Source organism: Rugamonas rubra (genome assembly GCF_900114705.1).
GTDB lineage: Bacteria > Pseudomonadota > Gammaproteobacteria > Burkholderiales > Burkholderiaceae_D > Rugamonas > Rugamonas rubra.
In genome coordinates this window covers 169,086-224,922 of the sequence record NZ_FOTW01000007.1, presented here as the reverse complement: position 1 = coordinate 224,922, position 55,837 = coordinate 169,086, and the positions used below count along the sequence as shown (strand labels likewise).

General features: G+C 66.8%; 54 protein-coding genes (2 of these 54 only partly in view). 25 read left to right on the top strand and 29 right to left on the bottom strand.

Annotation, left to right across the window (positions count from 1 at the left end; all coding sequences use genetic code 11):
• From BM252_RS07350 to BM252_RS07330, 5 genes are all read right to left on the bottom strand, one after another.
• Positions 1-926, bottom strand: the 5' portion of a protein-coding gene (locus BM252_RS07350; RefSeq protein WP_093385683.1) for an ABC transporter substrate-binding protein. Its footprint begins 397 nt before the window's first position; 926 of the gene's 1,323 nt are visible here — the first part of the coding sequence; it begins with the start codon at positions 924-926; the stop codon falls past the left edge of the window.
• A gap of 50 nt (positions 927-976) precedes the next feature.
• A complete protein-coding gene (locus tag BM252_RS07345; protein WP_093385681.1) occupies positions 977-2,035 on the bottom strand; it encodes a branched-chain amino acid ABC transporter permease in 1,059 nt (352 codons plus the stop codon).
• 71 nt (positions 2,036-2,106) lie between these two features.
• The gene (locus BM252_RS07340; protein ID WP_174900453.1) at positions 2,107-3,003 is read right to left on the bottom strand and encodes a branched-chain amino acid ABC transporter permease; all 897 of its coding nucleotides are present in this window, start codon (positions 3,001-3,003) and stop codon (positions 2,107-2,109) included.
• 16 nt (positions 3,004-3,019) lie between these two features.
• Positions 3,020-3,835 (bottom strand): ABC transporter ATP-binding protein, encoded by an 816-nt coding sequence (locus tag BM252_RS07335; RefSeq protein ID WP_227457931.1) that lies wholly within the window; start codon positions 3,833-3,835, stop codon positions 3,020-3,022.
• 14 nt (positions 3,836-3,849) lie between these two features.
• Positions 3,850-5,796, bottom strand: a complete 1,947-nt coding sequence (locus BM252_RS07330; protein WP_217429883.1) for an AMP-binding protein — start codon at positions 5,794-5,796, stop codon at positions 3,850-3,852.
• 142 nt (positions 5,797-5,938) lie between these two features.
• Between BM252_RS07330 and BM252_RS07325 the strand changes: the two genes are divergently transcribed.
• Positions 5,939-6,628, top strand: a complete 690-nt coding sequence (locus BM252_RS07325; RefSeq protein ID WP_093385670.1) for a Crp/Fnr family transcriptional regulator — start codon at positions 5,939-5,941, stop codon at positions 6,626-6,628.
• A 195-nt stretch (positions 6,629-6,823) separates the two neighbouring features.
• On the opposite strand, the gene BM252_RS32185 is transcribed toward BM252_RS07325, so the two are convergent.
• A complete protein-coding gene (locus BM252_RS32185; protein ID WP_174900449.1) occupies positions 6,824-7,015 on the bottom strand; it encodes a hypothetical protein in 192 nt (63 codons plus the stop codon).
• 15 nt (positions 7,016-7,030) lie between these two features.
• Between BM252_RS32185 and BM252_RS32180 the strand changes: the two genes are divergently transcribed.
• Positions 7,031-7,273, top strand: coding sequence for a type II toxin-antitoxin system HigB family toxin (locus BM252_RS32180; protein ID WP_425442266.1), 243 nt, complete (start codon positions 7,031-7,033; stop codon positions 7,271-7,273).
• Entirely contained in the window at positions 7,270-7,692 is a 423-nt protein-coding gene (locus BM252_RS07315; RefSeq protein WP_245774141.1) for a helix-turn-helix domain-containing protein, read from the top strand. Before BM252_RS32180 ends, BM252_RS07315 begins: the two co-directional genes overlap by 4 nt.
• A gap of 46 nt (positions 7,693-7,738) precedes the next feature.
• Here BM252_RS07315 and BM252_RS07310 read toward each other — a convergent pair whose 3' ends face one another.
• On the bottom strand, positions 7,739-8,008 hold the full coding sequence (locus tag BM252_RS07310) for a hypothetical protein (protein WP_093385665.1): 270 nt from the start codon (positions 8,006-8,008) through the stop codon (positions 7,739-7,741).
• A complete protein-coding gene (locus tag BM252_RS07305) occupies positions 7,980-8,267 on the bottom strand; it encodes a BrnT family toxin (RefSeq protein ID WP_093385663.1) in 288 nt (95 codons plus the stop codon). Before BM252_RS07305 ends, BM252_RS07310 begins: the two co-directional genes overlap by 29 nt.
• Before the next feature lie 198 nt (positions 8,268-8,465).
• On the opposite strand from BM252_RS07305, the gene BM252_RS07300 reads away from it, so the two are divergent.
• The 8 genes from BM252_RS07300 (at position 8,466) to BM252_RS07265 (ending at position 14,947) form a co-directional block, all read left to right on the top strand.
• Complete coding sequence (locus tag BM252_RS07300) at positions 8,466-10,280, top strand: aminopeptidase P family protein (protein ID WP_093385660.1); 1,815 nt, start codon at positions 8,466-8,468, stop codon at positions 10,278-10,280.
• On the top strand, positions 10,277-10,537 hold the full coding sequence (locus tag BM252_RS07295) for a hypothetical protein (protein ID WP_093385657.1): 261 nt from the start codon (positions 10,277-10,279) through the stop codon (positions 10,535-10,537). The genes BM252_RS07300 and BM252_RS07295 overlap by 4 nt, the downstream gene beginning before the upstream one ends.
• A gap of 68 nt (positions 10,538-10,605) precedes the next feature.
• Positions 10,606-11,352 carry an MgtC/SapB family protein gene (locus BM252_RS07290; protein ID WP_093385655.1) on the top strand — a complete coding sequence of 249 codons (747 nt, stop codon included), beginning with the start codon at positions 10,606-10,608 and terminating at the stop codon, positions 11,350-11,352.
• A gap of 35 nt (positions 11,353-11,387) precedes the next feature.
• Positions 11,388-11,972, top strand: a complete 585-nt coding sequence (locus tag BM252_RS07285) for a DUF924 family protein (protein WP_093385652.1) — start codon at positions 11,388-11,390, stop codon at positions 11,970-11,972.
• Positions 11,972-12,796 (top strand): Rossmann-like and DUF2520 domain-containing protein, encoded by an 825-nt coding sequence (locus BM252_RS07280; protein ID WP_093385650.1) that lies wholly within the window; start codon positions 11,972-11,974, stop codon positions 12,794-12,796. Before BM252_RS07285 ends, BM252_RS07280 begins: the two co-directional genes overlap by 1 nt.
• Positions 12,797-13,064: 268 nt before the next feature.
• Complete coding sequence (locus BM252_RS07275; protein WP_093385647.1) at positions 13,065-13,427, top strand: hypothetical protein; 363 nt, start codon at positions 13,065-13,067, stop codon at positions 13,425-13,427.
• Positions 13,428-13,544: 117 nt separating this feature from the next.
• Positions 13,545-14,147: an alpha-ketoglutarate-dependent dioxygenase AlkB family protein gene (locus tag BM252_RS07270; protein WP_093385936.1), complete on the top strand. Its 603-nt coding sequence runs from the start codon at positions 13,545-13,547 to the stop codon at positions 14,145-14,147.
• 215 nt (positions 14,148-14,362) lie between these two features.
• Positions 14,363-14,947: an outer membrane beta-barrel protein gene (locus BM252_RS07265; protein WP_093385645.1), complete on the top strand. Its 585-nt coding sequence runs from the start codon at positions 14,363-14,365 to the stop codon at positions 14,945-14,947.
• Between the two features lie 173 nt (positions 14,948-15,120).
• Here BM252_RS07265 and ettA read toward each other — a convergent pair whose 3' ends face one another.
• Together ettA and rarD are read right to left on the bottom strand one after the other, a co-directional pair.
• Positions 15,121-16,788, bottom strand: coding sequence for an energy-dependent translational throttle protein EttA (ettA, locus tag BM252_RS07260; protein WP_093385642.1), 1,668 nt, complete (start codon positions 16,786-16,788; stop codon positions 15,121-15,123).
• Between the two features lie 183 nt (positions 16,789-16,971).
• The gene (gene rarD, locus BM252_RS07255; RefSeq protein ID WP_093385640.1) at positions 16,972-17,850 is read right to left on the bottom strand and encodes an EamA family transporter RarD; all 879 of its coding nucleotides are present in this window, start codon (positions 17,848-17,850) and stop codon (positions 16,972-16,974) included.
• Positions 17,851-18,074: 224 nt separating this feature from the next.
• Between rarD and BM252_RS07250 the strand changes: the two genes are divergently transcribed.
• Entirely contained in the window at positions 18,075-19,955 is a 1,881-nt protein-coding gene (locus BM252_RS07250) for a potassium transporter Kup (RefSeq protein ID WP_093385637.1), read from the top strand.
• Between the two features lie 121 nt (positions 19,956-20,076).
• Positions 20,077-20,958, top strand: coding sequence for an FKBP-type peptidyl-prolyl cis-trans isomerase (locus tag BM252_RS07245; protein ID WP_093385634.1), 882 nt, complete (start codon positions 20,077-20,079; stop codon positions 20,956-20,958).
• Positions 20,959-21,089: 131 nt separating this feature from the next.
• Here the strand turns inward: BM252_RS07245 and BM252_RS07240 are convergent, their stop codons facing one another.
• The 15 genes from BM252_RS07240 to metE all read right to left on the bottom strand — a co-directional run bounded on the left by BM252_RS07240 (position 21,090) and on the right by metE (position 36,116).
• The gene (locus tag BM252_RS07240) at positions 21,090-21,542 is read right to left on the bottom strand and encodes a GNAT family N-acetyltransferase (RefSeq protein ID WP_093385631.1); all 453 of its coding nucleotides are present in this window, start codon (positions 21,540-21,542) and stop codon (positions 21,090-21,092) included.
• A 182-nt stretch (positions 21,543-21,724) separates the two neighbouring features.
• On the bottom strand, positions 21,725-22,150 hold the full coding sequence (locus tag BM252_RS07235; protein ID WP_093385629.1) for an organic hydroperoxide resistance protein: 426 nt from the start codon (positions 22,148-22,150) through the stop codon (positions 21,725-21,727).
• A 259-nt stretch (positions 22,151-22,409) separates the two neighbouring features.
• Positions 22,410-22,706, bottom strand: coding sequence for a Txe/YoeB family addiction module toxin (locus tag BM252_RS07230; protein ID WP_093385626.1), 297 nt, complete (start codon positions 22,704-22,706; stop codon positions 22,410-22,412).
• Positions 22,669-22,956, bottom strand: a complete 288-nt coding sequence (locus BM252_RS07225; protein WP_093385624.1) for a type II toxin-antitoxin system Phd/YefM family antitoxin — start codon at positions 22,954-22,956, stop codon at positions 22,669-22,671. Before BM252_RS07225 ends, BM252_RS07230 begins: the two co-directional genes overlap by 38 nt.
• 237 nt (positions 22,957-23,193) lie before the next feature.
• Positions 23,194-24,237, bottom strand: a complete 1,044-nt coding sequence (locus BM252_RS07220; protein ID WP_093385621.1) for a histone deacetylase family protein — start codon at positions 24,235-24,237, stop codon at positions 23,194-23,196.
• A gap of 19 nt (positions 24,238-24,256) precedes the next feature.
• Positions 24,257-25,855, bottom strand: coding sequence for a glutamate--cysteine ligase (gshA, locus tag BM252_RS07215; RefSeq protein WP_093385618.1), 1,599 nt, complete (start codon positions 25,853-25,855; stop codon positions 24,257-24,259).
• Between the two features lie 242 nt (positions 25,856-26,097).
• Entirely contained in the window at positions 26,098-26,970 is an 873-nt protein-coding gene (gene prmC / locus BM252_RS07210) for a peptide chain release factor N(5)-glutamine methyltransferase (protein WP_093385616.1), read from the bottom strand.
• Positions 26,967-27,440, bottom strand: coding sequence for a disulfide bond formation protein B (locus BM252_RS07205; protein ID WP_093385613.1), 474 nt, complete (start codon positions 27,438-27,440; stop codon positions 26,967-26,969). The genes prmC and BM252_RS07205 overlap by 4 nt, the downstream gene beginning before the upstream one ends.
• A 176-nt stretch (positions 27,441-27,616) precedes the next feature.
• A complete protein-coding gene (prfA, locus tag BM252_RS07200) occupies positions 27,617-28,693 on the bottom strand; it encodes a peptide chain release factor 1 (protein ID WP_093385611.1) in 1,077 nt (358 codons plus the stop codon).
• Between the two features lie 98 nt (positions 28,694-28,791).
• Complete coding sequence (hemA, locus tag BM252_RS07195) at positions 28,792-30,066, bottom strand: glutamyl-tRNA reductase (RefSeq protein ID WP_093385608.1); 1,275 nt, start codon at positions 30,064-30,066, stop codon at positions 28,792-28,794.
• A gap of 130 nt (positions 30,067-30,196) precedes the next feature.
• Positions 30,197-30,886, bottom strand: a complete 690-nt coding sequence (locus BM252_RS07190) for a response regulator transcription factor (RefSeq protein ID WP_093385606.1) — start codon at positions 30,884-30,886, stop codon at positions 30,197-30,199.
• Between the two features lie 683 nt (positions 30,887-31,569).
• On the bottom strand, positions 31,570-31,821 hold the full coding sequence (gene minE / locus BM252_RS07185; RefSeq protein ID WP_093385603.1) for a cell division topological specificity factor MinE: 252 nt from the start codon (positions 31,819-31,821) through the stop codon (positions 31,570-31,572).
• A 1-nt stretch (position 31,822) separates the two neighbouring features.
• On the bottom strand, positions 31,823-32,638 hold the full coding sequence (gene minD, locus BM252_RS07180; RefSeq protein ID WP_093385600.1) for a septum site-determining protein MinD: 816 nt from the start codon (positions 32,636-32,638) through the stop codon (positions 31,823-31,825).
• A gap of 37 nt (positions 32,639-32,675) precedes the next feature.
• A complete protein-coding gene (gene minC, locus BM252_RS07175; RefSeq protein ID WP_093385597.1) occupies positions 32,676-33,473 on the bottom strand; it encodes a septum site-determining protein MinC in 798 nt (265 codons plus the stop codon).
• Between the two features lie 267 nt (positions 33,474-33,740).
• Positions 33,741-36,116 carry a 5-methyltetrahydropteroyltriglutamate--homocysteine S-methyltransferase gene (metE, locus tag BM252_RS07170; RefSeq protein ID WP_093385595.1) on the bottom strand — a complete coding sequence of 792 codons (2,376 nt, stop codon included), beginning with the start codon at positions 36,114-36,116 and terminating at the stop codon, positions 33,741-33,743.
• A gap of 107 nt (positions 36,117-36,223) precedes the next feature.
• Here metE and BM252_RS07165 point away from each other — a divergent pair, with 107 nt between their 5' ends.
• The 10 genes from BM252_RS07165 (at position 36,224) to BM252_RS07120 (ending at position 46,754) form a co-directional block, all read left to right on the top strand.
• Positions 36,224-37,132 carry a LysR family transcriptional regulator gene (locus BM252_RS07165; RefSeq protein WP_093385592.1) on the top strand — a complete coding sequence of 303 codons (909 nt, stop codon included), beginning with the start codon at positions 36,224-36,226 and terminating at the stop codon, positions 37,130-37,132.
• A gap of 148 nt (positions 37,133-37,280) precedes the next feature.
• Positions 37,281-37,487: a hypothetical protein gene (locus tag BM252_RS07160; protein ID WP_139236332.1), complete on the top strand. Its 207-nt coding sequence runs from the start codon at positions 37,281-37,283 to the stop codon at positions 37,485-37,487.
• Between the two features lie 140 nt (positions 37,488-37,627).
• On the top strand, positions 37,628-38,806 hold the full coding sequence (locus tag BM252_RS07155; protein WP_093385587.1) for an acetyl-CoA C-acetyltransferase: 1,179 nt from the start codon (positions 37,628-37,630) through the stop codon (positions 38,804-38,806).
• A gap of 121 nt (positions 38,807-38,927) precedes the next feature.
• A complete protein-coding gene (phbB, locus tag BM252_RS07150; RefSeq protein ID WP_093385585.1) occupies positions 38,928-39,668 on the top strand; it encodes an acetoacetyl-CoA reductase in 741 nt (246 codons plus the stop codon).
• A gap of 351 nt (positions 39,669-40,019) precedes the next feature.
• Entirely contained in the window at positions 40,020-40,574 is a 555-nt protein-coding gene (locus tag BM252_RS07145; RefSeq protein WP_093385582.1) for a Panacea domain-containing protein, read from the top strand.
• Complete coding sequence (locus tag BM252_RS29950; RefSeq protein ID WP_139236330.1) at positions 40,567-40,983, top strand: hypothetical protein; 417 nt, start codon at positions 40,567-40,569, stop codon at positions 40,981-40,983. Before BM252_RS07145 ends, BM252_RS29950 begins: the two co-directional genes overlap by 8 nt.
• A gap of 192 nt (positions 40,984-41,175) precedes the next feature.
• Complete coding sequence (locus BM252_RS07135; protein ID WP_093385577.1) at positions 41,176-44,550, top strand: NPCBM/NEW2 domain-containing protein; 3,375 nt, start codon at positions 41,176-41,178, stop codon at positions 44,548-44,550.
• A 157-nt stretch (positions 44,551-44,707) separates the two neighbouring features.
• Positions 44,708-45,670, top strand: a complete 963-nt coding sequence (gene pip, locus BM252_RS07130) for a prolyl aminopeptidase (protein WP_093385575.1) — start codon at positions 44,708-44,710, stop codon at positions 45,668-45,670.
• Between the two features lie 136 nt (positions 45,671-45,806).
• Complete coding sequence (locus BM252_RS07125; protein WP_093385572.1) at positions 45,807-46,250, top strand: DUF2721 domain-containing protein; 444 nt, start codon at positions 45,807-45,809, stop codon at positions 46,248-46,250.
• Between the two features lie 51 nt (positions 46,251-46,301).
• A complete protein-coding gene (locus tag BM252_RS07120) occupies positions 46,302-46,754 on the top strand; it encodes a hypothetical protein (RefSeq protein WP_093385569.1) in 453 nt (150 codons plus the stop codon).
• Positions 46,755-46,875: 121 nt separating this feature from the next.
• Here BM252_RS07120 and BM252_RS07115 read toward each other — a convergent pair whose 3' ends face one another.
• Positions 46,876-47,445: an SRPBCC family protein gene (locus BM252_RS07115; protein WP_342742467.1), complete on the bottom strand. Its 570-nt coding sequence runs from the start codon at positions 47,443-47,445 to the stop codon at positions 46,876-46,878.
• Positions 47,446-47,596: 151 nt separating this feature from the next.
• On the opposite strand from BM252_RS07115, the gene BM252_RS07110 reads away from it, so the two are divergent.
• Entirely contained in the window at positions 47,597-49,648 is a 2,052-nt protein-coding gene (locus BM252_RS07110) for an NADPH-dependent 2,4-dienoyl-CoA reductase (protein ID WP_093385567.1), read from the top strand.
• Positions 49,649-49,842: 194 nt separating this feature from the next.
• Here the strand turns inward: BM252_RS07110 and BM252_RS07105 are convergent, their stop codons facing one another.
• The 3 genes from BM252_RS07105 to BM252_RS07095 form a co-directional block, all read right to left on the bottom strand.
• Positions 49,843-51,573: a cation:proton antiporter domain-containing protein gene (locus BM252_RS07105; RefSeq protein WP_093385564.1), complete on the bottom strand. Its 1,731-nt coding sequence runs from the start codon at positions 51,571-51,573 to the stop codon at positions 49,843-49,845.
• Positions 51,574-51,746: 173 nt separating this feature from the next.
• Positions 51,747-52,868 carry a beta-ketoacyl-ACP synthase III gene (locus BM252_RS07100; RefSeq protein WP_093385561.1) on the bottom strand — a complete coding sequence of 374 codons (1,122 nt, stop codon included), beginning with the start codon at positions 52,866-52,868 and terminating at the stop codon, positions 51,747-51,749.
• Positions 52,869-53,202: 334 nt separating this feature from the next.
• Complete coding sequence (locus BM252_RS07095; protein ID WP_093385559.1) at positions 53,203-54,657, bottom strand: S41 family peptidase; 1,455 nt, start codon at positions 54,655-54,657, stop codon at positions 53,203-53,205.
• Between the two features lie 590 nt (positions 54,658-55,247).
• On the opposite strand from BM252_RS07095, the gene BM252_RS07090 reads away from it, so the two are divergent.
• A protein-coding gene (locus BM252_RS07090) for a TonB-dependent receptor plug domain-containing protein (RefSeq protein ID WP_093385556.1) crosses the window boundary here: on the top strand, positions 55,248-55,837 show its beginning. The gene runs 1,735 nt beyond the window's last position; 590 of the gene's 2,325 nt are visible here — the first part of the coding sequence; the start codon lies at positions 55,248-55,250; the stop codon falls past the right edge of the window.

Sequence of the window (55,837 nt, the reverse complement as noted above, 5' to 3'; positions counted from 1 at the left end):
TTGCCCTTGCCGGCGTCGTACAGCTTCTTGTGGATCTCCTCCATCAGCGGGTAGTTGCCGGGGGTGTTGAAGGTCATCGCGCTGTAGCCCTTGGCGGCGTCGCCGGACGGGATGGTGTCCTCCTCCGAGCCGGCCCACCAGACGCCGAGCATCTTCTCGCGCGGGAAGCCGTTGCGCTGCGCGGTCTTGATGGCGACCGAGTTCATCACGCCCCAGCCCCACAGGATCACGTGGTCGGGGTTGGCTTGGCGGATCTGCAGCCACTGCGACTGCTGCTCGCTGCCGGGCGGCGCCACGGCGATCTTGATCAGCTCGAAGCCGTGCTGCTTGGCCAGCGCCTCCAGCACCGGCAGGGGTTCCTTGCCGAAGGCCGAGTCGTGGTACAGGTGGACGATCTTCTTGCCCTTCAGCTTGTCCATGCCGCCGTTCTTGTCGCCGAGGTACTTGATCATGCCGGCGGCCTGGTTCCAGTAGCTGGTGATGAGCGGGAAGATGTAGGGGAAGACCTTGCCGTTGGCGGCGTCGGAGCGGCCGTAGCCGATGGTGGTCATCGGGATCTTGTCTTGCGCCACGCGGTCGAGCACGCCGTAGGCGACGCCGGTCGAGAGCGGCTCGACCAGGGTGGCGCCGCCGTTCTTGGTCTTCAGGCGCTCGTAGCATTCGATGCCGCGCGAGGGGTTGTATTCGGTCTCGCACTCCTCCCAGCTGATCTTGACGCCGTTCACGCCGCCGTTCAGGTTGACCAGGTTGAAGTAGTCGATGATGCCGCCGTAGAAGCCGGAACCGCCGGCGGCGTAGGGGCCGACGCGGTAGGACGGCAGGGCGACGAACTGCTCGGTCACCGGCTGGGCCCACGACGGGGCGATGCTGCCGACGGCGGCGGCGACCAGTGCGGCGCCGAGTACCAGGGTCTTCATGGGTTTCATACGTGCTGTCTCCTCAAGGGGGTGGAACATCAAATGGAGTAGGGTCGCGTTCAGTGCGGGAAGGGCCACAGACGCAACTTCTCTTTACCAATTTGCCATAAACGCGCCAAGCCGTGCGGCTCGACGATCAAGAAAAAGATGATCAATGCGCCGAACACCATCAACTCCAGGTTCGACGCCACGCTGGTCGGCAGCGCCAGGCCGTGCGCCAGCACGTTGAGCAGCACCGGCAGCAGCACGATGAAGGCGGCGCCGAGGAAGGAGCCGAGCACCGAGCCGACGCCGCCGATGATGATCATGAACAGGATGCGGAACGACAGGTCGAGGTTGTAGGCCTCCGGTTCGACCGTGCCGAGGTAGGCGAAGGCGTACAGCGCGCCGGCCACGCCGCAGTAGAAGGAGCTGACGGCGAAGGCCAGCAGCTTGGTGCGCATCAGGCGGAAGCCGATCACCTCGGCCGCCACGTCCATGTCGCGCACCGCCATCCAGGAGCGGCCGACGTTGGAGCGGATCATGTTCTTGGCCAGCAGCGCCATCAGCGCCACCACGCCCAGCACCAGCAGGTATTTGCTGCCCGGCGTGTCGAACTGGTAGCCGAGGATGCTGATCTTCTGCGCGGTGATCACGCCGGAGCTGCTGTAGTTGGTCAGGTAGGGGATCTTGGTCAGGCACCAGACGACGAAGAACTGGGTCGCCAGCGTCGAGGCGGCCAGGTAGAAGCCGCGGATGCGCAACGAGGGCAGGCCGAAGGCGATACCGACCATGGCCGCCGACAGCCCGCCCAGCACGAAGGCCAGCAGGATGGGAATGCCGGGGATGCGGGCGACGAAGTTGTAGGAGGCGAAGGCGCCCACCGCCATGAAGGCGGCGGTGCCGAGCGAGAGCTGGCCGGCGTAGCCGGTCAAAATGTTCAGGCCCAGCGCGGCCAGGGCGAAGATCAGGAAGGGGATCAGGATCGCCGACAGCGCGTAGGGCGAGGCCAGCCACGGCACCGCGACAAAGGCCACCAGCAGCAGCGCGGCCATGGCGTAGCGGTCCTGGCGGATCGGGAAGATCTGGTTGTCGGCCTGGTAGCTGGTCTTGAATTGTCCTGCTTCACGATAGAACATCGGGATTTCCTCTAAATGGGCGCGAAAACGATATAAATCTTATAAATCGTATGGTGGGTTTCGTTGGCCGCTCAAATCCGGCGGATGATCTTCTCGCCGAACAGGCCCTCGGGCCGCACCAGCAGGAACAGCAGGGCCAGCACGTAGGGGAACCAGCCCTCCAGGCCGCCGCCGACCATCGGCCCCAGGTAGACCTCGGCCAGCTTCTCCGAGGCGCCGATGATCAGGCCGCCGACGATGGCGCCGGGCACCGAGGTGAAGCCGCCCAAAATCAGCACCGGCAAGGCTTTGAGCGCGATGAAGGTGAGCGCGAACTGCACGCCGTTGCGGGCGCCCCACAGCAGGCCGGCCACCAGCGCGACCATGCCGGCCACCGCCCACAGCACCGCCCAGATGCGCTGCAGCGGAATGCCCACGGCCAGCGCGGCCTGGTGGTCGTCGGCCACGGCGCGCAGGGCGCGGCCGACCTTGGTCTTGGAGAACAGCAGGGCCAGCGCGGTCACCAGCACGGCGCAGATGCCGGCCGCCACCACGTCGAACTGCGAGACGATGATGTTGAAGTGGTCGAGCAGGTACTGCAGCGGCACGTCCTCGATCGGCAGGTCCAGCTTGTGCACCTGCGAGCCCCACATCAGCTGGGCCAGGCCCTCGATGAAGAAGGCCAGGCCGATGGTGGCCATGAACAGGGTGATCTCGGGCTGGTTGACCAGCGGGCGCAGCACCACCCGTTCGATGGCCAGGCCGAGCAGGGCCATCACCACCATGGTCAGCGGGATGGCGACCCAGATCGAGACGCCGAACTTGTCGATGATGCCGACGCAGGTCAGCGCGGCGAAGAAGACCATCGCGCCCTGGGCGAAGTTGAAGACGCCGGAGGCCTTGTAGATCAGCACGAAGCCGATCGCCACCAGCGCGTACATCACGCCCGACAGCAGGCCGCCGATCAGCACCTCGAAGAAGAAATTGATGTTCATCCGTGAATCCTTAGTGGGCCAAGCCGAGATAGGCGTTGATGACGTCCTGGTTGCAGCGCACCTCGTCGGGCGTGCCGTCGCCGATCTTCTTGCCGTAGTCGAGCACCACGACGCGGTCGGAGATGTCCATCACCACGCCCATGTCGTGCTCGATCAGCACGATGGTGGTGCCGAACTGGTCGTTGACGTCGAGGATGAAGCGGCACATGTCCTGCTTTTCTTCGACGTTCATGCCGGCCATCGGTTCGTCCAGCAGCAGGATCTCCGGCTCGGCCGCCAGCGCCCGGCCCAGTTCGACGCGCTTCTGCAGGCCGTAGGGCAGGCGCCCCACCGGCGTCTTGCGGATCGCCTGGATCTCGAGGAAGTCGATGATCTCCTCGGCCTTGACGCGGTGTTCGATCTCCTCGCGCCGCGCCGGCCCCCAGTACAGCGCCTGCATGAGGAAGTTCGACTTCATCTTCAGGTTACGGCCGGTCATGATGTTGTCCAACACCGTCATGCCCTTGAACAGGGCGATGTTCTGGAAGGTGCGGGCGATGCCGGACTTGGCCGCCGCGTAGCAGTCCATGCCCTTGCGGTGTTCGCCGTGGTGGATGATCTCGCCCTGTTGCGGGCGGTAGACGCCGTTGATCACGTTGAGCATCGAGCTCTTGCCGGCGCCGTTGGGGCCGATGATGGCGCGGATCTCGTGCTGTTTGACGTCGAAGGAGATGTCGGTCAGCGCCTTCACGCCGCCGAACGACAGCGAGATGTTCTTCAGGTCGAGGATCACCTTGCCGGTCTTGCGGCGCGCGCCGAAGTGCGCTTCGGGTTCGTTCATTTGCATGCTGTGCTCCGTGCTCATGCCGCTGCTTGCACAACGGGGAAGGTCTTGCACTCGGTGATCTTCAGGTCGGCCGAGACGACGCCGCTGCGGCCGTCCTCGAACTTGACCTGGGTCTCGATGAACTGGCTGGCCTTGCCCTCGTACAGGGCGGCGATCAGCACCGCGTATTTTTCGGCGATGAACTTGCGGCGCACCTTGCGGGTGCGGGTCAGCTCGTCGTCGTCCGGGTCGAGCTCCTTGTGCAGCACCAGGAAGCGGTGGATCTGCGTCTCGCCCATCAGCGCCTCGCCGGCCAGGTCGGCGTTGACCTGCTCGATGCAGTCCTTGACCAGGCCGTAGACCTGGGGGTGGGCCGCCAGGTCGGTGTAGCCGGAGTAGGCGATGCCGCGCCGCTCGGCCCAGTTGCCGACCGCCTCGATGTCGATGTTGACGAAGGCGCAGACCTCGCCGCGGCCGTGGCCGAAGGCGACCACCTCCTTGATGAAGGGGAAGAACTTGAGCTTGTTCTCGATGTAGTTGGGGGCGAAGATGGCGCCGCCGGTCAGGTGGCCGACGTCGGCCGCGCGGTCGATGATCTTCAGGTGGCCCTCGGCGTCGAAGATGCCGGCGTCGCCGGTGTGGAAGTAGCCGTCGGCGTCGATCACCTCGGCGGTGGCGTCGGGCCGCTTGTAGTAGCCGTCCATGGTGGCCGGCGACTTGACCAGCACCTCGCCGCTGTCGGCCAGCTTGACCTCGACGCCGGGCGCCGGCGTGCCGACGCTGTCGAACTTGATGTTGCCGTCCGGTTGCAGGCAGACGTAGGCGCAGGTTTCGGTCGAGCCGTACAGCTGCTTGAGGTTGACGCCGATCGAGCGGTAGAAGCGGAACAGGTCGGGGCCGATGGCGGCGCCGGCGGTGTAGGCCACGCGCACCCGCGACAGGCCCAGCACGTTCTTCAGCGGGCCGTACACCAGCAGCGAGCCGAGGCGGTACATCAGGCGCTCGCCGGCCGGCACCGGCTTGCCATCCAGGATGGCCGAGCCGCTGCGCTTGGCCACCATCATGAAGTAGGCGAACAGGCGGCGCTTGATGGCGCTGGCGTCCTCCATGCGGATCATCACCGTGGTCAGCATGTTCTCGAACACCCGCGGCGGGGCGAAGTAGTAGGTCGGGCCGATCTCGCGCAGGTCGGTCAGCACGGTGTCGCCCGACTCCGGGCAGTTGACGGTGAAGCCGGCCACCATCGCCTGCGCCAGCGAGAACAGGCAGTCGCCGACCCAGGCCATCGGCAGGTAGGAGAGGATGTCCTCGTCGGCGGTGAGCTGGTCGAAGCCGACCCCGCCGGCGCCGGCGGCGATCAGCGCGGCGTGGGTTTGGCACACGCCCTTCGGCTTGCCGGTGGTGCCGGAGGTGTAGAGGATGATGGCGTGGTCGCCGCCGCTGCCGGCGGCGATGGCGGCGTCGAAGAAGCCGGGATGGGCCATGTCGTAGACCCGGCCCATCTCCTCCAGCTTGGCGCAGGAGATCAGGCCGGCCTGGCGGTAGTGGCGCATGCCGCGCTCGTCGTCGTAGGCGACGTGGCGGATGTTGGGGTACAGCGCCTGCACCTCGACCAGCTTGTCGACCTGTTCCTGGTCCTCGACGACGGCGAAGTGGATGTCGGCGTTTTCCAACACATAGGCCATGTCGGCGGCCGGCGCGTCCTGGTACAGCGGCACGGGCACGCCGCCCAGGCTTTGCGCCGCCAGCATGGCCCAGTACAGGCGCGGCCGGTTGTCGCCGACGATGGCCAGGTTCATGCCGCGCGTGAAGCCGAGCGCGGCCAGGCCGCAGGCCATGGCGCGCACCTCGGCGTTGACCTGGCCCCAGTTCCAGGTCTGCCAGATGCCCAGGTGTTTTTCGCGGAAGGCGGGATGTAGCGGTCTCACCCGGCCGTGCTCCAATAGCCGGCGGGGGAAGGTATCCAAGTTTGTCTGCACCAGTGTCTCCTGTTGCTCTTGTGTTAGAGCGATATTATTGATTTCTGAGTCAGCAAGCAATTTGTGTGATGATAGTAGCCTGAGCTTTCCAACCGCGTTGTCATTTTGGGGACAATTGCCGAACTTTTCATGGTGCGTAGCAACAATGAGTAGTGATCCAATCCAGTTGAAAGAAGCCTTGCGCGCGGCCGTGTGGGCGCAGACGCTGACCGCCGAGCAGATGCTGCGGGTCGAGGCGGACACCTACGAGACTTTCGTGCCGAAGGGCGGCTACGTTTGCCGCAAGGGCGACAACGCGGAGAACTGGATCGGCATCGTCAGCGGCATGGTCAAGATGAACAACTTCTCGCCCTCGGGCAAGAGCGTCACCTTCACCGGCGTGCCGCCCGGTGGCTGGTTCGGCGAGGGCACCCTGCTGAAGGGCGAAAAACTCAAGTACGACGCCATGGCGCTGCGCGACAGCCGCATCGCGCGCATGCCGGCGAGCACCTTCAATTGGCTGCTGGAAACGAGCCTGCCGTTCACGCGGTTTTTGCTGATGCAGCTCAACGAGCGGCTCGGCCAGTTCATCGGCATGGTGGAGAACGAGCGCCTGCTCGACATCAACACGCGGGTGGCGCGCTGCCTGGCCTCGATGTTCAACTCGCACCTGTATCCGGGGCTGGAGAAGCTGGTGCAGATCTCGCAGGAGGAGCTCGGCCTGCTGTCGGGCGCCTCGCGCCAGCGCGCCAACCAGGCCTTGCAGGTGCTGGAGAAGCACGGCCTGCTGCGGCTTGATTACGGCGGCATTCGCATCCTCGATTTGGAGGGATTGCGGCGCTACGAGGAGGCTTGAGGGCGCTTGCTCTTGCGTGCTGGGTGCCGCCGCAGCGGTTGAGGTAAACAAACCATTCCTTCAATCGCTGCGGGTTGGAACATCCACAACTAGTGCAAGAGCAATATCGTTTAGCTTTTACTGGCCGGGGTGCCCAAGCGGTCGAACATATTTAGCGCGGCGGTACGTACTTCCGGCTCGACGTCGCTCAGGCGTTCAGGCGTTCAGGCGTTCAGGATCGTTGCCGATGGCCGCTTCCAACGCCAGCATCAGCGGCAAGGCGGTTTTGTCGAGACCAATCTCGCGCAACAACCTAAGCAAGGGCAGGCCGTCGCCACGCTGCAAGGCGGGGGCGCCCAGTGCAAAGAATTTATTGTGCAATGAATTCTGTGCAAAGCGCTGCTGCATGAATGGTGCGGTGATGTGCTCGGCAGAATATACGCATTTCGCGAAGTTCTCTATTTGGTGGCAAAAGATTGTGTGGAACTGAAGCAGACGTTCGGCGCGGCTGACTATGTTTCCAAGAAATTCACCGTGTTCGATGTGGCTGGAAACAATTACCGTGTTATCGCGGTTATCCACTACAACACGCAAACCGTGTATATCCGCCATGTATTTACGCACAGCGAATACAACAAGTGGACGAAAGACAATCGAGGAAAATGACGATGCAATCCCTAGCGAACAGCTTGCCTGAACTCACCAGCGCATGGATGGCTCTGCAAACCCATGCGCAGTTGCGGCCGATTCGCGACGATGCTGATTTCGCGCGCATGCAGGCGTATGCCAACTTGCTGGCCGACAGTGTAGGCGATGACGAAGAGCATCCTTTGTATTCCTTGTTCGAGATCGTGATGGAGTTGATCGAACGGTGGGAGGCGGTGCATGTCACGATCCCGACGGCGCCACCGCGTGAAGTCCTGCGGTTTTTGCTTGAAGCCAATGGCCTCAAGCAAAAAGATCTCGCGGAGATCGCCTCGCAAACGCTGGTGAGCGACATTCTGGCGGGACGCCGCGAGATCAGCAAACGTCTGGCCAAGTCGCTCGCCGCGCGGTTTCACGTCGATATCGGCGCTTTTATCTGACGGCTGCCCGCGCTCCGGACCAGCATTCGCTGTTGGACCGCCATTTCTAACGTTTGGGAGGCAAACGCTTTGAACTTGGTGAGGGCGGTACGTCATAGCTGGCCACGTAATGATCGATCAGCGCGCGCAGCATGCGCTGGTATTGGCTGTGGTTTTTCGCGGCCTCCGACTTGAAGAAGTCCACGCTCTTTTTACTCAACGTGAGCGTGACCTTGACTGTTTCTTCCCGAAAGATGAGTTGGTCGGGAGGCGGTAGAAAATCTGCGATCACCCTGGCTTCGATCGGTTCATCGGTGTATTTGATTCTCGCGTTCATAGATTGCTTTCCCCTTCCTCCAGTAGCCAGCGCCAAAGATGCGAATTATGCCGTTCCGATAGGTAAATCGCACCGATAGGATCTCCCCGTTGACCATGCCAAAACAGAAATAGCGCTGTTCGGACTTGCTATGCGCTACGTCCTCGGCGACGACCCGCTTGGGATCCGCAAACGCCAGTTGGGCCATGGAAAAGGGAACGCCATGCTTTAAGCGGTTGATGACATCCTTGCTGTAGTCCCATTCGAACTGCGGTGTCATAGATTAGGCTAGCACGAAGCAGAAAAAATGCCATAAAAATGTATGGCTGCTTGTATGGTTGTGGTTGGCTTGCGCGGGCATTGGCGGCGGCGGGGCGTTTCCGCAGCGAAGCGCCTTCTGCCATGGCCTCAATCGCGGTATCATAGGCCTCATTCTGTCGTCGCCGGCAGATCCGTATAAACGATTTGATCAATCTTCATGCACACTCCAGCTAGAACCGATGTCGCCGGGCGCCTCGCGCAGCTGCGCCTGGCCATGGGCCGCCACCAGATCGACGCGCTGATGGTGCCGTCGGCCGATCCGCACTTGTCGGAGTACCTGCCGGCGCGCTGGCAGGGCCGGCAGTGGCTGAGCGGCTTCACCGGCTCGGTCGGCACGCTGATCGTTACCGCCGACTTCGCCGGCGTCTGGACCGACGCGCGCTACTGGACCCAAGCCGAAACGGAACTGGCCGGCAGCGGTGTGCAATTGATGAAGCTGCCGTCCGGCGCCAGCGTCGATTACATCGGCTGGCTGGCGGCGCGCATGAGCAGCGGGCAGACGGTGGCGGTGGACGGCGCCGTGCTGGGCCTGGCCACGGCGCGCTTGCTGGCGCAGGCGCTGGACGCTTCCGGCGTCGCGCTGCGTAGTGATCTCGATGTGCTCGACGAGGTGTGGACGGAGCGCCCGGCGCTGCCGGCCGCGCCGGTCTACGAGCACCTGCCGCCGCACGCTGTGAAGAGCCGCGCCGACAAGCTGGCCGAACTGCGCGCCGGCATGGCCGCGCTGGGCGCCGGCCGCCACCTGATCTCGACCTTGGACGACATCGCCTGGCTGTTCAACCTGCGCGGCGCCGACGTCAACTTCAATCCCGTCTTCCTGGCCCACGCCCTGATCGGCCCGCAGCGCGCCACGCTGTTCGTCGGCGAGGACAAGATCGCGCCGGCCCTGCGCGCCACGCTGGAGCAGGACGGCGTCGACCTGGCGCCCTACGCCAGCCTGGCCGCCGCGCTGGCCGCGCTGCCGTCCGAATCGACCCTGCTGCTCGACCCGCGCCGCCTGACCCACGGCACGCGCCAGGCCATCCCGGCCGGCGTGACCGTGGTCGAGTCGATCAACCCGACCACCTTCGCCAAATCGCGCAAGAGCGCGGCGGAGGCTGCCCACGTGCGCGCCACCATGGAGCAGGACGGCGCCGCGCTGTGCGAGTTCTTCGCCTGGCTGGAGCAGACCCTTGCCGAGGCGCGGCGCGCGCCGCTGACCGAGCTGGCCATCGACCGCGAGCTGACGGCGGCGCGGGCGCGCCGGCCCGGCTTCGTCAGCCCCAGCTTCGGCACCATCGCCGGCTTCCGCGCCAACGGCGCCATCATGCACTACCGCGCCACGGAGACTTCGCACGCCGTCATCGAGGGCGACGGCCTGCTGCTGATCGACTCCGGCGGCCAGTACCTGGGCGGCACCACCGACATCACCCGGGTGGTGCCGGTCGGCGCCGTCACGGCGGCGCAGCGGCGCGACTTCACGCTGGTGCTGAAGGGCGTGATCGCGCTGTCGTCGGCGCAGTTCCCGCGCGGCGTCAAGTCGCCCATGCTCGACGCCATCGCCCGCGCCCCGTTGTGGGCCGAGGGCATCGACTTCGGCCACGGCACCGGCCACGGCGTCGGCTACTTCCTCAACGTGCACGAGGGGCCGCAGTCGATCTCGCCGTCGGCCATGCCGGAGCCGCACACGGCGATGGAGGAGGGCATGATCACCTCGATCGAGCCGGGCATCTACCGGCCCGGCCAGTGGGGCATCCGCATCGAGAACCTGGTGCTCAACGTGGCCGCCGCCGAGGGCGAATTCGGTCCCTTCCTGCGTTTCGAAACGCTGACGCTGTGCCCGATCGACACGCGCTGCGTCGAGCTGGCACTGTTGCGCGCCGACGAGCGCGCCTGGCTCAACGACTACCACGCGCGGGTGCGCGAGCGGCTGCGGCCGCACCTGGCCGGCGCCGCGCTGGCCTGGCTGGAACAACGCACGGAGGCCGTATGAGCGGCCGTTCCACCCGCGCCACCTCGGCCGTCGACCGCCTCAAGGCGCGCAGCGGCAATCCGAAATACTCGATGTCGCGCACCGGCAGCGGCCTGTTCTTCCTGACCGAGGCGCCGGGCGGCGCGCCGCTGTGCGCGCCGCTGGAGCTGGACGACTTCGTCGCCTTCGTCAACGGCCACGGCCCGCAGACGCCACGCCGCGTCAGCAAGCTCGATGTCGCGTTTGAAAAGCAGTTGAACAAGAAAGCCCCAGGCTAAGGCGGCGCGGGCCCGTCCCGCGCCGCAGCGTGCGCCGAACCGGCGCCAACTTTGACAACAGGGCCGCCATGCCAAGCATCGAATTCCTCTCCGCCTACTGGTCCACCGGCGAGCTGGCCACCAACGGCGTGATCCTGCTCAACCTGGTCGGCGCGTTGCTGCTCGGCCTGATGGTCGGCTACGAGCGCTCCTACCACGGCCGCGCCGCCGGCATGCGCACCTACGGCCTGGTGTGCATGGCCTCGGCGGCGCTGACGGTGATCGGCGGCTACCCCGGCTTCTGGTTCGGCGGCCACGTCACCGCCATCACCACCGGCACCGACCCGACCCGCATCATCCAGGGCATCGTCACCGGCATCGGCTTCCTCGGCGCCGGCGTCATCATGCGCGAGGGCTTCAACATCAGCGGCCTGACCACCGCCGCCTCGATCTGGGCCTCGTCGGTGATCGGCGTGATGTGCGGCGTCGGCTTCTACCTGTCGGCGATGGGCCTGGCGCTGCTGTGCGCGATGTCGATGATCTTCCTGTCCAAGCTGGAGGCCTGGCTGCCGTCGCGCCACGCGGTGGCCATCACCATGCGCTTCAAGCAGAACTACATGCCGCAGGAGCCGGCGCTGCGCGCCATGGCGCTGGCGCGCGGCTACGAGATCGCCGGCGGCTCGCTGATGATCGGCAGCGACAACGGCCGCCAGGAGTGGCGCTTCGTGGCCATCGCGCTGAGCAAGCGCAGCGGCTCCTCGCTGGCCGCCGTGGCCGCCGAGCTGGCCGCGTTCGACGGCATCGACAGCTTCCAGCTGTCGCACGCCCGCAACTAGTCGGCAGCGGCATGACCTCAAGGGAGCGGAACATGATGAATCCACAGGCAAGGGCGGTGTTCGAGTTCTGGTTCCCGCCGCCGGGCAGCCCCGGCCACGGCGCGGCGCGGCGCGAATGGTTCCAGAAGGACGCCGGCTTCGATGCCGCCATCGGCGCGCGCTTCGGCGCGCTGGTCGAGCTGGCGCTGGGCGGCGGCCTGCGCGACTGGGACGCCGAGGGGCCGCAGGCGGCGCTGGCGCGCATCCTGCTGCTCGACCAGTTCAGCCGCAACGTCCACCGTGGCACGGCGCGCGCCTTCGCCGGCGACGCGCTGGCGCTGCGCGCGGCGCAGGACATGGTCGACGCCGACGAGGACCTGGCGCTGCCGCCGCTGCAGCGCGCCTTCATCTACCTGCCCTTCGAGCACGCCGAGGACGACGAGATGCAGGTGCAGTCGGTCGGCCTGTTCACCCGGCTGGCGCAGGTGGGGCCGGAGTTCGCCGGCATGCTCGACTTCGCCCACCGCCACCGCGACGTCATCAAGCGCTTCGGCCGCTTCCCGCACCGCAACGCCATCCTCGGCCGCGCCTCGACGGCCGAGGAGCAGGCCTTCCTGCTGCAGCCGGGCTCGGGCTTCTGATGCGGCGCCTGAACCTGGTCGGCGGCGGCCACGTCGGCGGCGTGCTCGGGCGGCTGTTCGCCCAGGCCGGCGCCTTCGCCGTGCAGGACGTGCTGACCCGCTCGCCGGCGTCGGCGCGGCGCGCGGTGGAGTTCATCGGCGCCGGCCGCGCCGTGGCCCGCGCCGACGAACTGCGCCCGGCCGGGGTGCTGATGCTGGCCGTCGGCGACGACCAGATCGCGCCGGCCTGCGCGGCGCTGGCGGCCGCCGTGCCGCTGCGCGGCGTGGTGCTGTTCCACTGCAGCGGCGCGCTGGCCTCGGACCAGCTGGCGGCGGCGCGCGCCGCCGGCGCGCTGGCGGCCAGCGTGCACCCGATCCGCAGCTTCGCCGACCCGGCCGCCGTGGCGGCCTCGTTCGCCGGCACCTTCTGCGGCGTCGAGGGCGACGCCGGGGCGCTGGCCGTGCTGGAGCCGGCGCTGCTGGCGATCGGCGCGCGGCCGGTGCGCATCGAGGCGGCGGCCAAGACGGTCTACCACGCCGCCGCCGTGTTCGCCAGCAACTACCTGGTGACCGTGCTCGACGCCGCGCTGCGCGCCTACCAGGCGGCCGGCATCCCGGAGGCGGTGGCGCGCGAGCTGGCGCGGCCGCTGGCCACCGAGTCGATGGAGAACGTGTTCCGGCTGGGCGCGGCGGCGGCGCTGAGCGGGCCGATCGCCCGTGGCGACCTGGCCACCGTGGCGCGCCAGCAGCGCGCCGTGGCGGCCTGGGACGAGCCCACCGGCCGCTTGTACCAGGACCTGGTGGCGCCGACCGAGGCCCTGGCGCGGCGCAAAAAGAGCGGCTGAACGGGGCTGCCGGCCGCGCGCCGGCCGGCGGCGCCGATTTTCTTGCAAATTAACATTCCGCAACTATATTTTAAAGAGAAGCTTGCCAATTCCGCCTGCCGTATTAATGCTACGGTTTCACAAATAATTGCCGGGATTAGTCGACAAACAAGGGAATTAGCAATAAGCTTGATTCTTGGAATGTTTTCTACAAGAATCTAGAACTCAGAAAAACAGGTCAACACGAGAACGCGGGCCCGGCCCGGGCCATTTGCATAGGGGTAAGAGCATGTTATTTCTGAAAAGTACCAACGTCACCAAGGCACCTGGCATCTACGAGGTCGATATCGCGGCCAAACCACCCGGCAAGACCTACGGCGTGTTCCTGGCCACCGATCCGGACAATCCGCCCACCGAAGTGCTGGCCGCGCTCGCCGCGCTGGGCTTCCAGGGCACCTACAGCTCCGGCTATACCCACAAGGACCGCGGCAAGGTGCTCGACCTGCATTTCCAAAAAGACGGCACCGACCTGTTCAAGGGCTGGAAGGACGAGGAGCGCGAAGTCAACATGGCCGCCATCACCAGTCTGTTCAGCGGCATCGGCATCGAGATCGCGCCGCGCGTGATGTCGCTGGCGGAAGCCTACGCCTGATGTAGCGGCTCCCGGCCACGGCCGGGGGCCTCAGTCGAGCGCGTCGATGTGGTACAGCGCCCAAGGGCAGGAGGCGAAACGCTCCGGCAGCGCCTTGGCCCCCGTATGATAGCGCGCATGGACTTGTTTTCCGACCACGCCGCCGCCACGCTGTGCCCGATTCCGATCGAGGACGGCGAACTGTCGTTCATCCAGTGCCTGCCGCTGGGTTTGCCGGCGGACGAGGTCATGGCCAGACTGCTCGCCGAGACCGACTGGCGCGCCGAGCACATCACCGTCTGGGGCAAGCGCCACGCCCAGCCGCGCCTGACCGCCTGGCACGGCGAGAAAGCCTACCGCTATTCCGGCATGACCTTGGCGCCGCTGCCGTTCACCCCGCTGCAGCTGCAGCTCAAGCGGGCGGTCGAACAGGCCAGCGGGCGGCGCTTCAACAGCGTGCTGCTCAACTACTACCGCGACGAGCGCGACAGCATGGGCTTCCACAGCGACGACGAGGCGGAGCTGGGGCCGCAGCCGGCCATCGCCTCGCTCAGTTTCGGCGCGCCGCGCAACTTCGTCCTCAAGCACAAGCGCCGGCCGCTGACCGTCAAGCTGGCGCTGGGCGGGGGCAGCCTGTTGTTGATGGCGGGAACCCTGCAGCAGCACTGGCGCCACGGCATCAACAAGCAGAGCCGGCCCTGCGGGCCGCGCCTCAACCTAACCTTCCGCAACATCTGTTAAGTTCGGCAAACTCCGTCTTAAACCTCTTCAGTGGACAGATATTCATAGTGGTATTGTCTGTTTGATACTGTTAAATCCCCGCTTACATCTCGTCACACTTCTTACGACTTGGGCATGCATGTGGCCTGCCGAGGGTGCTATCTTGGTCACATCGCAATTCAGAGAACTGCGATCCCAAGCAAGTCCACAAACTATTTTGCTGAAAGATCCACATCATGAAAAAAATTCTGTTCGCATTGATTGCAAGCGCTACCGCTCTGACGGGTGTTGCCCAGGCCGCCGACGCCGGCACCGGTTACGTCGGCGCCGGCCTGGTCGGCAGCCGCTACAAATTCGACACCCCGATCACCAGCAGCAGCGACGACCGCAGCGGCAGCAAGGTCTCGGGCAAGCTGTTCGCCGGCTACAACCTGGACAAGAACTGGGCGGTTGAAGGCGGTTACACCGATTTCGGCAAGAATAGCTACAACTACACGCTGAACGGCGCCACCGGCAAGGTCGAGAGCAAGTCCAACTCGCTGTATCTGGCCGGTAAGTACAGCCAGCCGATCAACGAACAGTTCGCCGTCTTCGGCAAGCTGGGCGTGGCACGCAACCACAGCACCATCAGCACCAGTGGCGCGGCCAACGGCATCGGCAACGGCGGCAACAAAACCGCGCTGTACGCCTCGGTGGGCGGCGAGTACGCGATCAACAAGAACGTCTCGCTGTCGCTCGAGTATGAACACTACGGCAAGAACGAAAGCGACCTGGGCCGCAAAACCGGCGCCATCACCGGCGGCCTGCGCTACAACTTCTAACACTACACTAGGCCGGCGGACGCCTTGCGGCGCCCCCCGGCTTGTCCAGTCGAGGCCGGATGCGACAGCGGCGGCCCTGGTGCCGCCAATGTCCTTGTGTCCGCCTCCCCCGACAAAAAAACGGCACGGTCTTGATGACCGTGCCGTTTTTGTTTTTGCCGCTGTAAGCAGACTTACACCGTCAGTGGCTTGTAGCGGATGCGCTTGGGCTTGGCGCCCTCCTCGCCCAAACGTTTCTTCTTGTCGGCTTCGTATTCCTGATAGTTGCCGTCGAAGAAGGTCACTTGCGAGTCGCCCTCGAAGGCCAGGATGTGGGTGGCGATGCGGTCGAGGAACCAACGATCGTGCGAGATCACCATCACGCTGCCGGCGAACTCGAGCAGCGCGTCTTCCAGCGCGCGCAGGGTTTCCACGTCCAGATCGTTGGACGGTTCATCGAGCAGCAGGACGTTGCCGCCCATGAGCAGGGTCTTGGCCAGGTGCAGACGGCCGCGTTCGCCGCCGGACAGGTTGCCGACGATCTTTTGCTGGTCGCCGCCCTTGAAGTTGAAGCGGCCCAGGTAGGCGCGCGACGGCATCTCGAAGCGGCCGACGGTGAGCATGTCGGCGCCGCCGCAGACGTCCTCGAAGACGGTCTTGCCGTCGCTCAGGGAGTCGCGGTTCTGGTCGACGATGGAGACGCGCGCGGTCTGGCCGATCGCCACTTCGCCGCTGTCCGGCTGTTCCTTGCCGGTGATCATCTTGAACAGCGTCGACTTGCCGGCGCCGTTCGGGCCGATGATGCCGACGATGGCGCCGGCCGGCACGGTGAACGACAGGTTGTCGATCAGCAGGCGGTCGCCGAAGGCCTTGGTGACGTTCTTGAACTCGATGACCTCGTTGCCCAGGCGCTCGGCGACGGGGATGAAGATCTCCTGCGTCTCGTTGCGCTTCTGGTATTCGTGCTCGGACAGCTCGTTGAAGCGGGCCAGGCGGGCCTTCGACTTGGCCTGGCGGCCCTTCGGATTCTGCCGTACCCATTCCAATTCCTTGGCGATGGTCTTCTGGCGCGACGACTCGGTGGCCTCCTCCTGCTTCAGGCGGTTGCCCTTCTGCTCCAGCCAGGACGAGTAGTTGCCCTTCCACGGGATGCCGTGGCCACGGTCGAGCTCGAGGATCCACTCGGCGGCGTTGTCGAGGAAGTAGCGATCGTGGGTGATGGCGACCACGGTGCCGGGGAAGCGCAGCAGGAATTGCTCGAGCCAGTCGACCGATTCGGCGTCCAAGTGGTTGGTCGGCTCGTCGAGCAGCAGCATGTCGGGTTTCGACAGCAGCAGGCGGCACAGCGCGACGCGGCGCTTCTCGCCGCCCGACAGCACGCCGATCTTGGCGTCCCAGGGCGGCAGGCGCAGCGCGTCGGCGGCCATTTCCAGTTGCAGGTTCAGGTTGCCGCCGTCGGAGGTGGAGATGATCGCCTCCAGCCGGGCCTGCTCGTTGGCCAGGGCGTCGAAGTCGGCGTCCTCCTCGGCGTAGGCGGCGTAGACGGCTTCCAGCTTGGCTTGCGCCTCGAACACCTCGCCCAGGCCGGACTCGACCACCTGGCGCACGCTCTGCTCGGGGTCGAGCACCGGTTCCTGCGGCAGGTAGCCGATGTTCAGGCCGGGCATCGGCACGGCCTCGCCCTGGATGTCGGTGTCGATGCCGGCCATGATTTTGAGCAGGGTCGACTTGCCGGAGCCGTTCAGGCCCAGCACGCCGATCTTCGCGCCCGGAAAGAAGGACAGCGAAATATCCTTGAGGATCTGGCGCTTGGGCGGAACGATTTTGCCCACGCGGTTCATGGTGTAGACGTAATTTGCCATTGAGAATCTCGGTGAAAATAAAGAAAATGGGCGGAAATGCCGAAGAGGACGACAGGATACGATAAATCGTCCCCGCCGCACACTAAATTCAGCCGGTCCGGGGCGGCCCGGCCGCCCTGTATCACCCGGGCCGGCCCGGGCGCGGCGGCGCCGCCGCGGCCGGGTAAAGCAGGCCTGGCGGCCTCAGCCGGCGCGCCGCCGGGTCGCCCACAGGCCCTCGGCCACGTACAGGCCGAGCGCGCCCCAGATGACGGCGAAGCCGGCCAGCCGCTCCGGCGTGAAGGTCTCGTGGAAGAACCAGACGCCGAGCAGCATCTGCATGGTCGGCGAGATGTATTGCAGCATGCCCAACACCGACATCGGAATGCGCCGCGCGCCGGCGGCGAACAGCAGCAGCGGGATGGCGGTGATCGGCCCGGCCGCCGCCAGCAGCCAGCGGGTGGCGTCGTGCTCGCTGTTGAGGAAGGTGTTCTGGCCGTGCAGGCTGAGCCAGACCACGTAGGCCAGCGCCGCCGGGAACAGGATCATGGTCTCGAAGGACAGGCCCTCGAGCGCGGCCAGCGCCGCCATCTTGCGCAGCAGGCCGTAGCCGCCGAAGGTCAGGCCCAGCGTCAGGGCGATCCAGGGCAGCTGGCCGGCCTGCCAGGTCAGCCAGGCGACGCCGCAGGCGGCCAGGCCGATGGCCAGCCACTGCGGCCGGCGCAGCTTCTCCTTGAGCACCAGCAGGCCGAGCAGCACGTTGACCAGCGGATTGATGAAGTAGCCCAGGCTGGCGTCGATGACGTGGCCGTGGTTGACGGCCCAGATGTAGACGAACCAGTTGGCGGTGAGCAGCACGGCGCTGGCGACGAAGCTGGCCACCACGCGCGGCTCGTGGCGCAGCCGCAGCAGCCACTTCCACTGGCCGCGCACGCTTAGTATTATGCTCAGAAACAACAGCGACCACAGCATGCGGTGCGCCAGGATCTCCAGCGGCGGCACCTCGCCGATGGCGTGGAAATACAGCGGGAACAGGCCCCAGCAGAGGAAGGCCAGGGTGGCGTAGACGATACCGGTGTTCATAGGGGGGCGCGGGGCGGCGGCGACAGGGCCGGACATTATCGCCGAATTGCCGCGCCGACGCCGGCGCCGCCGGCGCCGCCGTTTTTCGAATAGGCCGGCGGCGCCGCGCGGGGTACACTGTTGCATGTGATACAGACGAGGCCCAGACGCATGTCAAAATATTCTTGCTATTTGCAAATACTTATCCTATTGTGCAACGCACCAAAACAACAACAGGTGCCATCTTGACCGCGCAACACTCCTCCAAAAGCTCGCTCGCCGCGCTGACCCTGGCCGCCGTCGGCATCGTCTACGGCGACATCGGCACCAGCCCGCTGTACACCCTGAAGACCATCTTCGACCCCGAGCACGGCCTGGCGCTGAACACGCCCAACCTGCTCGGCATCATCTCGCTGATCTTCTGGGGCCTGACGATGATCGTCTCGCTCAAGTACGTCAGCCTGGTGCTGCGCGCCGACAACCGCGGCGAGGGCGGCATCATGGCGCTGATGGCGCTGGCGCTGAACTCGGTCAACAAGATCTCCAAGTGGCACTTCCCGCTGATGATGCTGGGCGTGTTCGGCGCCACCATGTTCTACGGCGACAGCGTGATCACCCCGGCCATCTCGGTGCTCGGCGCGATCGAGGGGCTGGAGGTGGCCGCGCCCGGCATGGCGCAATACGTGGTGCCGCTGACCATCATCGTGCTGGTCTCGCTGTACGCCGTGCAGCGCCACGGCACGGCCGGCATCGGCCGCTGGTTCGGCCCGATCATGGTGGTCTGGTTCGCCGCGCTGGCCGTCATGGGCCTGGTCAACATCGTCGAGGCGCCGCAGGTGCTGGCCGCGCTCAACCCGCTGCTGGCGCTGCGCTTCATGCTGGAGAACCGCTTCATCGCCTTCATCGCGCTCGGCGCGGTGGTGCTGGCGCTGACCGGCGCCGAGGCGCTGTACGCCGACATGGGCCACTTCGGCAAGCGGCCGATCCGCTTCGCCTGGTTCCTGATCACCTTCCCGGCGCTGGCGCTGAACTACCTGGGCCAGGGCGCGCTGCTGATGAACCATCCGGAGGCCATCTCCAACCCCTTCTTCCAGCAGCTCGGCGCCTGGAGCGTCTACCCGCTGGTGGTGCTGTCGACCATGGCGGCGGTGATCGCCTCGCAGGCCACCATCTCCGGCACCTTCTCGATGACCAAGCAGGCCATCGCCCTGGGCCTGCTGCCGCGCATGCGCGTGCTGCACACCTCGGAGAGCGAGATCGGCCAGATCTACATCCCGGCCGTCAACTGGCTGCAGCTGATCGTCGTGCTGATCGCCGTGGTCGGCTTCGGCTCGTCGGACAAGCTGGCCGGCGCCTACGGCATCGCCGTCACCGCCACCATGCTGGCCACCACGGTGCTGACCTTCTTCGTCATCCGCTACCGCTGGAACCTGCCGCTGTGGCTGTGCTTCGGCGCCACCGGCTTCTTCATCGTCATCGACATCCTGCTGTTCTCGGCCAGCACGCTGAAGTTCTTCCACGGCGGCTGGTTCCCGATCCTGCTCGGCGCCGTGCTGTTCACCGTGATGATGACCTGGAAGCGCGGCCGCGCGCTGGTGTTCGAGAACCTGCAAAAGCACGCCATCCCGCTGGAGGAATTCCTGCAGTCGCTGTTCGTGGCGCCGCCGACGCGGGTGCCCGGCACCGCCATCTTCCTGCGCGGCGAGAGCGACGGCGTGCCGCACGCCCTGCTGCACAACCTGTCGCACAACAAGGTGCTGCACGAGCGCGTGGTGTTCTTCACCGTGCACATCCTCGAGGAGCCCTACGTGGCCGAGAACGAGCAGGTGCGCATCACCGAGCTGGGCCACAACTGCTACCAGCTCAATGTGCACTACGGCTTCAAGGACGAGCCGGACATCCCCAAGGTGCTGGCCCTGTGCGCCCAGCACGAGCTGCCGTTCGAGATGATGGAGACCTCCTTCTTCATCGCCCGCCAGACCGTCATCTCGACCCCCGGCGCCGGCATGGCGCCGTGGCGCGAGCACCTGTTCGTGGCCATGTCGCGCAACGCCCGCGGCGCCGCCGACTACTACCAGATTCCCACCAACCGGGTGATCGAACTGGGCACCCAGGTGGAAATTTGAGACAAAAAGTTGTAACCGAATGTAGCGGCCGCGGGGAGCTCCACGCGGTCTGCTAAACTTCGCCAGCTAGCGGCGCGCGCGGCAGTGCGCGCACGCCACCACCAACAAGACAAGGGTCACCATGAAATCGAAGTTTCACATTCTCGCGGCGCTGGTTTGCGCGGCGGCCTTGACCGCCTGCGGCGGCGGTTCCAGCAACAACAACAGCACGCCGGCGGTGGTGCAGCCGGCCTTTAGCACCAGCGACAACAACAGCGCGGTCCTGCCCGGCGCCGTCAAGGCGGAAGCCGGCAAATCCATCACCGTCCACTACACCGGCTGGCTGTACGACGCCAGCAAGGGCGACAAGAAGGGCGGCAAGTTCGACAGTTCGGTCGACCGTGGCCAGCCGATCAACATCGTGCTGGGCACCGGCCAGGTCATCGCCGGCTGGGAACAGGGCCTGCCCGGCATGCTGGTGGGGAGCAAGCGCACCCTGGTGATCCCGGCCAACCTGGCCTACGGCGCCGGCGCCAAGGACGCGCAGAAGGACGCCAGCGGCAACGTCCTGAAGGACCCCAGCGGCGTCCCTTACGTCGGCATCCCGGCCAACTCGGCGCTGCTGTTCGAGATCGAACTGATCAGCGTAAACAGCGTCGTGCCGCCGGTCGACGTGTTCCCGCCTGCGCTGGTGAAGACCGACCTGGTGGTCGGCGCCGGCGCCGAGGCCGTCGCCGGCAAGGCGCTGACCGTGAACTACACCGGTTGGGTCTACACCAGCTTGACCAGCGACAACAAGGGCGCCAAGTTCGACAGCTCGGTAGGCCGTGGTCCATTCCCCTTCACCCTGGGCGCCGGCGAGGTCATCAAGGGCTGGGACCTGGGCGTGGTCGGCATGAAGGTCGGCGGCACGCGCCGCCTGGTCATTCCGGCCGACCTGGCCTACGGCGCCGCCGGCAGGCCGCCGACGATCCCGGCCAACGCCTCGCTGCTGTTCGAGATCGAACTGTTGACGGTCAAGTAAGCCGGAGGCGCGCCGCCGCGCGGCGCCGATGGAACAGGGCGACTTCCGGGTCGCCCTTTTTTTCGCCCGGCTTTTTTGGTCCGCGCCGGCGCTCGATCGCGCAGCGCCGGCGTTGGCTTCGGGCTGAGCTACTAGCGCAGCATGTCGATGTGCGCGATGCCGTCCTCGTCGTAGGGCGCGCTGGCGGTGCGGAAGCCGAAACTGGCGTAGAACCGCTCCAGCCGCTGCTGCGCGCCGATGCGGCAGGCGTGGCCGGGATGCAGCCGCTCGGCGTGGGCCAGGCCCTGCGCCACCAGCAGGCGGCCGACGCCGCCGCCGCGCGCCGATTGGGTGGTCAGCACGCGGCCCAGCGACATCTCGGTGTACTTGGCGCCCGGCGCCAGGCAGCGCAGATAGGCCACCAGCTCGCGTCTGCCGTCGACCTGCTGCCAGCCCATCAGGTGGTGGGCGGCCGGGTCGTGGCCATCGATGTCCGGGTAGAGGCAGGTTTGCTCGAGCACGAACACCTGCTGGCGCTGGCGCAGCACCTCATACAAGTCGGAGTTGGGGATGTGGTCGAACGACAGCCATTGCCAGTCAATCATGTGTGCCTCGGAGCGGATCGGAGCGATGATTGTAAGGCAGGGCGGGAATCGGCGTGCCGACGCAAGCGGCGCCGCGCTCCACGGGGGAGGGCGGCGCCGTTGACGCTGCGCTGGGCGGACGGCCGCGCGGCCGTCCTGCGTCGCTTATACCAAGGCTTAGACCCGGGGCTTAGACCAGGGGCTTAGACCAGGGTCAGGGTGACGTCGATGTTGCCACGGGTGGCGTTCGAGTACGGGCAGACGATGTGGGCGGCGGCGACCAGCTTCTCGGCTTCGGCGCGGTCCAGGCCCGGCAACGAGATCTTCAGTTCGACTTCGATGCCGAAGCCGGTCTCGATGGCGCCGATGCCGACCGTGCCTTCGACCGAGACGTCGGCCGGGACGGCGATCTTGTCGCGGCCGCCGACGAACTTCATGGCGCCGATGAAGCAGGCCGAGTAGCCGGCGGCGAACAGTTGCTCGGGGTTGCTGCCGACGGCGCCGGCGCCGCCCAGTTCCTTCGGCGTGGTCAGTTTGACGTCGAGCACTTGGTCGGACGAGACGGCGCGGCCTTCGCGGCCACCGGTTGCGGTGGCGTTGGCGCGGTACAGGACTTGTTTGATGGACATGATGGTTTCCTTTTCAGTGAGTGGGAACAGCTTGTTCGAGAATATTGCAACAAAATTGTTTGCTATTAAATAGCAAGCTACTTACTTCAAAAAACGACTACGGGGTGTTCGCTTACGTCCGGCGCCGCAACTGCGCCGCCCATGAGCACACTATAGATCGCACACAATTAAATAGCAAGCGATATTTATCGGTGCTTGAAGCGCGTGCTTGCAAGCCCAGCGTGGCCGACGCGGCGTTGGCCGCATGCCTTCAACATCATCAGTAGTGGTAGCGGCAGCCCACGATGTAAATGGTGCCGCCTTCCGCCACATAAAGCAGGCGATGTTCGCGGTCGATGCGGCGCGACCACAAGCCAGTCAAGTTTCCTTTCAGCGGCTCAGGCTTGCCCGTTCCTTTGAAAGGGTTGCTCATGCATTCATCGATCAGGTCGTTGATCCTATCGACCAGTTTGGGATCTTCCTTCTGCCAGTACTGATAGTCTTCCCAAGCAATTTCCGTAAAGGAAACGGATGACTGCTTAGCTTGCTCTTTGTTTTTTGCTTTGTTGTTTTTCATTCCGGATAAGCTCCATCGGGCGGGTCTTGCCGGCATTTAGCTGTTCAAGTGACGCCATCAAACGGCTGGCGTTGTTCGGCGAACCGAGGAGGTACAGCGTTTCCTCAATGCTGTTGAAATCCGCCAATGACAACATCACGACAGGTTCGCCGCTTTGGCGGGTAATGATTGTCGGGCTGTGGTCGCTACATACGTCGTCCATCACAGCCTTCAGTCCAGCGCGAGCCTCGCTAAAAGTAAGGATGTTCATGATTTACCTCTCATCGCCGAGGGTGCCCGACCAGCTACAGGCCACCAGGGCAAAACAAAAACAAAAAGGGAACTGCCGCGCCGCAATTTGCAAGGCGCGCACGAGAAGAGAATGGATAGTGGTGCCGAATGGCCGGTACTGTCCGATTCCACGAAATCATTGTACGTATTTCTGTACAATGCGTCAAACCTTTGGAGCCCATCCTGTCTTGCGCCGGAAAGCAGATGTGGCCCGGGCCTACAAGGCCGTCTCGAAGCCTTCGAGCACGTTCACCACGTTGACGCCGAGCTCCTTGACGGCGTAGCCGCCCTCGAAGATGAAGACGGTCGGCAGGCCCAGGTAGGCCAGCCGCTCGCCCAGGCGCAGGTAGTCGGCGCTATGCAGGGTGAAGCGCGACAGCGGGTCGCCGGCGAAGGTGTCGACGCCGAGCGAGACCACCAGCGCGTCGGCGCCGAAGCCGGCCAGGCGGATGCAGGCCGTCTCCAGCGCGGCGAACCAGGCTGGCGCGCCGCTGCCGGGCGGCAGCGGCAGGTTCAGGTTGTAGCCCAGGCCGGCGCCCTCGCCGCGCTCGTCGGCGTGGCCCAGGTAGAACGGGTACTCGTGGCGCGGGTCGGCGTGCAGCGAGATGAACAGCACGTCGGCGCGGCCGTAGAAGATGCTCTGCGTGCCGTTGCCGTGGTGGTAGTCGAGGTCGAGCACGGCGACCTTGCCGGCGCCGTCGTCGAGCAGGTGCTGGGCGGCCAGCGCGGCGTTGTTGAGGAAGCAGTAGCCGCCGTAGAAGTCGGCGCCGGCGTGGTGGCCGGGCGGCCGGCTCAGCACGAAGCTGGCCCGCTCGCCCAGGCGCAGCGCGTGGGCGGCGTTGACGGCGCAGTCGGCGCCGGTCTTGGCGGCGGTCCAGGTGCCGGCGGTGAGCGGCGTGCCGCTGTCCATCGAGTACAGGCCCAGCTTGGCGCTGAAGTTGTCCGGCTCGATGTCGTGGCGCAGCGTGCGCACCGGCCACACCGAGGCGATGGCGTCGCGCCCGGCGTTGGCCGGGTCGAGCGCCAGCCAGTCGCTCCAGGCGTGGCGCAAAAAGTGCAAGTAGCGTGGCGTGTGGATGCGCTCGAGCGACATCAGCGGCACGCCCTGCGGCGTGACGATGCGGCCCAGGCCGCGCCGGCCCAGCTCGGCCAGCACGGCGTCGGCCCGGGCCGGCGTCTCGAAGCAGGGCACCATGGCGCCACGGAAGAACTCGCCGCGGCCGTGGTGCAGGCCGTGCTGCTCGTTGTAGAAGGTTAGCACCGCCGGTCCGTCCGCGCGCTCAGTCGCAGTCGCCGCTGTTGTGGCACAGGTTGCTGGCGCGGTAGGCCGCGACGTAGTCGTCGAAGTCGATGTGCGGCGCGCGCTCCATCTCGTCCTGTTCGGCCAGCGAGGCGGCGGCCAGGCCGTCGAAGTAGCCGGCCTCGGCGGCCGTCGGCGGACGGGCGCGGAAGTGGGCGGCGTGGCGCTCGCTCTGGCGCAGGCCGAAGGCGGTGAAGGAGCCGCCGTTGCCGCGCAGCTCGGCCAGCACGCGGGCCGACGGCGTCAGCCCGGGGTCGGCCAGCTTGGCCGCCTGCGCCGTCATCGCCTCGGCGTGGACCGCGTCGCCGCGCGCCGCGTCGAGCAGGGCCGCCACCGGCGCGATGCGCGCCAGCAGCTCTTCGCCCAGCTGGCGCAGGCCGACCTCGCGCGCGCCGTCGTGCAGCGTCAGGCCGGGCCGGCGGCCCTCCTTGACGGTGCGGGCGAAGTTGTCGGTGTGGCGGGCGCCCTCGGCCTCGTCGATCGGGGCGCTCTCCTCGAGCGCGCAGAAGAGCAGGAAGGCGTCGAGGAAGCGGCCGGTCGGCACGCTGATGCCGACCGGTTCGAACGGGTCGACGTCCATGCAGCGCACCTCGATGTACTGCACGCCGCGCGAGCACAGCGCCTGGATCGGCCGCTCGCCGGTGCGGATCACCCGCTTCGGCCGGATCGTCGCGTAGTACTCGTTTTCGATCTGCAGCACGTTGGTGCTCAGCTGGACCCACTCGCCGTCCTGCTTGGTGCCCAGCTTGGCGTAGGGCTCGTAGGGCTGGTTGACCGCCTTGGTCAGCGCGGCGACGTAGCTGTCGAGGCAGTTCTCGTGCGGGCTGAGGCCGGACTGGGCGTCGTTCTGGTAGCCCAGGTCGCTCATGCGCAGGCTGGTGGCGTAGGGCAGGTAGAGGGTGTCGTCGGAGAGCCGCTCGAGGTTGTGCTGGCGGCCGCGCAGGAAGCAGCTCGACAGCACCGGCGAGGCGCCGAACAGGTACATCAGCAGCCAGCTGTGGCGGCGGAAGTTGCGGATCGTCGCCAGGTAGCGCTCGGACTGGTAGGCCATCGCCGAGCGCTGGCCGGCGCCCTCCTCGTGCTCGGCCAGCACGCGCCACAGGCGTTCGTCCAGCGAATAGTTGTAGTGGATGCCGGCGATGCATTGCATGGCCTTGCCGTAGCGCAGCGCCAGGCCGCGCCGGTAGACGTGCTTGAGCATGCCCAGGTTGGACTTGCCGTACCAGGCGATGGTGATGTCGGGCTCGCCCGGCAGCAGGCAGGGCATCGACTGGCTCCACAGCAGCTCGCCGCCCAGCTTGCTGTAGGCGTAGCGGTGGATGCCGTCGAGCTTGTCTATTGTCGTGGCGATGTCGGCCTCGGCCGGGGTGATGAACTCCAGCAGCGCCTCGGCGTAGTCGGTGGTGATCTGCGGATGGGTCAGGGCCGAACCGAGCGCGACGGGATGCGCCGTCGCCGCCAGGTGGGCCTGCGGGTCGACCCGCAGGGTTTCTCGCTCGATGCCGCGCAGGCCGCCCAGCAGCGCGTGGTGCTGCCGGTCGGCCAGCAGGGCCAGGCGGCGAGTCAATAGATTGGACAATTTGATCTTCCTTTCTGTGCATCAAACAAATTATTTGTGCGAGAGTAACCGAAAACAGGCAAGCGCGTCGGCGGTGGCGCCAGACCGGTCCGGCGCCGTTCGGCGCGGCCGGCTGGCGGCCGGGGATTGCTTGATATATTAACAAAAGTCGCGGCGGCGGGGCGCTGCCGCTGCCGCCCGCCATGCTGCGCCGGCACGGGCCGCCGGGGCGCGATGCCGGCGCGGCCGCCGGCGCGGCGCCGCTATGGCACGCGGCCGCCGCTGACCCGCTCGATGCCGGCCAGGTCGCGCCAGCTCTGCACTTCGGTGTATCCTTGTGTGCGCAACAATTCGCGCACGGCGGCCGACTGGTCGTAGCCGTGCTCCATCAGCAGCCAGCCGCCCGCCACCAGGTGGCGCGGCGCGCCGGCGGCGATGCGGCGCAGCGCCGCCAGGCCGTCGGCGTGGTCGGTCAGCGCACCGACCGGCTCGAAGCGCAAATCGCCCTCGGCCAGGTGGCGGTCGCCGCTGGCGATGTAGGGCGGGTTGGAGACGATCAGGTCGAACACCTCGTCGCCGCCGCCGTTGTCGCCCTCCAAGGCGGCGTACCAGTCGCTGTGCAGCAGGCGCAGGGCGACGCCGTTGCTGGCGGCGTTGCGGCCGGCCACGGCCAGCGCCTCTGTGCTGACGTCGAGCGCGGTGATGGCGGCGTCGCGCCGGTTGTGCGCCAGCGCGACGGCGATGGCGCCGCTGCCGGTGCCCATGTCGAGCAGGCGGCCGCCGGTGGGCAGGCGCTCCAGCGCCAGTTCGACCAGCAGCTCGGTGTCGGGACGGGGGATCAGCACGGCCGGCGTGACCTCGAAGGGCAGGCCGAAGAACTCGCGCCGGCCGACGATGTAGGCGATCGGCTCGCCGGCCAGGCGGCGCGCCAGCAGCGCGGCCAGGCGCCGCGCCTCGTCCTCCGTCAGCAGGCGTTCCGACTGGGTGATCAGGCCGACGCGCGACAGGCCCAGCGCGTGGCACAGCAGGATGCGGTTGTCCAGCGGGTCGAGCGCGTTCTGCACCTGTAGCGAGGCGATGCTGGCGCCGGCGGCGACCGCCGCCGCCGACAAAGGCGGCCGACCCTGGCCGCTCATGCGCGGCGGCGGCGCAGCAGCGCCCAGGCCAGCACCAGCGCGCAGATGCCGAACCACAGCAGCGACCACATCGGGATCGACAGGCCGAACCACGGCGCGGTGGCGTCCTCGCACAGGCCGTCGGCGCGGAACACGGACGGCAGGTAGGTGGCGGTGGGGAACTTGTTGAGCATGGTCTCCATTGGGTCGATGCCGCAGGACAGGCCGGGGTGGGCCAGGATGTACAGGTGCTTGCCGGCCACGCCCAGGCCGGCCAGCGCCGCCACCAGGCCCAGGCCGGCGCCCGGCGCCGCCTTGCGGCCGGCGGCACCCCACAGGCAGCCGATGGCGACGAGCAGGAACAGGTAGCGCTGGATCACGCAATACGGGCAGGGCAGCATGTCCAGCACGTGCTGCAGGTACAGGGCGGTGGCCAGCAGGCCGAGGCAGGCGGCGGCGAGGGCCAACAGCAGGGTACGCGTTTGAATCATGGGCAATTCCGGTCAGGTTAGGGAAACGGCGGCGAACGGCGCGGCGCGGACGACGACAAGGACGACGACGGTGGCGCCGCGCCGCGGCTCATTCTCGCATAAAGCCGTCGGGCCGATCTTAGCCGGCCCTTAAACTTTCGCCGCCACGCCGCCGCCGCGTCGCCGCAGCGCCGCGCCTAGTCGCCCAGCGCGGCCAGCAGCTCGGCCTGGTGCTCGGCGGCCAGCGCGTTGGTCAGCTCGACCAGGTCGCCGTCCATGATGAAGTCCAGCTTGTACAAGGTCAGGTTGATGCGGTGGTCGGTCATGCGGCCCTGCGGGAAGTTGTAGGTGCGGATGCGCTCGCTGCGGTCGCCCGAGCCGATCAGGCTCTTGCGGGTGGCCGCCTCCTGCGACTGCTGGGCGCGCAGCTGCACGTCCTTGATGCGCGCCGCCAGCACCTTCATCGCCGAGGCCTTGTTCTTGTGCTGGCTGCGGTCGTCCTGGCACTCGACCACGATGCCGGTGGGCAGGTGGGTGATGCGCACGGCCGAGTCGGTCTTGTTGATGTGCTGGCCGCCGGCGCCGGAGGCGCGGTAGGTGTCGATGCGCAGCTCGGACGGGTTGATGTTGACGTCCTCGACCTCGTCGGCCTCGGGCATCACCGCCACCGTGCAGGCCGAGGTGTGGATGCGGCCCTGGGTCTCGGTGGCCGGCACGCGCTGCACGCGGTGGCCGCCCGACTCGAACTTCAGCTTCGAATACACGCCGTTGCCGACCAGGCGCACGATCACCTCGCGGTAGCCGCCCAGGTCGGACGGCGACTCCGACACCATCTCCACCTGCCAGCGGTTGCGCTCGGCGAAGCGGGTGTACATGCGCAGCAGGTCGCCGGCGAACAGGGCCGACTCGTCGCCGCCGGTGCCGGCGCGGATCTCCAGGAAGATGTTGCGTTCGTCGTTGACGTCCTTCGGCAGCAGCATGGTCTGCAGCTCGCGCTCGAGCGTCGTCATGCGCGTCTTGGCCGACTCGATCTCGTCCTGGGCGAAGTCCTTCATGTCCGGGTCGGCCAGCATCTCCTGGGCGGTGGCGATGTCGGCGCTGGCCTCCTGGTAGTTGTGGAACAGCGCCACCAGCGGGCCCAGTTCGGCGTGCTCGCGGGTCATTTTGCGGTAGTTGTCCATGTTGGCGGTGGCGCCTTCGGACATCAGCAATTGGTCGAGTTCAACCAGGCGGTTCGCCAGTTGCTCCAGCTTGGCCAGCATTGATGGTTTCATAGCTTATTCGGTGAGAGTGTTCGTCGTGGATGGGGAATCGGCGCGCGCCGCGGCGGCGCCGGCCGCCGGCGCGCGGCGGCGGAAAAACGGCAGGGACGCTAACGGCGGCCGCGGAACAGCTGCGGCAGCAGGCTGGCCAGTTGGGCCCGTTCCTCGCCCTGGGCGCGGTGCAGCGCCTGCTGCGGGCCGTGCATGAACTTGGCGGTCAGGCCGCGCGACAGCGCCTCGAGCACGGCGTCGACATCCTCGCCCCTGGCCAGCAGCTTGCGGGCGCGCTCGAGCTCGTGCAGGCGCAGCGCCTCGCCGCTTTCTTGCAGGCCCTGGATGACCGGCACCACGGCGCGGTCGTCGATCCAGTGCATGAAGGACTGGACGCGGGTTGCGATGATCGCCTCGGCCTGGGCCACGGCGGCCTGGCGGTTCTCCATGCCGGTCTGCACCACCTTGCCGAGGTCGTCGACGGTGTACAGGAAGACGTCGCTGAGGCGGCCGACCTCGGCCTCGATGTCGCGCGGCACGGCCAGGTCGACCATGAACATCGGCTTGTGGCGGCGCGCCTTGATGGCCCGCTCGACCAGGCCGAGGCCGATCAGCGGCAGCGACGAGGCGGTGCAGGAGATGACGATGTCGAACTGGTGCAACTGGGTCTGCAGCTCGGCCAGGCGGATGGCGCGGCCGTTGAAGCGGTGCGCCAGCTGCTCGCCGCGCTCCATGGTGCGGTTGGCGATGGTGATGCTTTTCGGGTTCTGCGCGGCGAAGTGGGTGGCGCACAGCTCGATCATCTCGCCGGCGCCGATGAACAGCACGTTCTGCTCGGCGATCTTGTCGAAGATGCGCTGCGACAGGCGCACGGCGGCGGCCGCCATCGACACGCTGTGGGCGCCGATCTCGGTGGTGCTGCGCACCTCCTTGGCCACCGAGAAGCTGCGCTGGAACAACTGGTGCAGATAGGTGCCCAGGCCGCCGGCGGCGTCGGCGGTGCGGATGGCGTCCTTGATCTGGCCCAGGATCTGTGTCTCGCCCAGCACCATCGAGTCGAGCCCGGAGGCGACGCGGAAGGTGTGGCGCACGGCGTCGTGCTGCGGCAGCAGGTACAGGTGGGGGCGCAGCTCGGCGTAGTTGAGCTTGTGGAAGTCGGCCAGGAAGTGGGCGCCGGCGTCGAGCGAGTCGGCGCCGTGGCTGGCCGCGTACAGCTCGGTGCGGTTGCAGGTCGACAGGATGGCCGCCTCGTCGCTGCCGTGCGGGTCGTGCCGCTCGAACCAGGCGCGCGCCGCCACCACCGCCTGGCCCAGTTGCTCGGGGGCGAACGCCAGCTGCTCGCGTAGGGACACGGGAGCGGAGTGGTGGTTCAGGCCGACGGCGAGCAGTTGCATTTCGGGACCAAGCAGGAGACGTTGAGCGACATTATACCGTGTTGCAAGGGCATCCTGCCCGGCGATCGGGGCCGGCGCCGCCGAACGGCCGTGGCGGCGGCCCGCTGGTTGGGGCCGGAGCGGCGCGGGCTCAGGCGCCCAGCTTCTCCAGCCGGTAGCCGTAGCTGTACACCGGCACCAGGCGGAAGCCGTTCTCCGGCTTAAGTTGCAGTTTGTTGCGCACGCGCGAGACGTGGGTGTCCATGGTGCGCGACGGCACGGCCGTCTCGCGTATCCACACCGCCTCGTGGATGTAGGCGCGCGACAGCGGCCGGCCGATGTTGCGGAAAAACAGCAGCGCCAGGTAGAACTCCTTGTGCGTGACGTCGAGCACGATGCCGTCCATCAGCAGGCGGCCGGGCCGCGTCTCGAAGATGTACTGGCCGAACTGCAGCTGCTCGGCGCCGTTCTGCGCCGGATAGGCGCGCCGCAGCAGCGCCTGCACGCGCGCCACCATCTCGCTGCGGCGCAGCGGCTTGATCATATAGTCGTCGGCGCCGGCGGCCAGGCCGGCGACGATGTCGTCCTCGCCCGAGCTGGTGGTCATGAACATCACCGGGGCGTTGTCGGTCAGCTTGTCGCGCACGCGGCGCAGCACCTCGGCGCCGCTCAGGTCGACCACCTGCCAGTCGAGGATCAGCATGTCGTAGCTGTCCTTGCGCAACTGCGCCTGCAAGTCCTTGCTGGTTTGAAAACTATGGCAGGCGTGGCCGGCCGACGTCAGCACCTGGCATATCAGATCGGCTTGGCTGCGGTCGTTGTCAAGTACGGCGATTCTCATGATTGAACAGGATAGAGCGACCGGCGGCACCACTTCTGCCACCCGTCGTGAAATGTTAAGGAATAGTCACTTTGAATATAACAGAGATTTACAAAATTAGTTAGTAAAAAAGCTAAAAACTTTTCTTTTGGACATAAATGTTACTTTTATGCGAACTCAGCTGACGTTTATACGGTACACGGTAACATGGCCGAGTTCAATCAAAAAATGGCCGAAAAGCAAGTCTACATGCGGCCTGGCGGCCCTCGCGGGGGCCGAAAAACACGCTGGCGAGGCCGGCGGAACAGTACCGGGGGAGTACCGCCTCATAGGGCGGACGGCGACGCGGCGGCCGCTGTACCGGCGGCAATTGGCGCTGGCGCCGTTTGTGGCGCGCTTGCCGCTTTTTTGGGCGGTGGTCGCGGCGGTGGCGCGCGCCCGGGTGCCGGGCGCGGCGACGGCGTCCGGCGACTTGTATAGGCGGACGGGGCGGCGCGGCGGACGACGCGGTTAGCGTGCTAAGGGGTAAGTTTGTGACACGAAGCATGCCACGGGGAATTGAACCGGGAGTGCGACTGGGAATGCAGGGAGGCGGCCCGGCAGGGGGGCAGGAGGGGCCTGGGCGGCCGGCGGCGGCCGGCAGGGCGCCGGCGCCGCTGGGGGCGCCGGGCCGGCGGTGTTGCCGGCATTGCCAGGGTGCCGGATCAGGCGTCCGGCAGCACCACGTTGACGTCGAGCACCTCCAGGTTGCCCTGGCGGTCCAGCGAGATCTTGATGTCGTCGGCGTTGACCTTGGTGTACTTGGAGATCACCTCGATCAATTCCTTGTGCAGGGCGGGCAGGAAGTCCGGGCCGCCACGGCCGTTGCGCTCGCGCGCGATGATGATCTGCAGCCGTTCCTTGGCCGCCGAGGCGGTTTTCGGTTTGGAAGGGAACAGAAAGGAAAGCAGAGCCATGTCACTTGCTCCCAAAAATGCGCTGCAGCAGGCCGGGCTTTTCGTAGGTGGTAAAGCGCAGCGGCACGTCCTGGCCGAGGAAGCGCGAGACCACGTCTTCGTAGGCCTCGGCCACGTCGGTGCCCTTGAAGTGGATCGCCGGATTGCCCTGGTTGGAGGCGTGCAGCACCGATTCCGACTCGGGGATGATGCCGATCAGGGGAATGCGCAGGATCTCCTGCACGTCCTCGTGCGACAGCATCTCGTCGGCCTCGACCCGTTTCGGCGAGTAGCGGGTGATCAACAGGTGTTCCTTGACCGGTTCGCCGCCCGTCTGGGCGCGGCGCGACTTGGCCTGGATGATGCCGAGGATGCGGTCGGAATCGCGCACCGACGACACTTCCGGGTTGGTGACGATGATGGCCTCGTCGGCGAAGGTCAGCGCCATCAGCGCGCCGTGCTCGATGCCGGCCGGCGAGTCGCAGATGATGTACTCGAAGCCCATGTTGATCATCTCGTGCAGCACCTGTTCGACGCCGTCCTCGGACAGGGCGTCCTTGTCGCGCGTCTGCGAGGCGGGCAGGATGAACAGGTTGTCGCAGTGCTTGTCCTTGATCATGGCCTGGGTCAGCGAGGCCTCCTTGTTGATCACGTTGATCAGGTCGTACACCACGCGGCGTTCGCAGCCCATGATCAGGTCGAGGTTGCGCAGGCCGACGTCGAAGTCGATCACGGCGGTCTTGTGGCCGCGCATGGCCAGGCCGGTGGAGAAGCTGGCGCTGGAAGTCGTCTTACCGACACCGCCCTTGCCGGACGTTACAACAATAATTCTTGCCACAAATAATCCTTTTCAGAGTGCGAGCGTAAGCCGGGGCTTAGGCGCGGGATGCGGAATTGACAGATAGTATATCGATTCGGTCGCCGACCAAGCGAATTTGCGCCGGCACGCGGGCGAACTCGGCGGGGAAACCGTCCTCGAAGGTGCGGTAGACGCCGGCGATCGAGACCAGCTCGGGCGCCATGCCCAGCGCGAAGATGCGGGCGTCGGCGTTGCCGGAGGCGCCGGCCAGGGCGCGTCCGTTCAGCGTGTTGTAGACGTGGATGCTGCCGTCGGCGATGATCTCGGCGCCGTTGTTGACGACGGCGGTGATGATCAGGTCGCAGCCGCGGGCGTAGATGCGCTGGCCGGCGCGCACCGGCGTGTCGATGATCATGGTGCCGGGCGTGAGCAGGGCGGTGGCGGCGCCGGCGTTGGCCAGCGCGGCCGGGCCGGGCACCGGCAGCGGCGCGGCCGGCGCGGCGGCCGGCTTGGCCGGCTTGGCCTCGGCCGCCTCGGCCTCGTCGCGGCGGCGGTTGGCCGGCTCGACGGTCAGGCCGTGGGCGGCGATCGCCGCCGCCATCTCGGGCGCGGCGTTGCGCACCGCCACCGGGTTCAGGCGGTATTGCTTGAGCAGGGCGATGATGCCGTCCCAGTCGACCGGCTCGGCGCCCGGCGCCAGATTGCCGATGTCGATGACGGTCAGGTCGTCCTCGAAAAAGTCGGTGCTGCCGCCGGTCATCTCCTTGAGCGCGGCGTCGAGCGCGATGCGGTCCGCGGTGGAGAGGATGGCGGACACCGCGACCACGGTGGAAATCTTGATCTCGATCGGCTTTTGGAACAGGCTTTTGGACATGGGCGAAATGGTGAGTGGGTCGGCGACAGGCTGGGGCCAGTGTTGCCCTGCGCTGCCGCCTTGGCGATAACGTCGCGCTGATGCGCGGGCACAAGCATTTTACTGTGGAAAGCGGGGAAATGGGAGGGCGCGTGCAATCAAACGGCGCAGCCATGCGGGCTGGCGCGGCGTGCGCGCCGGGGCGGCGGGAGCGACCCCGGGGCCAAGGCAGGGGTCGGACCCCGTACGGGGTCCGACCCCAGGCTTGCGGGGGTGTGTCGACTTGGGCTAGGCGGCCTGCTCGGCGCGCAGCTGGTGCGCCGCCGCCACCATCTGGCGCAGCGCCGCCTCGGTCTCGGCCCAGCCACGGGTCTTCAGGCCGCAGTCCGGGTTGACCCAAAGGTTGCCGGCAGGAATGACCGCGCTGGCCTTGCGCAGCAGGCGCACCATCTCGGCGGCGTCGGGCACGCGCGGCGAGTGGATGTCGTAGACGCCGGGGCCGATCTCGTTGGGGTAGCGGAACTGGCCGAAGCCGGCCAGCAACTCCATGTCCGAGCGGCTGGTCTCGATGGTGATGACGTCGGCGTCCATCGCGGCGATCTGTGGCAGGATGTCGTTGAACTCGGCGTAGCACATGTGGGTGTGGATCTGCGTCGTGTCGGCCGCCGCGCCGGCGGCGACGCGGAAGGCGCGGGTGGCCCAGCCCAGGTACTCGTCCCAGCGGCCGCGGCGCAGCGGCAGGCCCTCGCGCACGGCCGGCTCGTCGATCTGGATGATGGCGATGCCGGCCTGTTGCAGGTCGGCCACCTCGTCGCGGATCGCCAGCGCCAGTTGCAGCGCGGTCCGCGCGCGCGGCTGGTCGTCGCGCACGAAGGACCATTGCAGGATGGTGATCGGGCCGGTCAGCATGCCCTTCATCGGCCGCGCCGTCAGGCTCTGCGCGTGCACCGTCCAGTCCACCGTCATGGCGCGCGGCCGCGCCACGTCGCCGAAGATCACCGGCGGCTTGACGCAGCGCGAGCCGTAGGATTGCACCCAGCCGTAGCGGGTGAAGACGAAGCCGTCGAGCTGCTCGCCGAAGTATTCGACCATGTCGTTGCGCTCGGCCTCGCCGTGCACCAGCACGTCCAGCCCCAGCGCCTCCTGGCGTTGCACGGCGTCGGCGATCTCGGCTTGCATGGCGCCGCGGTACTGGCCGGCGTCCAGTTCGCCGCGCTTGAAGCCGGCGCGGGCGGCGCGGATCGCCGCCGTCTGCGGGAAGGAGCCGATGGTGGTGGTGGGGAACAGCGGCAGGCGCAGCCGTTCGCGCTGCGCCGCCTGGCGCGCGGCGAAGGGGGCGGCGCGGCGGTCGGCGTCGGCCGGCAGCGCGGCCAGGCGGGCCGCCACGGCGGCGTTGTGCACCCGGCCGCTGGCGCGCCGCCCGGCGATGGCGTCGCGCGATTGTTGCAGGGCGGCGGCGGTGTCGGCCCCGGCCAGGGTCTGTTGCAGCAGGGCCAGCTCGGCCAGTTTTTCCGTGGCGCCGGCCAGCCAGCCGCGCACCTCGGCGTCGAGCTGGTCCTCCCCGGCCAGGCTGAACGGCACGTGCAGCAGCGAGCAGGAGGTGGCCAGCCACAGCTTGCCGCCGCGCTTGGCCAGCAGCGGCGCCAGCGCGGCCAGCGCGGCGTCGAGGTCGCTGCGCCAGATGTTGCGGCCGTCGACGATGCCGACCGACAGCACCTTGTGGTGCGGCAGCCAGTCGGCGATGCTGGTCAGCTCGTGGGCGGCGCGCACGCCGTCGACGTGCAGGCCGGCCACCGGCAGGCGGCAGGCCAGGCTCAGGTTCTCCTCCAGCGGCGAGAAATAGGTCGCCAGCAGCAGCGGCACGCCGACCTGGTTCAACTGCCAGTAGGTCGGGTCGAAGGCGCTGCGCCACGCGCCGGGCAGGTCGAGGCCGAGGATGGGCTCGTCGATCTGCACCCAGGCCACGCCCAGCGTCTTCAGCTGGTCGAGCAGGGCGCCGTAGACCGGCAGCAATTGTTGCAGCAGCGACAGGCGGTCGAAGCCGGCCCGCTTGCTCTTGCCCAGCCAGAGGAAGGTCAGCGGTCCCAGCAGCACTGCCTTGACGGCGTGGCCCAGCGCCTGCGCCTCGGCCACCTCGGCCAGCAGGCGTTCGCCAGCCAGCGCGAAGCGGGTCAGCGGCGAGAACTCCGGCACCAGGTAGTGGTAGTTGGTGTCGAACCACTTGGTCATCTCCAGCGCGGCGCCGTGGTGGCCCTCGTGGCCGGACTGCTCGGCCTGGCCGGCATGCTCGGCGCAGGCCGGGTTGCCGCAGGCGGTCGGGGTGGTGCCGTCGCCGTCGGCGCTGTTGCCGACGCCGCGCGCCATGGCGAAGTAGCGTTGCAGCGGCGGCGTGGCCGGCGCGAAGCCGAAGCGCGCCGGCTCGCAGCCGAACAGTTGGATGTGGTTGGCCACCTGGTCGTAGAAGGCGAAGTCGCCGACGGTGACGAAGTCCAGGCCGGCGTCGCGCTGCAGCGCCCAGTGGCGCGCGCGCAGCTCGCGGCCGGTGTGTTCCAGCGCTTCGGCCGTGGTCTCGCCGCGCCAGTGCGACTCCAAGGCCTGCTTCAGTTCGCGCTTGGCGCCGATGCGGGGGAAGCCGGGAATGTGGATTTGTATATTTTTTGTCATGATGTCATTCGCATTTAATAATGGTGCGATAAAGTGTGCCGCAATCTGATTTATAATCAAAACGAAAGATTTTGCGACTTAACATGAAAAGAATTCATACATAAACCATGCTAGAGATTCGCCATCTACGCACCCTGAGCGCGCTGCGCTCGGCCGGCAGCCTGGTGCGGGCCGCGCAACTCCTCAACCTGACCCAGTCGGCCCTGTCGCATCAAATCAAGTTGCTGGAGGATCGCTACGGCGGGCCGCTATTTGAGCGAAAATCGGTGCCGATCGGCTTCACCGCCACCGGTTCCCGCCTGCTCAAGCTGGCCGACCTGCTGCTGCCCGAGATCGAGCAATGCGAGCGCGAGGTGTCGCGCCTGTCGCAGGGCGACCAGGGCCAGTTGCGCGTCGCCTTGGAGTGCCACACCTGTTTCGATTGGTTGATGCCGGTGATGGACGAGTTCCGCCGCCGCTGGCCGGAGGTGGAGATCGACCTGGTGTCGGGCTTCCACAGCGAGCCGGCCGAGCTGCTGCGCAGCGGCGAGGCCGACCTGGTGATCGGCTCGCCCTACGGCCCGGACTTCGCCACCTTCCCCCTGTTCCGCTTCGAGATTTTGGTGGTGATGGCGCAGAAGCACCGCCTGCAGGCCTTGCGCCGGCTGGCCGCCAGCGACTTCGAGGGCGAGACCCTGATCACCTATCCGGTGCCGGAGGCGCGCATCGACTTGATCCGCGAGGTGCTGCGCCCGGCCGGCGTGCAGTTCGAGCGGCGCAGCGCCGAGCTGACGGTGGCCATCCTGCAACTGGTGGCGAGCCGGCGCGGCGTCGCCGCGCTGCCCAACTGGGCCATCAAGAACTATGTCGACTACGACTACGTGGTGGCGCGGCCGGTCGGCGAGCAGGGGCTGTGGAGCGATTTGTTCGTTTCCGTGCCGCTGGCGCTGCAGCAAAAGGCGTATGTGCTGGACTTCGTCAACGTGATACGCGAGCAGTGCGCCGGCACGCTGGATGGTATCAAATTATTATCGTGACTTTTTGTTACTGTTTATTCAGAATGCAAACAATGGTTTGATTTTGATCAAGGCCAAGTTGGAAGGCGGCCCTTAGCATGGGTGGCTGTGTGGTGAGAACGACACGTTTGAACGGCAGGGCAATTCAATCAATATGATAGGGAACGCCATGTTTATTTTTTCTGAACAATTCGTGATCGCCGGACGGGCCCTATATGAGGCGCAACTGGCTAGTTTCCATGCTCTCACCGAGGCGGCCTTCGACAACGGCATGGCCGAGGTCGAGCGCAATGTGGAAACTTTCCGCAGCTCGCTGGCGGAAAGCACCGTCGCCACTCGCCAGTTGCTTGTTGCCCAACAGGAAGCCCTACCTTAGTTTTCCCAAATACCGCCCGCGCAAGCGTGGCGGAGGCGTATGATAAAAATTAGACAGCGCCCCGCGAACGGGGCTGGCACTAGCTTTGGAGCAATTTTGGCAGGACCGATTGTGGCTTAACCTTAGTATTGGAGATATAAATGGATGAGGTAGTTATTGTGGCCGCCGGCCGCACTGCGGTTGGCAAGTTTGGTGGTAGCCTGGCCAAGATTCCGGCGTCCGAACTGGGCGCCCACGTCATCAAGGGTCTGCTGGCGCAGACCGGCATCGATCCCAACCTGATCAGCGAAGCCATCCTCGGCCAAGTGCTGACCGCCGCCGTCGGCCAGAATCCGGCGCGCCAGGCCGTCATCAAGGCGGGCCTGCCGAGCAGCATCCCGGCCTACACCATCAACAAGGTCTGCGGCAGCGGCCTGAAGGCCACCCACCTGGCGGCCCAGGCGATCAAATGCGGCGACGCCAACATCATCATCGCCGGCGGCCAGGAAAACATGAGCGCCGCGCCGCACGCCCTGAACGGCTCGCGCGACGGCTTCCGCATGGGCGACGCCAAGATGGTCGACACCATGATCGTCGACGGCCTGTGGGACGTCTACAACCAGTACCACATGGGCGTCACCGCCGAGAACGTCGCGAAGAAATACGAGATCTCGCGCACCGAGCAGGACGAGTTCGCGCTGCAATCGCAGCTGAAGGCGGAAGCGGCGCAAAAGGCCGGCAAGTTCAAGGACGAGATCCTGCCGCTGGAGATCGTGCAGAAGAAGGGCAACATCGTCTTCGACAATGACGAATACGTCAAAGCCGGTTCGACCATCGAGTCGCTGTCGTCGCTGCGTCCGGCCTTCGACAAGGCCGGCAGCGTCACCGCCGGCAACGCCTCGGGCATCAACGACGGCGCCGCCGCCGTCATCATGATGTCGGCCAAGCAGGCCAAGGAGCTGGGCCTGACCCCGCTGGCCCGCGTCAAGGCCTACGCCTCGTCCGGCATCGACCCGACCATCATGGGCATGGGCCCCGTCTCGGCCTCGCGCCTGTGCCTGAAAAAGGCCGGCTGGACCCCGGACGACCTGGACCTGATGGAGATCAACGAGGCCTTCGCCGCCCAGGCCATCGCCGTCAACAAGGAGATGGGCTGGGATACCAGCAAGATCAACGTCAATGGCGGCGCGATCGCCATCGGCCACCCGATCGGCGCGTCCGGCGCCCGCATCCTGGTGACCCTGCTGCACGAGATGGTGCGGCGCGACGCCAAGAAGGGCCTGGCCTCGCTGTGCATCGGCGGCGGCATGGGCGTGGCGCTGGCCATCGAGCGCGCGTAAGCAAAACGGCGGGCGGCGGCCGGCCCCTTCGGTCCGCCCGCCGCCCGCCGGCAAGATTCTGCACGGTGTCGATTTAGTACCATTTTCTTATTGGCTGTTGAACAACTGAGGGGACATAAAAATGGCAAGAGTTGCATTGGTAACCGGTGGCATGGGCGGTCTGGGCGAGGCGGTGTGTTTCAAGCTGGCCGCACTGGGCTATAACGTGGTCACGACGTATTCCCCTGGCAATCAAAAAGTAGAATCCTGGCTGGCGACCACGCGCGACCAGGGCTACAACTTCCGCGCCTATCCTTGCGATGTGGCCGACTACGATTCGGCCCAGGCCTGCGTGGCGGCGATCGAGAAGGACATCGGCCCGATCGATGTGCTGGTCAACAACGCCGGCATCACGCGCGACATGACGTTCAAGAAGATGGACAAGCCGAACTGGGACGCCGTCATGGCCACCAATCTGGACTCCGTCTTCAACATGACCAAACCGGTCTGCGACGGCATGGTCGAGCGCGGCTGGGGCCGCATCATCAACATCTCGTCGGTCAACGGCCAGAAGGGCGCCTTCGGCCAGACCAACTATTCGGCCGCCAAGGCCGGCATGCACGGCTTCACCAAGGCGCTGGCGCTGGAAGTGGCGCGCAAGGGCGTGACCGTCAACACCATTTCGCCGGGCTACATCGGCACCAAGATGGTGATGGAGATCCCGCAGGAAGTGCTCGACTCGAAGATCATCCCGCAGATCCCGATGGCCCGCCTGGGCAAGCCGGAGGAAGTGGCCGGCCTGGTGGCCTACCTGTCGTCGGACGAGGCGGCCTTCGTCACCGGCGCCAACATCGCCATCAACGGCGGCCAGCACATGTCCTAAACGCCGCGGCCGTGCCGGGCGACCGGCACGCGCGCCATGGCGAAAAATGCCGCCCGGTTGAACAAACCGGGCGGCATTTTCATTTGTGGTCGTCGATGTGGGATTGCTGCCTGTTTTCCTTCCGTCATCAAGTCAGGAATATCTGATGACATTTTGAGGCCTGTTCAGTGAGTTCGTGGGCGCGCCTATTCTCGCCCGATCGAATGTGGACTATAGTGAGAAGTGAGTATTTTGCTAGAAGTTGATGAAAATAATGTGATTTCTAGCTATAGTTTCCGGTTTTGCTAATTTCTCTGACGGGGATTCCGCATCGAAAACCGGCGTGTGTTCGTGCGGTAAAAAGGGGAAGTCATGTTCAAGGAGCGCAAAGCGGCGCAAATGGCTGCGGCCCTGCTGAGCAAAGCAGGTGGCAGCCTCAACGTTCTCAAGCTGACCAAGCTCCTCTATTTGGTCGAGCGCGAGGCGATGAAGCTGCATGGTTTCCAAATTTCGGACGACAACATGGTGTCGATGCCGAAGGGGCCGGTTTTGTCGCAAACACTGGATTTGACCAACGGCGCCCGGGAGTCGCCGGCCTGGGAGCATTTTGTTGAGGATCGGGAATCGCACGAAGTACGGCTCAAGCGAGCGGTGTCGCGCGCAGACTTGTCCGGTATCAGCGATGCCGAGTTGGAGGTGTTGGACGCGGTTTGGAGGGAGTTTGGCAACAAGGACCAGTGGCAATTGGTTGAATTCACGCATGACCAATGCGGCGAATGGGAGGACCCAGATGGCTCGTCGCTGCCCATTCCACCCAAGCGGGTGTTTCTCGCCTTGGGCAAGTCGGCAGCGCAGGCAGACCTGTTGGACAAGGAATTGCGGGCCCAGAAGCATTTTGATGCGCTCTTGCAGGACATGGATGGTTGATGTGGCGAATCAAGCGCGATTTCCTGTCTGTCAACGCGATGCTTTTTTGATTCCTTCAGACCCCGGTATTCCGCAGGCGGATTATCACCTGTTCGTCGTACTAACCGATCCGGCAAAAAACGATTCCGTTTTGATGGTCAACGCCACCTCTTGCCATCCAGGCGTACCCCATGACCCCACTTGCCTCCTGCAAGTCGGTGACCATCCGTTTATTCGCCATACGAGTTACATACTTTACGCCAAGGCGCGTATCGTTTCGCAGAAACGTCTGCAGACATTGATCGCTGCCCAGACGGTCATTCCGCGTCCGCCAAAAATTTCCCAAGCCGTGTTTGAGCGGATTGTCGCCGGCCTGGGCGGCGCCCATGCCAATCCGGAGCATCTTGCCTTCTACAACGCCAACAAGTAGCGCGCCGATGCCAAGGTACATGGGCCACACACACGGGCCATATTATCGGCAACGGTGCCGGTTCCTGCCAACAAGCTGGTGGAGCGCCCAGGGAAGTTCTGTTCACTCGGCGGTGTCGCCCGCACTGCAACTAGCCATTTCCGGCAAGCTTGTGTACATTGCAAGCCACCCCACACTAGACCGGACTGATCCATGCTGCCTGTGTTCCGCAAGACCCTGCTCGCCAGCGCCGCGCTGCTGGCGCTGGCCGCCACCGTTCCCGCTCCCGCGACGGCCGCGCCGGTCGGCAACCTGAGCCGGGTCAGCAGCCAGCCCGGCGCCGTCGAGCTGGGCACCGACCGTGGCGTCACCGTGCGCGTCGAGCTGCTGCGGCCGGACGTGTTCCGCATCTGGGCCGGCCCGGCCGGCAAACTCACCGGCTCCGGCGACAAGGCCGCGCCCATCGTCTTCAAAACCGACTACCAGGCGCCCGTGTTCACGCTGGCCGACCAGGGCGACCACCAACTGATCCGCACCTCGGCGCTGGCGCTGCGCGTCTACAAGAAGCCGCTGCGCTTCGCCCTCTACCAGGCCGACAACGCCATGCTGGTGTGGCAGGAGCAGCAGCCGCTCGAACTGTCGGCCGAGGGCAGCTTCCAGACCCTGTCGACCGGCGCGGCCGAGCACTTCTTCGGCGGCGGCCAGCAGAACGGCGCCTTCGACTTCAAGGGCAAGTCGCTCGAGGTGTCGTATTCGGGCGGCTGGGAGGAGGGCGACCGCCCCAGCCCGGCGCCGTTCTACATGAGCAGCCGCGGCTACGGCGTGCTGCGCAACACCTGGAGCAACGGCAGCTACGACTTCCGCTCCGACGAGTTCATCACCGCCAGCCACCGCGAGCATCGCTTCGACGCCTACTACTTCGCCGGCGGCAGCATCCAGTCGGTGCTGGCCGCCTACACCGAGCTGACCGGCCGCGCCGCGCTGCTGCCGCGCTGGGCCTATGAATACGGCGACGCCGACTGCTACAACGACCAGGACAACGCGCGCAAACCCGGCACCGTGCCGCGCGGCTGGCGCGACGGCCCGAGCGGCAGCACGCCGGACGTGGTCGAGTCGGTGGCGGCGCAGTACCGCGCCCACGACATGCCGGGCGGCTGGATCCTGCCCAACGACGGCTACGGCTGCGGCTACACCGACCTGCCCCAGGTGGTCGAGGGGCTGAAAAAGCACGGCTTCCGCACCGGCCTGTGGACCGAGAACGGCGTCGACAAGATCAAGTGGGAGGTCGGCAGCGCCGGCACGCGCGCGCAGAAGCTGGACGTGGCCTGGACCGGCCAGGGCTACCAGTTCGCGCTGGACGCCAACCAGGCCGCCGCCCAGGGCATCCTCGACAACTCGGACGCCCGCCCCTTCCTGTGGACCGTGATGGGTTGGGCCGGCATGCAGCGCTACGCCGTCACCTGGACCGGCGACCAGAGCGGCAGCTGGGACTACATCCGTTGGCACATCCCGACGCTGATCGGCTCCGGCCTGTCCGGCCAGGCCTACGCCACCGGCGACGTCGACGGCATCTTCGGCGGCAGCCCCGAAACCTTCACCCGCGACCTGCAGTGGAAGGCCTTCACGCCGGTGTTGATGGGCATGTCCGGCTGGTCCAAGGCCGAGCGCAAGCATCCGTGGTGGTTCGACGAACCCTACCGCAGCATCAACCGCGACTATCTGAAGCTGAAGATGCGCCTGATGCCCTATATGTACACCTACGCCCGCCAGGCCGAGCAGAGCGGCGCGCCCATCGTGCGCGGCCTGATGTGGGACCACCCGAACGACCCGCACGCCAACGACGAGAGCCACAAATACCAGTTCTTCCTCGGCCGCGACTTCCTCGTCGCGCCGGTCTACCGCAGCCAAGCCGCCAGCAAGGGCTGGCGCAACAACGTCTACCTGCCACAGGGCCGGTGGATCGACTATTGGGACGGCCGCGTCGTCGAGGCCGGCGCCGCCGGCCAGCTGCTCGACTACCCTGTGACGCTGGAGCGCCTGCCGGTGCTGGTGCGCGCCGGCGCCATCATCCCCATGTACCCGAGCGCCTTGTATGACGGCCAGGTGGCCAAGGACGTGCTGACGCTGGACATCTACCCGCACGGCGACTCCTCCTTCACGCTCTACGAGGACGACGGCGAAACGCGGCGCTACCAACAGGGCGCCCATAGCAGCCAGCAGATCGACGTGCGCGCGCCGACCGGGCAGGCCGGCGACATCGCCGTCGACATCGGCGCCGTGCGCGGCGAGTACGCCGGTCAGGAGCTGCGCCGCGCGCTGCGCCTGCAGCTGCACACCCGCGTCAAACCGCGCGCCGTGGCGCTGGACGGCGCCGCGCTGGCCGAACTGACCACGCTGGAGCAGTTCGAGCAGGGCGGCGCCGGCTGGTTCTACGACGCCGCCGCCAAATTCGGCACGGTGCTGGTCAAGACCGCGCCGCGCGACATCCGCCAGGCCGCCCGGGTGGCGCTGCACATCGACGCCGGCGCCGCGCTGGCGCAAACGCCGGCCTTCGGCCGCGCCCCCGACCTGGGCAACGCCGTCTCGGCCGACAGCCTGATGGTGCTGGGCCGTCCCGCCGAGGAACCCGGCCACCCGCTGGAGAACGCCTTCGATGACAAGCCCGACACCTGGTTCCGCACCGTGCGCGACCAGTCGATCAAGACCGGCGCCCACGAGTTCTCGCTGGCGCTGGGCGAGCGCCGCATGGTCGGTGGCTTCGAGATCGCGCCGCGCAACGACCAGCATTGGAAGAGCGGCCAGGTGCGCGACTTCGAGGTCTACCTGGCCGACCGCAACGGCGAGTGGGGCGCGCCGGTGCACAGCGGCCGGCTGGCGCTGAACCAGGGCCGGCAGAAGGTCGAGTTCGCGCCGCACGCCGGCAGCCTGCTGCGTTTCCGCGTGCTCAGCACCCAGGAGCAGGCCGAGGACGAGGCGGTGCAGGACCCGATGGTGACGGCCTCGAGCAGCAATCCGAACGAGGCCGCCGGCGCCAAGCCGGCGCGCGCCTTCAACGCCTTTCTGCCGGCGCAGGTGAACCCGGTGACGATCTCCGAGTTCCGCGTGCTGGAGGCGCCGTTGCCGACCCGGCCGGCGCGCCAGCTCTACCTGTCCGACGCCACGCCCGACGCCGCCAGCAACAGCGCCGGCCCGGTGGCCAGGGACCAGGCCGGCGGCGCCGGCGCCAAGGGCCGGCCGCTGCAAATGAACGGGCTGAAGTTCCGCAAGGGCCTCGGCGTGGCGGCCGTGAGCCGGCTCGACTACCGCCTGCGCGGCGACTGGCAGCTGTTCCGCGCCGACGTCGGCATCGACGACAGCTGCCGCCAGGCCGGCGGCCTGCAGTTCCAGGTGTGGGGCGACGACAAGCTGCTGTTCGACAGCGGCCTGCTCGCCGCGCCGGCCGTGCTCAAACCGGAGCTGGACGTGCGCGGCATCGCCCGGCTCAGCCTGCGCACCCTGGGCGCCGGCGGCAAGGACGCCGCCAAGGTCTGCGCCAACTGGGCCAACGCCAGCCTGATCGGCTTCAGCGGCGACCGGGCCGGCAAGTAGGGCGACGGCGAGCCAGTGGCAACGAGGCAGGGTCAGACCCTAGGGACTCGGCGTCCCCGTCTGACCCTTGGTTCGCACCGTCTGGCTTGGACGATTTCCACCATCCCCGCCGCCGCGCGGCTCTAGTACAATCAAGGCTTGACCGCAAAGGATAGCCATGTTCGACCCCACCTCGCCGCTGTTCCCGCCCGTCCAACCGACCCGGCAAGGCATGCTGGCGGTCGACGACCTGCACACCATCTACTGGGAGGAGGTCGGCAATCCGGCCGGCGTGCCCGTGCTGTTCCTGCACGGCGGCCCCGGCGCCGGCCTGTCGCCGCAGCACCGCCGCTTCTTCGACCCCAAGCACTACCGCGTGGTGCTGTTCGACCAGCGCGGCGCCGGCAAGTCGACCCCGCTGGGCGAGTGCCGCAACAACACCACCCAGCTGCTGATCGAGGACATCGAGCGCCTGCGAGTCCTGTTCGGCATCGAGCAATGGCTGGTGTTCGGCGGCTCCTGGGGCTCGACGCTGGCGCTGGCCTACGGCCAGGCCCACCCCGAGCGCTGCCTCGGCTTCGTCCTGCGCGGCATCTTCCTCTGCACCCAGGCCGAGATCGACTGGTTCCTGCACGGCGTGCAGTGGTTCTACCCCGAGCTGTACGACGAGTTCGTCGCCCCCATCCCGCCCGAGCAGCGCGCCGGCCCGGCCCTGCTGCAGGCCTACGTCGAGCGCATCATGAGCGCCGACCCGGCGGTGCACTGGCCGGCGGTGCGCGCCTGGAGCCGCTTCGAGGGGCGCCGCGTGTTCCTGCTGCCGCAGGCCGAGGAGCAGCCCTGCGACGCCCTCGACCTGGGCGTCGGCCGCCTCGAGTCGCACTACATGGCCAACCTCGGCTTCTTCGACGACGACCAGCTGATCCGCGACATCGGCCGCATCGCCCACCTGCCGGCGGTGATCGTGCAGGGCCGCTACGACGTGATCTGCCCGCCGCTGGCGGCCCACCGCCTGCACCAGGCCTGGCCCGGCGCGCTGCTGACGATGGTGCCCGACGCCGGCCACGGCGCCATGGAGAAGGGCATCTCGCGCGCGCTGGTCGGCGCCACCGAGCAGTTCAAGCGCATGGGCCACTTCGATTAAGGCGCGGCAAAGCGGCGAATTGGCCGGCGCGCGGCGCGGGCTGCTACACTAACGCCTGATCTGCAACCAAGCAACATCGAGCCAGCCCGTTAGCAGTCGAACAAGTGGCCAACCAGAGACCAGCAAGAACGCATTCATGAACATCCAGATCGGCGACGTCGGCCACATCATTCAACTGGCGATCGCGCCGGTCTTCCTGCTATCCGGGGTCTGCACCAACCTGGTGGTGCTGACCAACCGCCTGGCGCGCATCATCGACCGCTCGCGCGTGCTGGAGGACCGGCTCGACATCGGCTACAGCGACGTCTACCTGAACGAGCTCGACGTGCTGTACAGCCGCTCGCGGCTGATCAACATGTCGATCACCCAGTCGACCGCCTGCGGCCTGCTGGTTTGCTTGGTCATCGCCATGCTGTTCCTGGGCGACATCCTCAACCTCGCCTTGGACAAGTACGTCGCCGGCATGTTCGTCGGCGCGATGCTGTGCCTGATCGCCAGCTTCGTGCTACTGCTGCGCGAGATCGCCATCGCCTCGGCGGCGATGCGCTCGCACCGCCACGTGCGCCAACCGATAAAATAACACCGCAGGGCGGCGCCGCGCGCCGTCCTTCTCACCGAATTGAGTACCGATATGCACGATTACCAACGTCCCCCGACCCTGCACCGCTACGGCGTGCGCGAAGACTTGCAACTGGCGCTGACCGAAGGCCAGTTCATCCTGCGCCCGGCCTCCAACTGCCTGACCCTGAGCTTCTCCACCGTGTGGGAGCGCAAGCTGTTCGACCTGTTCTCGGCCGACAGCTGCCTGATCATCCACAACACCGAGGAATTCGGCGAGCGCCTGCACCGCGCCGTGCAGCGCACCCTGCCCAGCTGGGCGGGCATCGACGGCGTGGTCGAATACGGCACCCGCGCCGCGCTGGGCGCCACCTTCACCAAAACGGCCGCCGAGGCGCCCGAGCACGAGTGGCTGTTCGCCTGGCGCGCCATGCAGAGCAAGCTGAGCCTGAATCCGGTGCTGATCAAAATCGGCAGCCTGGAGAACTTCGCCGAGCTGCGCGACCGCGACACCTACCTGGCCTGAGCGGGGGCGTCTCAACCCCCAACGTCCGTTTGAGCGGGACGCCGGCCGTGGCGCATAGGGGTCGGACCCCGGATGGGGTCTGACCCCAGGTTTTCCGGGGTGTTTTGACTGCAAGGCCCGGCTAGTCGCGCTTGCCGTCGATGCGCGCCAGCACGGCCGCCATCATGCGCTCGATGTCGCCGCGGATGATCTTGATGCCGAGCAGGCCCGGCACGTAGAAGTTGGGGATCAGCCGGCCGCTGTAGACCACCCGCGTGCCGCCCGTCTCGGGAATCGGCACCAGTTCCCAGTGCGACTCGTAGTGCTTCATGTCGCCCGACACCAGGGCGATGTCGATGGCCGTCATCGGCGTTTCGGTGGCGCGCACCACCAGATGGATCGACTTGGACATGAACAGGAAGCGCGCCGTGCCGAACTGCTCGACGATCACCTCGTTGCCGTTGCGCGCCAGGACCTTGCAGGAGGCCAGGTCGGGCACGAACTCGCTCATTTTTTCGTAGCCGGTCAGCACCCGCCACACCGCCGCCGGCGACGCCGCCACGGTGCCCGTCGCGTCCACCTCGAACATGTGCAGCGCATCGAGTTCCACCCGGATCACAGCCACCTCCAGCTTGGGCAATTCCGCCTTGCTCGTCTGCGCCATCACGGCGGGCGCCACGCCGATCATCAGGAACAGGAAGAATCGCATCATATTTCCAGCGTAAGGGAAAGGGTGGCAGAATACAAGAGCGGCACGTGGCGGTTACAAAATAGCCTGGCGGCGGTTTAGAACCACGGGTCTAGAGATTTAGGTTGTAATGCGGGCACTTCCGGTCACCACGTCGACGACTCTAAAAACCATAATGACAACTTCTCGCTATCCCCACCTGCTGGCCCCCCTCGACCTCGGCTTCACCACGCTGCGCAACCGCGTCATCATGGGTTCGATGCACACCGGGTTGGAGGACCGCTTTTACAATTATGGCAAGCTGGCCGCCTTCTACCGCGAGCGGGCGCGCGGCGGCGTCGGCCTGATCGTCACCGGCGGCATCTCGCCCAACCGCTCCGGCTGGCTGCTGCCGATGGGCGGCACGCTCAACTTCAAGGGCGACGTGTTCAACCACCGCCGTGTCACCAGCGCGGTGCACGAGGAGGGCGGCAAGATCCTCATGCAGATCCTGCACGCCGGCCGCTACGGCTACCAGCCCTTCGTCGTCTCCGCCTCGGCGCAGAAGTCGCCGATCTCGCCGTTCAAGCCGCGCGCGTTGAGCGAGGCCGGCATCCTGCAAACCATCCGCGACTACGCCCGCTGCGCCAAACTGGCGCGCGACGCCGGCTACGACGGCATCGAGGTGATGGGCAGCGAGGGTTATCTGCTCAACCAGTTCCTCTGCGCCCGCACCAACCTGCGCACCGACCGCTGGGGCGGCAGCATCGAGAACCGCATGCGCCTGCCGGTGGAGATCGTCAAGGCCATCCGCGCCGCCGTCGGCAGCGACTTCATCATCATGTACCGCCACTCGCTGCTCGACCTGGTCGACGGCGGCAACACCTGGGACGACGTGGTGGCGGTGGCCAAGGCGCTGCAGCACGCCGGCGTCAACATCCTCAACACCGGCTTCGGCTGGCACGAGGCGCGCGTGCCGACCATCGTCACCTCGGTGCCGCGCGGCGCCTTCGCCAGCGTGGCCGGCCGGCTGCGCCGCGAGGTCACCATCCCCGTGGTGGCGTCGAACCGCATCAACATGCCGCAGGAGGCCGAGGGCATCCTGCAGCGCGGCGAGGCCGACATGGTGTCGATGGCGCGGCCCTTCCTGGCCGACCCGCAGTTCGTCGTCAAGGCCGCCGAGGGGCGCGCCGACGAGATCAACACCTGCATCGGCTGCAACCAGGCCTGCCTCGACCACACCTTCGCCAACAAGCGCGCCAGCTGCCTGGTCAACCCGCGCGCCTGCCACGAGACCGAGCTGGTCTACGCCAAGAGCGCCAAGCCGCGGCGCGTCGCCGTGGTCGGCGCCGGCCCGGCCGGCCTGTCGGCGGCCACGGTGGCGGCCGAATGCGGCCACCAGGTCACGCTGTTCGATTCGAGCGACAGCATCGGCGGCCAGTTCAAGATCGCCATGCAGATCCCCGGCAAGGAGGAGTTCGCCGAGACCATCCGCTACTTCGGCCGCAAGCTCGAACTGGTCGGCGTCGAGCTCAAACTGAACCAGCGCGTCAGCCGCGAGCAGCTGCTGGCCGGCGGCTTCGACGAGGTGATCGTCGCCACCGGGATCAAGGTGCGCCGTCCGCCGATCGAGGGCATCAACCATCCGAAGGTGCTGTCCTACATCGACGTGTTGCAGAACAAGGCGCCGGTCGGCAAGCGCGTCGCCATCATCGGCGCCGGCGGCATCGGCTTCGACGTCGCCGAATTCCTGCTGCACGACCCCAAGCACGCGCTGCCGCTGGCGCTGGACGTCTGGGCCAAGGAGTGGGGCGTCGACCTGAAGGCCGATACCTGCGGCGGCCTGGTGGCGCCGGCGCCGGCCGAGCCGGTGCGGCAGATCTACCTGATGCAGCGCAAGGCCTCGAAGCTGGGCGCCGGCCTGGGCAAGACCTCCGGCTGGGTGCACCGCGCCACGCTGGCGCGCAACGGCGTGGTGATGCTGGCCGGCGTGCAGTACCACAAGGTCGACGACCACGGCCTGCACGTCACCGTGGCCGGCGAGGAGCGCATGCTGGCGGTCGACAACGTGGTGGTCTGCGCCGGCCAGGACAGCCTGACCGAGTTGATGCCGAGCGAGGAAGAGGCCAAGGCCGAGCAGGCCAAGGGCGGCCCGCGCTTCCACAAGATCGGCGGCGCCGCGCTGGCGGCCGAGCTCGACGCCAAGCGCGCCATCAAGGAGGGCGCCGAGCTGGCCGCGCGCCTGTAGTACCAACGTACCAACGTACCAACGTACCAACGGGGTCAGTGCCGACATTCGGACACGAACTCGGCAGTAATCCGACGGTTTCACTCGGCAAGTACCAGCGGGGGCAGTGCCGACAATCGCACTAATGTTGCTTTCCTGACGGGCGTTCTACTTGAGCTCGTGTCCGAATGTCGGCACTGACCCCGCCTGTTGGGTTAGTGGCCGTGGCCGCGCTCGGCGCCGGCGGCGACGCCGTCGAGCACCGACTGCGCCATGCCCTTGGCCAGCTCGTGCTCGCCGATGTAGATCTGGCCGGCGCGCTCGGCGCGCAGCAGCTCGGCCTCGGCCTCGTTGTGGGTGCGCACCACGGTGTGGATGTGCGGGTTGAGCGCGCGCGCCGTGGCGATCATGGCGCGCACGTCGAAGGTGTCCGGCGTGGCGATCACCAGCACGCTGGCGCGCGCCACGTGGGCCTGGATCAGCACCGCCGGCTCGCCGCCGTTGCCGGCCACGGCGGGGATGCCGTCCTTGCGCAGCTGGTCGACGATCTCGCGGTTTTGCTCGGCCACGACGAAGGCGATGCCGCGCTCGGTGAGCGTGCGGGCGATGCGCCGGCCGACCCGGCCGTAACCGACCAGCACCACCTGGCCGGCCAGCTTCTCCTGCGGCACCGAGGTCGGCAGCTCGGCCAGCGGGTCGGTGGAGCGGTCGAACTTGGCGGCCAGGCCGGCGTCCTTGCCGAGCCAGCGCTCGAGCGGCTTGGTGGCGCGGATCACCAGCGGGTTGAGGCCGATGGAGATGATGGCGCCGGCCAGGATCAGGCTCTGCCCCTCGGCCGGCATCAGGCCGAGCGACAGGCCGAGCGCGGCCAGGATGAAGGAGAACTCGCCGATCTGCGCCAAGCTGGCCGAGACCATCAGCGCCGTCTTGGCCGGGTAGCGCAGCAGCAGCACCAGCACGAAGGCGGCCAGCGATTTGCCGAGCACGATGATGGCCACCACGGCCAGCAGCTTGAGCGGCTGCTCGAGCACGATGGACGGCTCGAACAGCATGCCGACCGAGACGAAGAACAGCACGGCGAAGGCGTCGCGCAGCGGCAGCGACTCCTCGGCGGCGCGGTGGCTCAGCTCGGACTCGCGCAGCATCATGCCGGCAAAGAAGGCGCCCAGCGCGAAGGAGACGCCGAACAGATGCGTCGACAAATAGGCGATGCCGACGGCGGCGGCGATCACGCACAGGGTGAACAGCTCGCGCGAGCCGGTGCGCGCCACCTGCCACAAGATCCACGGGAACAGCCGGCGGCCGACCACCAGCATCAGCGCGATGAAGGCGCCGACCATGCCCAGCGTGGTGCCGAGCGCGCGCCACAGGCCCGGTTCGGCGGCGGCGGCGCCGCGCGCCAGTTCCGGCGCCGTGCCGCCCAGCGAGACGGCGAACGGCGGCAGCAGCACCAGCACCAGCACCGTCACCAGGTCCTCGACCACCAGCCAGCCGACGGCGATGCGGCCGTTCAGCGTGTCGAGAATGCCGCGCTCCTCCAACGCGCGCAGCAGCACCACCGTGCTGGCCACCGACAGCGCCAGGCCGAACACCAGCCCGCCGCCCAAACTCCAACCCCAAAAGTGGGCCAGCGCCATGCCCAGCGCGGTGGCCACGGCGATCTGCAGCACCGCGCCGGGCAGGGCGATGCGGCGCACCTCCCACAGGTCGTCGAGCGAGAAGTGCAGGCCGACGCCGAACATCATCAACATCACGCCGATTTCGGCCAGCTGGCCGGCCAGCGCCGTGTCGGCGACGAAGCCGGGCGTGGCCGGGCCGATCAGGATGCCGGCCGCCAGATAGCCGACCAGGGTCGGCAGCTTCAGGCGCGTGGCGACAAAGCCGAACAGGAGGCCGAAACCAAGGGCGGCGGCGATGGTGGTGATCAGGCTGATGTTGTGGGGCATGCGTGCGGGGCTCCTGCTGGAATGGATCGATAGCAGCAGCGTAGCACGATAGTGGCGGGGGGGCGCTGCGGGGGCGTCACCTCAACCCGCAGGCGAAGAGTTGGGGACGGAACCCGTGCCGGGTCCGTCCCCGGGTTCGCGCCGCTGGGTTGCGGCGCGAACCGGCGGCGCGCTTACAGCTTGCGCACTACCACGCAGCCGATCGAATAACCGGCGCCGAAGGAGCAGATCACGCCGAGCGCGCCGGCGGGCATGTCGGCGCTGTGCTTGTGGAAGGCGATGATGGAGCCGGCCGACGAGGTGTTGGCGTAGGTGTCGAGGATCACCGGCGCCTCGCCCGGCTCGGCGTCGCGGCCCAGCACCAGGCGGCTGATCAGCAGGTTCATGTTCAGGTTGGCCTGGTGCAGCCAGTAGCGGCTCACCTGCGCCACTTCCAGGCCGGCGCCGGCGATGGTGGTCTTGATCATCTCGGCGGCCATCGGGCAGACGTCCTTGAAGACGCGGCGGCCCTGCTGGCGGAACAGCTTGTCCGGCTGGCCGATGCCCGACTCGTCGAAGCGGTTGAGGAAGCCGAAGTTGTTGCGGATGTTGTTGGAGAAGCTGGTCTTGAGCTTGGTCTCGACGATCTCGTAGCGCTCCTTCGACACGGCGGCGTCGGCCGCCTCGACGACGATGGCGGTGCAGGCGTCGCCGAAGATGAAGTGGCTGTCGCGGTCGCGCCAGTTCAGGTGGCCGCTGGTGATCTCCGGATTGAGCACCAGCACGGCGCGCGCCTGGCCGCTCTGCACGGCGGCGACGGCGGTCTGGATGCCGAAGGTGGCCGAGGAGCAGGCCACGTTCATGTCGAAGCCGTAGCCTTCAATGCCCAGCGCGCCCTGCACCTCGACCGCCATGGCCGGGTAGCCGCGCTGCATATTGCTGCAGGCGACCAGCACCATGTCGATGTCGGCGGCCGTGCGGCCGGCGTTGGCCAGCGCCTCCTTGGCGGCGGCCACGCAGATCTCGGCCTGCAGCGACAGCTCGTCGTCGCCGCGCTCGGCAATGCGCGAGACCATGCGGCTCGGATCGAGGATGCCGGCCTTTTCCATCACATAGCGCGACTTGATGCCGGAGGCCTTCTCGATGAAGCCGACGCTGGACAACTCCAGCGCGGTGACGCTGCCGGCCTCGATCGCGGCGGCGTTGTCGGCGTTGAACTGTTCGGCGTAGGCGTTGAAGCTGGCGACCAGTTCCTCGTTCGAGATCGATTGTGTCGGCGTGTAGAGGCCGGTTCCGCTGATGACGGCTTGTTTCATTGTTAAGCTTTCAGATTGAATAGTTGGCTGTCGCCATAATGGGGCAAATTCTACACAATGGCGGGCTATTGCTGCGTACTTTCTGATTTTTGGTTCTTTTTTAACCACTACCGGCGGACTCGGTTTTGGGGCTTCGGTCAAGGCGCCGGCGGCGCACAAACCACCCAACGGCAGAGAGCCAGGGTCAGACCCTGAGGGTCTGACCCTAGGTTCGCGCCGCTGGGGTCTTCTCAATCTATCGTCACGCGGGCGAGGCCGGCACCGGGCCAAAAAAACAGCGCCCCGTGGGGCGCCGCCTGTCGTTCGTCGCAACCGGCCGCGCGCGCCGGCCGGGCTACTTCTTCGCCGCCGGCTTGGCCGGCGCGGCGCCGGCCGCGTCGACCTGCACCAGCTTCGACTCGGCCTTGGCCAGTTGCACCGGCAGGCCCTTCAAATGGTTCAGCGCCTGGCTCAGCTGGAAGTCGTCGCCGCTGCCGTATTCCAGCGGCTTGCGCTTCTTCTCCATCGCCACCACGCGCAGCTGTTCCTCCAACTCGTCGCGGCGGGTCTTGGCGGCCTCCGGGTCGCGGTCGTTGCTGAGGTGCTTGTCGAGGTCGGCCTCGCGCGTGCGCAGGCTGTTCAGGCCGTCGCCGTCGGCGTTCTCGTCGACCAGCAGGTCGGGCGAGATGCCCTTGGCCTGGATCGAGCGGCCGTTCGGCGTGTAGTAGCGCGCCGTGGTCAGCTTGACGGCGGTGTCGGCCGACAGCTGGCGGATGGTCTGCACCGAACCCTTGCCGAAGGTCTGGCTGCCGATGATGGTGGCGCGCTTGTAGTCCTGCAGCGCGCCGGCGACGATCTCCGAGGCCGAGGCCGAGCCGGTGTTGACCAGCACCACCATCGGCACCTTCTTCACCGCCTCGGGCAGGCGCGCCAGCGCGTCGCTGTCGCTGCGCAGCGCGTAGTACTCGGGGCGGCCGTAGTAGATCTGCTTCTGGTCGGGCAGCTGGCCGTTGGTCGAGACGATCGCCGAGTCCTTCGGCAGGAAGGCGGCGGAGACGCCGATGGCGCCCTGCAGCACGCCGCCCGGGTCGTTGCGCAGGTCCAGCACCAGGCCCTTCAGGTGGGGGTCCTGCCGGTACAGTTCGGTGATCTTGGCGGCCAGGTCGTCCACCGTCGGCTCTTGGAACTGCGCCACGCGCAGCCAGGCGTAGCCCGGTTCGACCATCTTCGCCTTGACGCTCTTCTGGTGGATCTCCTCGCGGGCGATGACGAACACCAGCGGTTGCGGCTCGTCCTTGCGCAGGATGGTCAGCGTGACCTTGCTGTGCGGCTCGCCGCGCATCTTCTTGACCGACTCGTCCAGCGTCATGCCCTTGACCGGGGTGGTGTCGAGCCGGGTGATCAGGTCGCCCGCCTTGATGCCGGCGCGCCAGGCCGGCGAGTCCTCGATCGGCGCGACGATCTTGATGTAGCCGTCCTCGCTCTGGCCGATCTCGATGCCGAGGCCGACGAACTTGCCCTGCGAGCCCTCGCGCAGCTCGGCGTAGGCTTTCTTGTCGAGGTAGGCGGAGTGCGGGTCGAGCGAAGCGACCATGCCGGAGATGGCCTCGGTCAGCAGCTTCTTGTCGTCGACCGACTCGACGTAGTCGGACTTGATCAGGCCGAACACGTCGGCCAGCTGGCGCAGTTCCTCCAGCGGCAGGGCCGGATCGACAGGCTTTTGCGCCATCGCCGAAAACTGTAGCGACACGGCGATGCCGGCCACCACGCCCAGGCCGATCAGCCCGGAATTCTTCAATTTCTTACCCATGTGTCACCTGTCGATGCGTATCGCGCATTTCTCCTGCGCAGCCCATGCTAGCGGTAGGAAACGCGCTGGAACCAGTATAAACCTGATTTCCGGCAAACGTAGTAGCCGTCGCGTAATCTATTTCCCGTTTTACCCAGACTTACCTTTGCGGCCCATAAACGGCCCGAAAACGGCCCGCGCGTTACATTTTTGTATGCTGTGTTTCCGCCACGGCGGCGGGCGTAAGCAATTGTAAGACTTCGGGCCGGGCCGCAAACGGCGACCTACACTGAACTTGTATTTCTCTCTACCCTGAAGTGGTTTTTGCCTGCGCCTCCTTGCGCAGGTTTTTTTTTGTGCCGTCCCAACAGCATGCCTCTCGCCCGGAGCATCCATGTCATCTTCTTTGCATTCCTTGATACCGAACAAGCTTTGCAAGCGTCTGCGCTCGCCGGGCGGCGCGCTGCGGCCTTGTTGGATGTGTATCCTAAAGTAAAAAACCAGCGCCGCCCGCCGCCACCCGGCCGGGCCGGCCTTAGAATGCAGGCGCGCGCCCCTGCGGCGTGTTTGCCCGCGCCGTCCGCGCGCCGGCCACTCCATTAATTGAAGCTATGAGCAAACTGATTCCCTTCGCCTGCCTGGCCCTGTTGGGCGCCGCCGCCAGCGAGGTCTACGCCCAGACCGCGCCGGCCGAGGCCGTTCCCGAGCAGGCCCCGTCCCCCCTCCAGCCAGCCGCCAAGCCAGCCAGTCAGTCCGCCAACCCGGCAGGCAACCCGGCCGCCAAACCGGCCGCCGGCAAGAGCGGCCCCGCGCTCTCGTCCGACGGCAAGGTGCTGCCGCAGATCACCATCAGCGGCGCCCGCGCCGACGACATGGACGAGCGCCGCCGCTCCACCGCCGGCAAGCAGGTCTACGGCCGCGAGGAGCTCGACCGCAACGGCGACAGCAACCTCGGCGACATCCTCAAGCGCCTGCCCGGCGTGACCATCGGCGGGCGCCCCGGCCGTGGCGGCGAGATCCGCATGCGCGGCCTGGGCAACGGCTACACCCAGGTGCTGCTGAACGGCGAGCGGCCGCCGGCCGGCTTCTCGATGGACTCGCTGTCGCCCGACCAGGTCGAGCGCGTCGAGGTCATGCGCGGCCCGGTGGCCGAGCACAGCACCCGCGCCATCGCCGGCACCATCAACATCGTGCTGCGCGA

Coding starts and splice junctions, on each gene's coding strand:
- BM252_RS07345 (WP_093385681.1), bottom strand. CDS start 2,035: ATGTTCTATCGTGAAGCAGGACAATTCAAGACCAGCTACCAGGCCGAC.
- BM252_RS07335 (WP_227457931.1), bottom strand. CDS start 3,835: ATGCAAATGAACGAACCCGAAGCGCACTTCGGCGCGCGCCGCAAGACC.
- BM252_RS07325 (WP_093385670.1), top strand. CDS start 5,939: ATGAGTAGTGATCCAATCCAGTTGAAAGAAGCCTTGCGCGCGGCCGTG.
- BM252_RS32185 (WP_174900449.1), bottom strand. CDS start 7,015: ATGCAGCAGCGCTTTGCACAGAATTCATTGCACAATAAATTCTTTGCA.
- BM252_RS07315 (WP_245774141.1), top strand. CDS start 7,270: ATGACGATGCAATCCCTAGCGAACAGCTTGCCTGAACTCACCAGCGCA.
- BM252_RS07310 (WP_093385665.1), bottom strand. CDS start 8,008: ATGAACGCGAGAATCAAATACACCGATGAACCGATCGAAGCCAGGGTG.
- BM252_RS07305 (WP_093385663.1), bottom strand. CDS start 8,267: ATGACACCGCAGTTCGAATGGGACTACAGCAAGGATGTCATCAACCGC.
- BM252_RS07300 (WP_093385660.1), top strand. CDS start 8,466: ATGCACACTCCAGCTAGAACCGATGTCGCCGGGCGCCTCGCGCAGCTG.
- BM252_RS07295 (WP_093385657.1), top strand. CDS start 10,277: ATGAGCGGCCGTTCCACCCGCGCCACCTCGGCCGTCGACCGCCTCAAG.
- BM252_RS07290 (WP_093385655.1), top strand. CDS start 10,606: ATGCCAAGCATCGAATTCCTCTCCGCCTACTGGTCCACCGGCGAGCTG.
- BM252_RS07285 (WP_093385652.1), top strand. CDS start 11,388: ATGAATCCACAGGCAAGGGCGGTGTTCGAGTTCTGGTTCCCGCCGCCG.
- BM252_RS07280 (WP_093385650.1), top strand. CDS start 11,972: ATGCGGCGCCTGAACCTGGTCGGCGGCGGCCACGTCGGCGGCGTGCTC.
- BM252_RS07275 (WP_093385647.1), top strand. CDS start 13,065: ATGTTATTTCTGAAAAGTACCAACGTCACCAAGGCACCTGGCATCTAC.
- BM252_RS07270 (WP_093385936.1), top strand. CDS start 13,545: ATGGACTTGTTTTCCGACCACGCCGCCGCCACGCTGTGCCCGATTCCG.
- BM252_RS07265 (WP_093385645.1), top strand. CDS start 14,363: ATGAAAAAAATTCTGTTCGCATTGATTGCAAGCGCTACCGCTCTGACG.
- ettA (WP_093385642.1), bottom strand. CDS start 16,788: ATGGCAAATTACGTCTACACCATGAACCGCGTGGGCAAAATCGTTCCG.
- rarD (WP_093385640.1), bottom strand. CDS start 17,850: ATGAACACCGGTATCGTCTACGCCACCCTGGCCTTCCTCTGCTGGGGC.
- BM252_RS07245 (WP_093385634.1), top strand. CDS start 20,077: ATGAAATCGAAGTTTCACATTCTCGCGGCGCTGGTTTGCGCGGCGGCC.
- BM252_RS07240 (WP_093385631.1), bottom strand. CDS start 21,542: ATGATTGACTGGCAATGGCTGTCGTTCGACCACATCCCCAACTCCGAC.
- BM252_RS07235 (WP_093385629.1), bottom strand. CDS start 22,150: ATGTCCATCAAACAAGTCCTGTACCGCGCCAACGCCACCGCAACCGGT.
- BM252_RS07230 (WP_093385626.1), bottom strand. CDS start 22,706: ATGAAAAACAACAAAGCAAAAAACAAAGAGCAAGCTAAGCAGTCATCC.
- BM252_RS07225 (WP_093385624.1), bottom strand. CDS start 22,956: ATGAACATCCTTACTTTTAGCGAGGCTCGCGCTGGACTGAAGGCTGTG.
- prmC (WP_093385616.1), bottom strand. CDS start 26,970: ATGAGCGGCCAGGGTCGGCCGCCTTTGTCGGCGGCGGCGGTCGCCGCC.
- BM252_RS07205 (WP_093385613.1), bottom strand. CDS start 27,440: ATGATTCAAACGCGTACCCTGCTGTTGGCCCTCGCCGCCGCCTGCCTC.
- prfA (WP_093385611.1), bottom strand. CDS start 28,693: ATGAAACCATCAATGCTGGCCAAGCTGGAGCAACTGGCGAACCGCCTG.
- hemA (WP_093385608.1), bottom strand. CDS start 30,066: ATGCAACTGCTCGCCGTCGGCCTGAACCACCACTCCGCTCCCGTGTCC.
- BM252_RS07190 (WP_093385606.1), bottom strand. CDS start 30,886: ATGAGAATCGCCGTACTTGACAACGACCGCAGCCAAGCCGATCTGATA.
- minE (WP_093385603.1), bottom strand. CDS start 31,821: ATGGCTCTGCTTTCCTTTCTGTTCCCTTCCAAACCGAAAACCGCCTCG.
- minC (WP_093385597.1), bottom strand. CDS start 33,473: ATGTCCAAAAGCCTGTTCCAAAAGCCGATCGAGATCAAGATTTCCACC.
- metE (WP_093385595.1), bottom strand. CDS start 36,116: ATGACAAAAAATATACAAATCCACATTCCCGGCTTCCCCCGCATCGGC.
- BM252_RS07165 (WP_093385592.1), top strand. CDS start 36,224: ATGCTAGAGATTCGCCATCTACGCACCCTGAGCGCGCTGCGCTCGGCC.
- BM252_RS07160 (WP_139236332.1), top strand. CDS start 37,281: ATGTTTATTTTTTCTGAACAATTCGTGATCGCCGGACGGGCCCTATAT.
- BM252_RS07155 (WP_093385587.1), top strand. CDS start 37,628: ATGGATGAGGTAGTTATTGTGGCCGCCGGCCGCACTGCGGTTGGCAAG.
- phbB (WP_093385585.1), top strand. CDS start 38,928: ATGGCAAGAGTTGCATTGGTAACCGGTGGCATGGGCGGTCTGGGCGAG.
- BM252_RS07145 (WP_093385582.1), top strand. CDS start 40,020: ATGTTCAAGGAGCGCAAAGCGGCGCAAATGGCTGCGGCCCTGCTGAGC.
- BM252_RS29950 (WP_139236330.1), top strand. CDS start 40,567: ATGGTTGATGTGGCGAATCAAGCGCGATTTCCTGTCTGTCAACGCGAT.
- BM252_RS07135 (WP_093385577.1), top strand. CDS start 41,176: ATGCTGCCTGTGTTCCGCAAGACCCTGCTCGCCAGCGCCGCGCTGCTG.
- pip (WP_093385575.1), top strand. CDS start 44,708: ATGTTCGACCCCACCTCGCCGCTGTTCCCGCCCGTCCAACCGACCCGG.
- BM252_RS07125 (WP_093385572.1), top strand. CDS start 45,807: ATGAACATCCAGATCGGCGACGTCGGCCACATCATTCAACTGGCGATC.
- BM252_RS07120 (WP_093385569.1), top strand. CDS start 46,302: ATGCACGATTACCAACGTCCCCCGACCCTGCACCGCTACGGCGTGCGC.
- BM252_RS07115 (WP_342742467.1), bottom strand. CDS start 47,445: ATGATGCGATTCTTCCTGTTCCTGATGATCGGCGTGGCGCCCGCCGTG.
- BM252_RS07110 (WP_093385567.1), top strand. CDS start 47,597: ATGACAACTTCTCGCTATCCCCACCTGCTGGCCCCCCTCGACCTCGGC.
- BM252_RS07105 (WP_093385564.1), bottom strand. CDS start 51,573: ATGCCCCACAACATCAGCCTGATCACCACCATCGCCGCCGCCCTTGGT.
- BM252_RS07100 (WP_093385561.1), bottom strand. CDS start 52,868: ATGAAACAAGCCGTCATCAGCGGAACCGGCCTCTACACGCCGACACAA.
- BM252_RS07095 (WP_093385559.1), bottom strand. CDS start 54,657: ATGGGTAAGAAATTGAAGAATTCCGGGCTGATCGGCCTGGGCGTGGTG.